Below are 54,663 nucleotides of genomic sequence, written 5' to 3' on the forward strand. Positions count from 1 at the left end.
GCCGATGGTAGTGTGGCATTCGCCATGCGAGAGTAGGACACTGCCAGGCACCCAATTTAAGAACCCCGCTCATCGAGCGGGGTTTTTTATTGCCTGCAATTTATTGAATCGTCTGATATTTGACCTAACTTATTCCTTTCTTCTGTTTTTATTGTTACTCGCTGTTGTCTTTCTGTTCAACGAATAGCCTGATGTTACGCTTTTACTCTTTCTTCATGTAAAGCCATTGCTCTGTATGGCAGGGCTGGCATCGCCATAACCCGTGAATCCCATGATCGCCTATACGTCATGATCTCTAGCTTGGGGTCTAGGCTTCCTGAGTTAGCCGTCCCCTCTTTTTAAGCCGCGGCTCCATAGTCCCTGCTTTTCTATGACTGTGTTAACCGGCCCTGACTGTATTCCGAAGAGGGGTTATTGGCGGTACCAACATGTTGGAGCTGCGGTTGCTGCGTGTTGTCGTTGTGGTTTGGGGAATAAGAAAGTGGGTTGGGATGTGCGCAGTAACTCAGATCTTCGAGGTTGATTGGTGATTTTCTGGTGGTTATTGAGCCCGCATACGGGAAGATTAGGAGGATGTTGAAGAAGACTAATGTGTTGAGATCTATGAGAAGTGGCAAATTGCAGGCAAACAAAAAGCCCACGCAACATGGTTGCATGGGCTCGGTATGAATGGCGGAGGAGGTGGGATTTGAACCCACGGATGGTCGCCCATCGCCGGTTTTCAAGACCGGTGCATTCAGCCGCTCTGCCACCCCTCCGCAGCAGTGCGGCGAATATTACCATGCTGATCCGGCTTGTAAATCCCCGTCCGGTTTGATTGCTGGTTAATTGCGCGAAATGACATGAAAAAGTGGCAGTCAGGGCGCATCAAGCGCTTTTTTGGCCAGATAACTTGACTTGAAAACAGACTCAACCACTATAGTGGCCTCTATCATATCCTCTGCAAGATAACGTTATGACTATTAAAAATGCCCTCTTTTGCGCGCTGGCTGGTGTGACCCTGCTGGCGACGCCGGTACATGCAAGCGAGCTGACCAAAAGCGATGTCGAGCAAATCGTTCGCGACTATCTGGTCAAGAATCCCGAGATCCTGGTCGAGATGTCCAATGCCCTGCGTGCCAAGCAGGAGAGCCAGCAGGCCGAGAGTGACAAGGCGCTGATCAAGGCTCACTCCAAGCAGCTTTATGCCAATCAGGATCCCGAGATGGGGAATCCGAAGGCGTCGCTGACCATTGTGGAGTTTTTCGATTACAACTGTGGTTACTGCAAACGGGCCCATCCGCTGGTCAAGCAGCTGATGTCGGAAGATAAAGACATCCGGTACATCTACAAGCAGTTCCCCATTCTGAGCGAGTCCTCCTACTTCGCAGCTCGTGCTGCGCTGGCGGTCCAGCTGGGTCAGCCTGACAAGTACCAGGCGTTCCACGAGAAGCTCTATAGCCATCAGGGCCCGCTCGCTGATGAAGCACAGGTCAAGCAGTTGGCAGTGGCGGCCGGTGTTGACTGGAGCAAGGTGGAAGCGAAGATCAAGGATGGCAACATTGACCAGAACCTCGGTACCAACCGTGCGCTGGCTGAAGCGCTCGGTATCTCTGGTACCCCGGCCTTCATCATCGGTGATCAGATCCTGCGCGGTGCCCCCCGTGATCTGGCCAGCCTGAAGGGGTTTATCAAGGACGTGCGTGCCGGCAAGAGCATTCAATAAGCAGTTGTCATGGTCGAGGGCCCAGCGCCTCGGCCAGATACAGAAAGAGGGTCGGTATCACTACCGGCCCTCTTTTTTATTATGTCCTTTGGCACAGGTGGTCGTCGCGAAAGGACCATAACAACGTGCTCAGGACCCGGCCTGTTGGCCTCAGTAACAAGTATTAGCAGAGCCGTTCGGAGTCTAATGATAAATATTTCGCCTCGCAGAGGTGTGTCGTGAACATTGCTTAATTCCGGTCAAGATTTTTTATGCTGCTTGCCTTAGAATCGCCGCCCGTTGCAGGAGAAACCCCTATGTTAGTTGATATTTTACGGCTGGTTTTTATAGCCGGAGGCCTCGTATTCATCTTTATGCTGGTGCAAGCCTGCTGGCGGAAGAAGCAGAGTGGATCCTTTGAGGCGACCCCCTTCTGGCCGGTGGCGTTGATCGGTGGGGTTGCCAACTTCCTCGATACCCTGGGGGTGGGCAGCTTTGCGGTAAAGACCGCCTGCTACAAGCAGTTCAAGCTGATCGATGACCGGGTGCTGCCGGGTACCCTCAATGGGCAGTGCGTGCTGCCGACCGTGACTCAGTCGCTGATCTTCGTCGGCGCAGTCGCAGTGGAGCCGCTGACGCTGATCAGCATGATGATGGCCGCCGCAGCGGGCGCAGCTTGGGGCGCTCGTCATGTGGCCTCGTTTGATCGGCAGACCATCCGGTTGGTGATGGCTATCTCCTTACTGGTCGTTGCAGGGCTTATCTTTGCCGGTCTGCTGGGGCTTTTCCCTGTAGGCGGCGATGCGATGGGGCTCAGCGGCTACAAGCTGGCGATCGCCCTGCTTGGCAACTTCATCTTCGGGGTATTGATGAATGTCGGTATCGGCTTGTTTGCTCCCTGCATGACGCTGGTTTATCTGCTGGGGATGAATCCGCTGGCGGCGTTTCCGATCATGATGGGCTCCACCGCCGTGCTTAGCGTTTTCTCCGCAGGCACCTTTATCCGTAAAGGGGCATTCGATGCCAAGGCGGTGCTGGCGGTAGCCATCTTTGGCCCCATCGGTGTGGTGCTGGCCGCCATGCTGGTCAAATCCATGGATATGGAGATGCTGAAGTGGTTGGTTGCCTTTATCGTCATCTATACCTCCTGGACCATGTACGCCTCCTGGCGGGCGGCGCGTCGCTCCCCTGTGCAGCTGACGGTGGAGAGCGCAGGCTAGCCTGTACCAGTGCCGCTTCGGCCTTGGCTCCCAGAAAAACATAGAGGCCAAGCGCCAGCAGCAAACCCACCGCACACCCCATCACTCCGACCGCTGGCCAGAGCAGCTCGCTCTGGCCGAGCGAGCCTTTGAACAGCAGCAATAGCCCCTCGATGGAGACCGCGATCAGAATGGCGGCGATAAAGCGGGTGATGGTGCGGCGAATGGCGCTGTGGCGGAAGATATCCTTATGCAGCAGTACCTCCTCTTCCAGAATGGTCTTGCCCAGATCGAACACCGCCAGTGCCAGCGTCAGGAAGATGATGGCGCTAAAGGCGCCGAGCTGGTTCTGCTGCTCGCCGCACAATAGCTGGTAGAGCTGCTCCAGCCCGTGCCAGATCAGGGTGGCGACGATGAGAAACAGCGCCATGCTGAGCACCACATAGACCGCCTTGAACCAGGGCATAGCGCGGCGGCGCTCCCTGTCCCCCATCAACCAGCCAATCAGCTGATTCAGACAGACGGTGATCTCCCGTCCTTGCCCCTGCACGATAAGGTGCAACCGGTTATGGGCGACCGGTGCCGCAGGCTGGATGCACATCGGCCCCTGATAGTGGTCAATGCTGACGACAAAGGGATACCCCTTGAGCGAGACAAGGGGGGCGCTGAGCAGCCCCTGCAGTAGCGGGGTCAGCTCCTCCTGATACTCCTGATAGCGCCGCAGCACATCGATGGGGCTCATCTCTGCCATATGGACCTCGGTGACGTGGGCTCTTGTGGTGAATGTGCAAATTGTGGGCCTGCTTTATGACAGGGATGGCAGGGCAAGTTGCACCAGAGGATGACAAATCGGTGGATGACGAGGGGGTAATGCACCAGAAATGGGCGTATTGCCGCCCTGTGTGGTGATGGAGTCTCTGTAATAGAAAAGGGCCCATGACGGGCCCTTTGCGACAACCCGCGGCGATTTAGCCAGCCAGCTTGGCGAAGCTGCGCTCGGCGGCAGCCAGGGTATGTTCGATCTCCTTGTCGCCGTGAGCCAATGACAGGAAGCCCGCCTCGTAGGCGCTCGGCGCCAGATAGACGCCCTCTTCCAGCATTAGATGGTAGAAGCGCTTGAAGCGTTCCATATCGCAGCGAGTGACCTGCTCGTAGCGGGTGATTTCGTTCTCTTCGGTGAAGAAGAAGCCGAACATGCCGCCCACATAGTTGATGGCGAGCGGGATATCGTGTTTGGCGGCGGCCGCTTTCAGCCCTTCTGCAACCCGCGCAGTCTTGGCGCTCAGCTGCTCATAGAGACCCGGCTCCAGCAGCAGATCCAGCATGGTCAGACCGGCCGCCATGGCCACCGGGTTGCCGGAGAGAGTCCCCGCCTGATAGACAGGGCCGGTCGGGGCAATGTGCTGCATCACCTTCTTCTTGCCGCCGAAGGCGCCCACAGGCATGCCGGCACCGATGATCTTGCCGAGGGTGGTGAGATCCGGGTCGATGTTGTAGTGACCCTGAGCACCGCGCAGGGAGACGCGGAAGCCGGTCATCACCTCGTCCAGGATCAGCAGGGCGCCGAACTCGTCACAGATGGCGCGCAGACCTTCCAGGAAGCCCGGCACCGGCGGGATGCAGTTCATGTTGCCTGCGACCGGCTCGACGATGATACAGGCGATCTCGCTGCCGTACTGGGTGAAGGCTTCACGCACTGAATCCAGATCGTTGAAGACGCAGGTCAAGGTGTGTTTGGCGAAATCGGCCGGGACGCCCGGGCTGTTGGGCTGACCCAGGGTCAGGGCGCCGGAACCGGCCTTGACCAGCAGGGAGTCGGCGTGGCCGTGGTAGCAACCCTCGAATTTGACGATCTTGTCGCGGCCGGTGTAGCCACGGGCCAGACGGATGGCGCTCATGGTGGCTTCGGTGCCGGAGTTGACCATCCGCACCTGCTCCATGGAGGGGACGATCTGGCGGACTTTCTCGGCCATCAGCACTTCGATCTCGGTCGGCGCACCGTAGCTCAGCCCCTTCTCAACGGCCTTGATGACGGCGGCCTTGATGGCCGGGTGGTTGTGACCCAGCAGCATGGGGCCCCAGGAGCCGATGTAATCCACGTAGGCCTGACCATCCACATCATAGAGATAGGCGCCATCGGCGTGATCGATGAAGCGGGGCGTGCCGCCGACCCCATTGAAGGCGCGGACCGGTGAGTTGACGCCACCCGGAATGGTCTGGCGGGCCTGTTCAAACAGCTGATCTGATTTTGACATGGATCATCCTTAATGGGATTTTGGTCGTCACACAAGGGATTGCAGCCGATTGAGACTCGGCATGCCGGAGCATCAGGAGTATGCTTTGCGCTCTCGCCACCCGGACTCTCGGTCTGCTCCCGTGACAAAAATTTAACGGGCCGACTATAGCAGAAAGCCCCAGCCCTGGGCAGCCGAGCAACGCGCCGGGTGATCCTGATCTCAGCTAGCTGACGATATGGTTTTTCCAAGTTGGTGTAACAAGATGGCGCAACAAGCTCTCTCCTCTGAAGCCGATACCTCTTCGCGGGGGCCGCTTTCCCGCATTATCCGGCAAGACAAGATGCCCTTGCTGGTGCTGCTGCTGGCGGCGCTGGTCGGCACCCTGGCCGGACTGGTGTGCGGCCTGTTCGAATCGGGTGTCCACTGGCTGGCAGAACAACGAATCGATTTGCTGGCAGACCGTCCCTGGTGGCAGCTCGGTCTGCTTGGCTTTGGCTTCAGCACCTTGCTGGGATTTGTCGGTTACTTCCTCACTCATACCTTTGCCCCGGAAGCGGGCGGCTCCGGCATTCCCGAGATCGAGGGGGCGATGGACGATCTGCGCCCGGTGCGGTGGTGGCGGGTATTGCCGGTCAAGTTCTTCGGCGGCATCTGTACCCTGAGCTCCGGCATGGTGCTGGGACGGGAGGGGCCTTCGGTACAGATCGGCGGCAACCTCGGCAAGATGGTGGCGGATATCTTCCGGTTGCCCAAGGAGCATGGCCATGCCCTGTTGGCCGCCGGTGCGGCGGGCGGTCTGGCTGCTGCCTTCAATGCGCCGCTGGCGGGCATTCTGTTTGTGATGGAGGAGATGCGGCCGCAGTTTCGCTACTCCTTCCTGGCTATCAAGGCGGTGGGGATCTCCGCCATCATGGCGACCTTGATGTTGCAGAACATGAAAGGGCAGGGGGCGGTGATCACTCTGCCGCACTACGATGCACCAGCCCTCAAGGCGCTCTGGCTGTTCCTTTTTATGGGAGCCACCTTCGGGGTGCTCGGTTTTGTCTTCAACAAGTTGGTGCTGGCCTGTCAGGATGGCTATCTGGCGTTGCACCAGAACAAGCGCCACCGTTTTGTGGCCATCGGCATGCTGGTCGCCGGAACGTTTGGCGTGCTGTCGCTTTTTGCTCCCGCGGTGACGGGGGGCGGCACAGAGCTTATTCCCCATCTGATGGGGGATGAGTATGCGATGGCGACCCTGTTCCTCATCTTTTCGGTGCGGCTGGTCGCGACCCTCATCTGCTTCTGCTCCGGTGCCCCGGGCGGGGTGTTTGCGCCGACCCTGGCGTTGGGCACCTTGTTTGGCGTGGTGTTTGGCCATCTGTTTCATTCGGCGTTTCCCGAGCTTGGCATCGAGCCCGGCGCCTTTGCCATCGCCGGAATGGGGGCGCTGTTTGCTGCCACCGTGCGTGCCCCCATCACCGGTATCGTGCTGGTCACCGAGATGACCGACAACTATCAGCTGATTTTGCCGATGATGATCACCACGGTCGGGGCGACTCTGGTTGCCCAGTGGCTGGGTGGCCGGCCCATCTATTCCCAGATCCTGGAGCGAACTTTACGGCTCGCCGCGCGTCAAAAGCGGGGTGATGGCAGCGCCACGGCCAGTTAATTTTTCCCTTTATCGCCTTTGGCCCCGGTCAGGGCGGTATAGTGAAGGGAGAGGCGCTGCCGTAAATGGCGTGATAACGGGATGAGGGGCTATGTCCAATCTATTGAAGTTATTGGTCGTGTTAGCCGTTGGCGGGCTCATCGGTTACTTTGTCGGGAACCGTCAGGAGCTGGCCCAGAGCAGTCTGTTGGTGGTACAGCAGGAGACGCTGGATCGTCAGGGCAAGGCCATCGGCCAGCTCAAGACCGAGTTGGGGGTGAAAGATACCCAGCTGGCGACCCAGAAAGCGGCCTTCGAGCAGTTGCAGACCACCTTGAAGAGTCAGGAGGCGCAGGTGCAGGAGCTCAAGCGCCAGCTGGCCTTTTTCGAGCGGATCATGCGCCCCACTGGCGAACAGGTGGGGGTGGTGATCGACAACCTGACCCTGCAGGAGACCAGCATTCCCGGTCGCTACCACTACCGTCTTGCCCTGACCCAGCCCGCCAAAAAGCGGGAGTTGTTCCGTGGTCAGGTGCAGATCCGGGTCGAGGGGAGTCTGGCTGACAAGCCGAAGACGCTAACCGGCCGCGATCTCGGGATGAAGGTGAGCGAGTGGCGCTATGCCCTGCGTTATTTCCAGCTGCTGGAAGGGAATTGGCAGTTGCCGGAAGGCTTTGTGCCGGATCGAATCCGTGTCACCATCAACAAGGATGGCAGGCAACCGGCGCAAGAGCTGCTGGTTGAGTGGGGCGAGGTGATCAAGCCGCTGGTCGCCGCACCGCCTGCCCCGGTTCCCGCGGCCGGTTAAACGTGGTGAATACTTGAACTGAATGGTCGGGTATTGGATAATTTCGCGGTTTCCATGTTTGTGGATCTAATGGTTGTGAGGTCAGTAATGAGTGCAGTAGCAGAAGCCCCGCTGCCCATCCAGATGACGGATGCGGCGGCCAACAAGGTGAAGAACCTGATCACCGAGGAAGAGAATCCCGAGCTGAAGCTGCGGGTATACATCACGGGTGGGGGCTGCTCCGGTTTCCAGTATGGCTTTACCTTTGATGAGAAGATCAACGACGGGGACACCGTAGTCGAGAAGAATGGCGTCACCATGGTGATCGATCCCATGAGCCTGCAATATCTGGTAGGCGGCAGTGTGGATTACACCGAGGGTCTGGAAGGTTCACGCTTTACCGTGACCAACCCCAATGCCACCACGACCTGTGGCTGTGGCTCCAGCTTCTCCATCTGATCGGCGTTATCGGTCTGATGAAACGGCTCTCGGCAACGAGGGCTGTTTTTGTTTGTGGTGCTCAGTGCGCTCCATCAAACAGCATTTCTCTGAAACAACAAAGGCGCCTCGATGGCGCCTTTGTTGTTTGCAGAATGGCTTAGCGGGAGCTTGCCGCCGCGACCAGCGGGATCCGGTTCACTGCCTTGCCCATGTAGGCGAGGGTGATGGTCACAATGATGCAGGTGAAGCTCAGCCACATGTAGGGCAGGTAGTCGAGGGTTGCCACCCCCAGAACCCCGGCCATAAAGATGCCGTTGTCGCTCCAGGGCACCATGCCGCAGGTGAGGGTGCCGCCAAACTCGGCGTTGCGAGAGAGGTTCTTGCGCGCCAGTCCCAGCCGGTCGTAGTTCTTGGCCATGATCTTGGGTGTCAGGATCAGCGACACATACATGGCTGAGCCGAACACGTTGGCCAGAAACGCGGTGCCGATGGTGTGGCTGGTCAGGCTGCCGACGCTATTGATGCGCTTCTCGAAGGCGCTGGCGATCACTTCCAGAATACCGACCTTCTCCAGCAGGCCGCCAAACCCGAGACCGAAGATGATGACCGCGACCGAGCCCAGCATGGACTCCATGCCGCCGCGACCGAGAATGTTGTCGATAAAGTCGATGCCGGAGGTGATGGCAAACGGACTATAAGCCGAGTGCATCGCCTTGACCGGATCCATGCCCTGGAAGGCGATGGCCCAGATCAGGCCCAGCAGGGCGCCGAAGCTGATCACCGGGAAGGCGGGCTTGCGATTGGCCAACAGGCCCAGTACCAGCACCACCGGCACTATAGCCAGCGGGGTGATGTTGAACTGGTTGTCGAGAGCCTCCATCACCAGATTGACCTGCTCCAGGCTGACGTTGCCCGAATACTGCATGCCCACTACGGTGAACAGCACGGCGGTGATGACATAGGAGAGCAGGCTGATGGGCAGCATCCCCTTGATATGCTCCACCACGTCGACGTTGGACATGGTCGAAGCCAGCACTACTGAGTCGGAGAGCGGAGAGAGCTTGTCACCAAAATAGACGCCGGAGAGCACGGCACCGGCTACCAGCGGCGCAGGTACGCCGAGGCTGTGGCCGATCCCCATCATGGCGATGCCGGCCGTGGCAGCAGAGCCCCAGGAGGTGCCGGTGGCCAGCGAGGTCAGGGAGCAGATGATCAAGGTTGCCAGCAGGAAGATGGACGGATGGATCACCTTGAGGCCGAAATAGATGATGCTGGGAACAATGCCGCCGGCAATCCAGGTGCCGACCAGGGCACCGACGGAGACCAGGATCAGGATAGCCCCCATTCCCTTGGCAACGCCGTCAACGGCTGCCTGTTCCAGGGATTTGTAATCGTGGCCGAGTTTGATGCCAAGCCCCATGATGACGAACCAGGCGATGAACAACGCCAACTGGATCGGCAGATCGAGCACGCTGGTGAACGAGAATGCCAGGGCCAGGAAAATGGCCAGACAGGCAAACACCTGTGCCATGCCCGGTAGTCGGATGTGGTTTTGTTGGTTTTGCATAGATACTTCCTAAACTCTTGCTCGCCAAGGTCACTCCCTCTCGTCCTGTGGATACATCGATCCCGAGGAGGCAACCCAAAAAGAGGCCGCAATCTACCACAAACCTGACGGGTTAAAGCCCCATCAAATTGGCAAAAATGCACATTTGATTGAAAAAATCACAAATTAGTTGATCTCATAACCCGTTTTTGAGCGGCCTGTTGACACAAAGGGTTACATACGAAGCTTGCCTGTGACGCCACTTGCATCCCCAGTAGATGAAGATGATAATTATTATCAATTGTTGATTGGGGAGAAAACAATGCGCTGGATATTGCGGGGAATGATGTTGCTGGTGGCGGTGGCCGTACTCGCATGGGGTCAGGATAAAGAGTACGGCACCTGGAGTGCCGGTTTTCTGCTGGCTGCCTGGGTGATGCTGGAGCCCGGATTGCGGCCCGCCTTGATCTTGCTGCCAGTGGCCGGGTTGACCGGTATCGTTACCCTGCTCTGGCAGCAGCCCTGGTTATGAGCTTTTGACGGGAGCCTGCTTGATCTTCTGCTGTGCCACCTTGAGCGATTCGACCACCAGCTTCTCCATTTCGGTGCGCTTGGCGTCGGTCAGGAAGTAGATCATGTCGACATTGTGGCGAATATAGTGGGCCGGAAGCTGGTTGAGGGTGAGGCAGCAGAGGTCGGCCATCTGATCGCTGTTGAGCTTTTGCTGCAGCCCCTGTTTCTCAATCTCCTTGAGCACCAGATGTTCGTAAAAGTTGTGAATGTCGGTATCCAGTATCATATGCGTTCCTTGGCATGACGATGAGCGGTGAGTCGTCAAAAGCATAGCCATAACAAGGAGTAAAAACAAAAGGCCCGTCACTTTCGTGATGGGCCTTTTGCGTAAGGAATGGTGCGAAGAGAGGGACTCGAACCCTCACATCCGTGGGACACTAACACCTGAAGCTAGCGCGTCTACCAATTCCGCCACCTTCGCACACTGATTTTCTCCAGCTGGTTTTTAAATGCGGTTGGAGCGCATTGCTCTGTTTTTACATGTCAGAAGCATGGTGCGAAGAGAGGGACTCGAACCCTCACACCCGGGGGGCACTAACACCTGAAGCTAGCGCGTCTACCAATTCCGCCACCTTCGCACATTCGGGTTTCCAGTCTGGATTTACATGCTGTCTGGATAAAGCATGGTGCGAAGAGAGGGACTCGAACCCTCACATCCGTGGGACACTAACACCTGAAGCTAGCGCGTCTACCAATTCCGCCACCTTCGCACATTGTGATACCAGTTTTGATTTACATGCTGTCTGGAGAAGCATGGTGCGAAGAGAGGGACTCGAACCCTCACACCCGGGGGGCACTAACACCTGAAGCTAGCGCGTCTACCAATTCCGCCACCTTCGCACATTCGGGTTTTCTAGTTGGATTTACATGCTGCTGAATCAGCATGGCAGTATTGGTGCGAAGAGAGGGACTCGAACCCTCACATCCGTGGGACACTAACACCTGAAGCTAGCGCGTCTACCAATTCCGCCACCTTCGCATCACTGCGGAGGGGGATTCTATAGAGTTTTGGGGGAGCGTCAACAGCCAAAGGGGACTTTTTTCGCTGTTGACGCTCAAAGTGAAGCCAAGGGTACAAAACTTCAGCAATTAGCTGACGTTTGGCATTCAGTAACGGCCCAATGCGCTCTGATACATCCGTTCATACTGGGTGACCGAGTCAGGCCAGTTGAAGCGGGTGCTCATGGCATTGCGCTGCACCTTGGCAAAACGCTCTTTGTCCTGCAGGAAATAGAGCAGGCTGCGGCGCATGGTATCGAGCAGGATGGCGGCAGTCGGATCGTTGAAGCAGAAGCCGGTGGCATGCTCGGGATCGGCATCCCAATCCACCACGGTATCTTTCAGACCACCCACGGCCCGCACCAGTGGCAGGGTGCCATAGGCGAGGCTGTACATCTGGTTGAGGCCGCAAGGCTCGAACAGAGAGGGCATCAGGAAGAAGTCGGCACCGGCTTCGACCAGATGAGCCAGCCGATCGTCATAGGTGTTGATGAAGGCGAGCTTGCCCGGATAATCCCGGGCCATGGTTTGCAGTTGCGTGGCGAGCGCAGGATCGCCAGAGCCGACGATCACCACTTGTACCTGATGGTGGAGGAATTTCTCCAACGCAGGGAGCAGCAGGGGAACGCCCTTCTGCTCGGTCAGGCGGCAAACCATGCCGTAGATGGGCAAGTCCGCCACGGCCAGCCCCGCTTCCTGCTGCAGGCTCTCTTTGCAGAGCTGTTTGCCAGCCATGTTGTCGATGCTGTAGGTCGCAGGTAGGAATTTGTCGAACTCCGGATCCCAGTCTTTGTAGTCGCAGCCGTTGAGGATGCCGCAGAGATCGGCCGCCCGCTGCTGGAAGATATGTGCCATGCCGTGGGCGCCGAGGTGAGTCAGCAGCTCCTGGGCATAGTTGGGGCTGACCGCATTGATCTTGTCGGCGTAGAGCACCCCGCATTTGAGCAGATTGACGTGGCCGTAGTCGTAGTTGATGCGGCGTTCGTAGTCGGCGATCTCGGGCATGGCCCAGAACTGCTCGCGGCCAAACACCCCCTGAAACGCCGCATTGTGAATGCTGATCACGCTGCGGGTCTGCTGGAAGAAGGGGTTGTGAGCGTGGCGGGTTTTCAGCAGCAGCGGCAGCAGGCCGGTGTGCCAGTCATTGCAGTGGGCGATATCCGGAGCAAAGCCGAGCTGCTCGCAGGCATGGAGGGCCGCGGCCGAGAAGAAGGCAAAGCGCTCGCCATTATCCGGATAGGCCTGATTGTTCTCGGCGTAGAGCTGGGGACGATCGAAATATTGCGGGCAGTCGAGCAGATAGACGCAGACGCCATCCAGCTCCATCTGGTAGATGCGATAACCGATATCCGGCAGCCCGGGGTGGGTTGGCAACCAGCGTGATGCCACCAGTCTGGCCTCATCCCGTCGCTTTATCGTCTTGTAGAAGGGCAGCATGATCCTGACATCATGTCCCTTCTGGGCCAGGTACATCGGCAGGGCTCTGGCGACATCGGCCAGGCCCCCAGTCTTGACCAGCCCCTCAACTTCCGAGGCAACAAACAGGATTTTCAGTGGGTTAATAGCCAACTCTTGCTCCCTTAGGTACCACCACGATACCGCCTTCGGATACGGTAAATCGCTCTCTATCGTGGTCCAGATTTTCACCGATAACGGTGCCTGGCGCAATTTCAACGTTTTTATCAATGATCGCGCGCCGGATGGAGCAGCCTTCTCCAATCTTCACATCCCCCAGCAACACGGATTCACTGATATGGCTGCACGCGCCGATATTGCAGCGGAAACCAAGGATGGATCGCTGGATCTGGCTGCCCTGAATGAAGCAACCGGCGGAGATCAGCGAGTTGGCGATCTTCACCTTGCACTCGTCGCTGTCGATGAAGGTGGCCGGCGGCAGCGCTGGATAGTGGGTGTGCAGCGGCCACTTGCGGTTATAGAGGGAGAAGGGGGGATTGTCGGCCACCAGGTCCATGTGCGCTTGCCAATAAGAGTCTAGGGTGCCCACATCCCGCCAGTAGACGTGCGGTTTCTCGCCGGGGATGACGTTGGTGCTGTAGTCATAGACATAGACGGGGGCGCGCGGGTAGAGGCTCGGGATCACATCCTTGCCAAAGTCGTGGCTGGAGTTCTCTTCGGCGGCATCCCGCTTCAACTCGCGGCAGAGGGCATCGGTCTCGAAGATGTAGTTGCCCATGGAGACCAGCGCCTGGGTCGGATCGCCGGGAATGTGCTTGGGCTGCTTCGGCTTTTCCTGAAAGCCGATCATCCGCCCTTCGGTATTCACCTCGATCACCCCGAAGGCGCTCGCCTCTTCGATGGGCATGCGAAGTGCCGCGACCGTCATGGCGGCGTTCTTCTGCTTGTGGAAGGTGACCATCTGGCTCACATCCATCTTGTAGATGTGGTCGGAGCCGAAGATGCAGACGTGATCCGGTTCGGCTCGCTCGATAAAACCGAGGTTCTGGTAGATGGCATCGGCGGTGCCGTCATACCAGCGTTTGCCCATCCGCATCTGGGCCGGGATGGGATCGATAAAGCGGTCGGTGATGCCGACGATATTCCAGCCCTTCTTCATGTGCAGGTAGAGGGACTGGGATTTGAATTGGGTCAGTACATAGATGCGCAGAAAGTCGGCGTTGACGAAGTTGTTGAGGACAAAGTCGATTAGCCGGTAGCTGCCACCGAAGGGGACGGAAGGCTTGCTGCGGGTGGTGGTCAGAGGCTGCAGGCGAGTACCTTCGCCACCAGCCAGGATCATGGTCAAAATGCCTGCCATCGTATTTCTCTCCCTGAATTAACAACATGAAAAGGTTTTCAATGTTCGGTATAAAAACACCCCTAAAGGGGTGGTTTTTATCGTGTGCTTAATACCTTATCAGATGCCGGATGGCGCTCTCTAGCTGTTTTATTGTGCGGCTTACACTTATTTACATTTTGCTCAGATAGACCTTGAATTTGGCATCACTGCTGATCACTTCAGTCCGTTTGAAGTGTGTCTCCAGTATAGGCTGGTAGCGCAAGAAGGCGTTGGCAACAATGGTCAGCGAACCATTTGGCAGCAAAAATTCAGGTGCCTTGGCCAGGAACTGCTCGGTCGCCGCATAGAAGGTTTTGAGACCCGCATGGAATGGTGGGTTGGAGACGATGTGCTGGAAACGGGTGGAGACATCCGAATAGACATCGGAAGCGGTGACCTTGCCCTGCAGACCGTTGATCGCCAGGGTGCGGCGGCTCGATTCGAGCGCCAGCGCGCTGATATCCACCATGTTGACCTGCAGATCCGGATTGCGCTTGGCCAGCACAGACCCAATCACTCCGGCGCCACAACCGAAATCGAGCAGCTCGCCCTTCATCGGCGGCACGGCGGCCAGCAGCATCTGGGTGCCCAGATCCAGCTCGGCGGCGCTGAAGACGCCGGGCAGCGCCAGCACGGTCAGCTCGGTATCACCGGCCTTGCACTGATAGCGGCCAAACCAGCTATCCAGATCGAACGGGGCGACCGGTTTGCTCAGCTCACCGTGATAGAGCGAGCAGCGGCGGGCCGAATCGCGCTTGATCGGCTTTTCGCCATAGGGGGCCAGCAGCTTGTCGGCGCCATTGATGCCGCCGCGGTTTTCACCGGCGAGGAACAGATCGGCACCCGCTTCCAGCAAGGGGGTCATCATGGCCAGCAGGTATTGTGCCTCGGCCTTGGCTTTGGGCATCAGCAGCAACAGGGCATCGAAGCGGGGGGCGCCGCCGAGCTGGTGGTCGAACAGGATAGCCTCGCCGAGGGCGGCCTGCTGGCTGCGGTAGTAGCAGTAATCGGTGGTAAAGACGGTCAGGGTCTGGGCCAGGCTCACCAGCTGGCGGGGGTAGTCATCCTCCAGCGCGCCACAGACAAGTAGCCGCTTGCCGACAAAGAGGGCTTGGTTTCGTTCCAGCATCTGGCTGACGGCACTGATTGGGCTGCTCATCGGGTCTCTCCACGCAATTTTGGGCGGCCATTATACATAGCCCCTTTCGCCTTGACATTTATGCCGTGTTCCCGAAATATGCCCAGACACCATTTTTTGACCAGAGATGACGAAATGCGGTTCAACGGGTTGAAACGAAAGCACAAAAAAAGCCTGAAATTCGGGCCTGCCGACGTTCGCGCGTAACCTCTCATCCCTGAGAAGCTTCAAACCCCGGTTGCGCACATCGTACCGGGGTTTTTTATTGCCATATGCGCGTCATTTAGGAGAAGGAGATCCCATGTTTCAAGGTTCAATCGTTGCGTTGATCACCCCGTTTCGACAGGGAAAGCTGGATGAAGAGGCGCTGTTGCGTCTGGTGGAGTGGCATATCGAACAGGGCACTCACGGCATTGTGCCGGTGGGTACCACGGGGGAAAGTCCGACCCTGACCCACGACGAGCACTGCCGGGTGGTGGAGCTGGTGGTCAAACAGGTCGCTGGCCGTATTCCGGTGATTGCCGGAGCGGGCTCCAACAATCCGGTCGAAGCCATCGAGTACACCCTCCATGCCGAGCGGGTGGGGGCTGATGCCACTCTGCATGTGGCCGGTTACTACAACCGCCCCAATCAGGAGGGGCTCTACCACCACTTCAAGGCGGTCCACGACGCCACCGCCAAGCCGATCATTGTCTACAACATCCCGCCGCGCGCCATTGTCGATGTGCAGCCCGCCACTCTGGCCCGTCTGGCCGAGTTGCCGCGCATTGCCGGGGTGAAAGATGCCACCGGCGACTTGGCGCGCCCCTGGACCGAGCGCCAGCTGATCAAAAAGCCTTTCGCCTGGCTCTCCGGTGAGGATGCCACTGCGGTTGCTTACAACATCGGCGGTGGTCAGGGCTGTATCTCGGTGACCGCCAACGTGGCGCCCAAGCTGGTGGCCGAGGTTCAAAGTTTGGCGCTGGCTGGCAAGTGGCAAGAAGCGCGTGAGCTGCAAGACCAGCTGATTCCGCTCCATCAGGCGATGTTTGCCGAGCCGAGCCCGGCCGGTGCCAAATATGCCGCTTCCCTGCTCGGTTTCTGCAGCGAGGAGTGCCGACTGCCGGTGATGCCGCTGTCGGAGGCGACTCGCGAGCGCATTCGCAGCGCCATGCAGCAGCTCAACCTGCTGTAATGCAAAACGGGTGAGCCAAGGCTCACCCGTTTTGTTTTCGGCTTTTGTTTCCGGTCTTTATTTCCGACCTTTAGTACCGGTATGGCCACGCTCAGGCTGCGTGATGCAGCCGTGCGGCGATGGCCAGCTGCAACTCGACATACGCCGGATAGAGGAAGAGATCGGCCAGCTCGGCAGGCCACTCGTTTTGCTCGCCCGATTGGGCTTGCAGATGTGCGTGCAGGTTGGTCAATGCTGGCAGCCAAGGTGCGGGTTGTGGCAGCGTGGCCGCAGTGCGGGCGACCAGATCGATCCCTTGGCACAGGGCCGCGAGTGCCTGCTGTTGAATGCCTTCATCCTGCGGATGCTCCAGCCAGAGCTGCTCGTGATGCTGCCAGTGACGCAGCCCCTCGCTTACCCCCGTTATGCCATCCATACCTTCATGCTCGACCAGCGCCTGCAGGGACAGCGGTTTGCCAAGACCAGCCAGTCGATAGCCGCGCTGGGCCTTGGATTGGGCGCCGAGGCGCAGCCCGCCGATCCTAGCAAGGCGCCGGGCCAGTGCAAATAGCGCCGCGGTCGCGCCGGATTTGAGCTCCAGTTCCAGCTCGTTGATGGTGGTGCTGCCTTGACTGCCGACGATCTCTCCCTGATCCCAGGCCAGCTCAATCTCGGCCCCCTCGAAGGCGATCAGCCAATGGCGGCGCAGGAAGTCGGTACGAAACTGAGCGACCAGCTGTTGCTGAATGTGGTCGCGCTCGGTCAGAGTCGGCCAAATCTCATCGGGAAAGGCCGAGAGGGTCGGCAGATCGTCGCTGACGGGGGTGTTGTACTCGGGTCTGGCGTGCAGGCCGCCCACCACCTGGCCGCGGCATTTGATGGTCTGCTCGGCGAAGGCATCGCAGCGGCGAATACGTAGCCCCATATCCAGACGACGCAGGTCGAGGGTCGGCGTGTCGAAATAGACGTTGCCGAGCTGCTGTTGTGACGATTCTTTAATCTCAAGAGAATTCAGCAGGTTGGATAACTCGGCTTGAATGTCGCGGGCGACAAAAAACTTTATCTCGATCTCAGTTTGCATAGTCATTCCGGGCTGGCAGGCAACTTTGGGGGGCAGGATTCGGGTCGCGGGGATATAATGCCCGCGAGACGACTAGATTAATTCGCGGTTTAATTGAGGGCGCAGTTCGGTTACCATGCGCGCCTCATAAAATCGTATCGAGTGTTTTTTCACCGACACAGGTTTGGCCATGCCAGTAAATACTATTTTGGGGCTTTTTGCCAAGTCCCCCATCAAGCCGCTGCAGAAGCATATCGTCAAGGTTCACCAGTGCTCCCAGCAGTTGGTTCCTTTCTTTGACGCCGTTGCCGAAGACCGTTGGGAAGATGCCGAGAAGATCCGGCAGCAGATCGCCCAACTGGAAAAAGAGGCAGATACCCTCAAGCGTGAAATCCGTCTGAAACTGCCTCGCGGCCTGTTCCTGCCGGTTGCACGTACCGACCTGCTGGAGCTGTTGACCCAGCAAGACAAGATTGCCAACCGTGCCAAGGATATCTCCGGCCGCATGCTTGGTCGTCGCATGGAGTTCCCCGCCGAAATGCGGACGGATTTCATGGCTTACCTCAAACGTTGTATTGATGCGACCGCTCAGGCCGAGAAAGCGATCGGGGAGCTCGACGAGCTGCTCGAGACCGGCTTCAAAGGACGGGAAGTGGAAATGGTTGCCGAGATGATCCACCAGCTGGATCTGATCGAGGACGATACAGACACCATGCAGATCGGACTGCGCCAACAGCTGCAAGCGGTTGAGCACAACTACAATCCGATTGATGTGATGTTCCTTTACAAGATCCTCGAATGGGTAGGTGACCTGGCAGATCAGGCCGAGCGTGTAGGCGCCCGTCTGGAACTGATGCTGGCTCGTTCGTAATCGACTGACTGGGTAAACACTATTAATGGACATTATCGCGAATTACGGCACCACTCTGGTGCTCGTGGCGGCCTTGTTCGGCTTTTTGATGGCTTGGGGCATTGGCGCGAATGACGTAGCCAACGCCATGGGAACATCGGTCGGCACCAAATCCCTGACCATCCGTCAGGCGATCATCATTGCCATGATCTTCGAATTTGCCGGCGCCTATCTGGCCGGTGGCGAAGTGACGGCCACCATCCGTAACGGCATCATCGACAGCAATGCGTTTGTCGATAGCCCGGACCTGCTGGTGCTCGGCATGATCGCCTCCCTGCTGGCGGCAGGCGCCTGGTTGATCCTCGCCTCCTACTTCGGCTGGCCTGTCTCGACCACTCACTCCATCATCGGCGCCATCGTCGGTTTTGCGGTGGTGAGCATTGGCCCGGAAGCGGTGCAGTGGAGCAAGTTTGGCGGCATCGTCGGCTCTTGGGTCATCACCCCGGCCATCTCAGGTGTCATCGCCTACTTCATGTTCATCAGCGTGCAGAAGCTTATCTTCAACACCGATGATCCCCTGAACAACGCCAAGCGCTATGTGCCGTTCTACATGTTCCTGACTGCGCTGGTGATCTGTCTGGTGACCATCAAGAAGGGGCTGACCCACGTCGGTCTGCACCTGAGCGATGGCGAGGGCATTCTGCTTTCCATCGCCATCTCCATCGCAGTGGCGTTTGCCGGCTGGATCTACATTCGCGGCCAGAAGTACAACCCGCAGGATGACAGCAAGATGCACTTCGCCAACGTGGAGAAGGTGTTCGGCATCCTGATGGTGATCACCGCCTGTGCCATGGCCTTTGCCCACGGCTCCAACGATGTGGCCAACGCCATTGGCCCGCTCTCTGCGGTGGCCTCTATCGTGGCTTCCGGTGGCGAGATTTCCAGTCAGGCTGCCATTGCCTGGTGGATCCTGCCCCTCGGCGGTATCGGTATCGTGATCGGTCTGGCGACCATGGGCGAGAAGGTGATGGCGACGGTCGGTACCGGCATCACTCACCTGACCCCGAGCCGTGGTTTTGCTGCCCAGCTGGCGACTGCCGCGACCGTGGTGATTGCCTCCGGTACCGGTCTGCCCATCTCCACCACCCAGACCTTGGTCGGTGCTGTGATGGGTGTCGGTCTGGCGCGCGGCATTGCGGCGCTGAATCTGGGGGTACTGCGCAACATCGTGGTCTCCTGGATCATCACCCTGCCTGCCGGTGCCATCCTGGCTATCGCCATTTTCTACGTGCTGCAGGCCTGCTTCTCCTAATCGAAGCGGCATTCAGCAAAAAGCCCGAGTCATCGACTCGGGCTTTTTTTATTGTGCGCGGGAGAGAGGTGCTGCTCCCTTTGCAATCTGCCTTAGAGGCTGGCGCAGATCTGCCACAGATCGTACTGGATAGCGGCGGCGGTCACTTCCCGACCCGCTCCCGGCCCCTGGATCACCAGCGGGTTGGTGCGGTAGCTGTCGCTCTCGATGGCGAAGATGTTGTCGCACGGCAAGAGGTTGGCAAACGGGTGGTGCGGCTCCAGCGCCTCCAGTCCGACCCGCGCCTTGCCGTCATGCTCGAAGCGGGCGACGTAGCGCAGTACCTTGCCGAGGCGCTTGGCCCCTTCGAAGGCGGTCTGGATCGGGCCATCCAGCTCTTTCAGTCTGTCCATAAACTGATCGGTGGTCACCTTGCGCAGCGTAACGGGCACCAGATTCTCCAGCTCGATATCGGCGGAGTCGAGCTCAAAGCCTGCCTCCCGCGCCAGAATAAGCAGCTTGCGCCGCACATCCTGACCGGAGAGATCCTCGCGGGGATCCGGTTCGGTCAGGCCGTGCTGCCACGCCTCGTCCACCAGTTCGGAGAAGGGGCGGGTGCCGTCATACTGCTGGAACAGCCAGGAGAGGGTGCCGGAGAAGATGCCGGAGACCCCCTGAATGCGGTCGCCGCTCTGACGCAGCATCTGGATGCTGGACTGGATTGGCAGCCCTGCGCCCACGGTGGCGTTGTAGCGCCACTGCACCTGATGGTCACGGCAGGTCTGCTTGATGCGCTGGTAGAACTCGCTGTCGGCGGCACCGGCAAACTTGTTGGCGGCGATGATATGAATGCCGAGCTGGGCAAAATCCGGATAGTAGCGGCTCACCGTTTCGCTGGCGGTCATGTCCAGCGCAACCAGCGCATCGAAGCCGTGCTGCTCAAGCTGGGAGAGCAACTCCGGCCAGATCAGCGGCTTGGGATAGAAGTTGTCCTGTACCTTGAGGGGGTTGAGCCCCTCTTCATCGAGCAGACCCCCCTCCGAGCTGAACACCCCGTAGAGGGTGAGCGCCAGATTGAGTTCATGTTCCAGCCGTGCCTTTTCGCGGGCATAGAGGCTCAGCCAGTGGCCGCCGATATTGCCCTTGCCGAACACCACCAGTCCGACCCGGGTCGGGCGGCTGAAGAGGGCGCTGTGCAGGGCGATGAGCAGCGGCTCCAGCACTACCTGACGCAGCACGGCCACCAGACTCAGGCCATCTCGGGCCACCTGTACGAACTCCAGTGGTTGATCTGCCAGCAGCTGATAGAAGCGGTGACACTGCTCCGCGTTGTCGGTGACCCCTGCCCCTACCAGCGCCACCAGACTGAACCCCTCCTTCTGAATGAGGCCGGTGAAGCTCCCTTGCAGCTGGAAGTCGCGCAGCAGCTCGAAGGCGCCTTGTGCCACCTCGAGGGTGTAGGCGAGGCGCAGGATCCGGCGATCCGGCTGGCGCTGCAGGGTGAGCGGGTTGAGGCGGTGACGGGCCAGATGGGCCTCGATGGTGGCCACCGTCTGCTCATAGTTGGTCTGCGGCAGCACCTTCAGCTCGATGAGGGCGATCTGATCCACCGAGGAGACGATGCGGGCGCCGCCGGAGCGGGGGGCGCGGCGCAGGATATGGGTGCAGCCCTCATCCGGGTTGTAGCTGCAGCGCAAAGTGAGGCGCTGGCGGCTGTCGGCCACTGGTTGCAGGGTGCGCGAGTGCAATACTGAAGAGCCAAGACGGGCCAGCTCGTTGGCTTCCGCGAGGCTCAAGCGCTCCAGTAGGCGTGCTTCTTTCACCCGACGCGGGTCGGCGCTGTAGACACCGGCCACGTCGCTCCAGATGGTGGTGGATTCGCCGTCCGCCAGCAGCGCCAACAGGCTGGCGCTGTAGTCGGATCCGTTGCGACCGAGCAGCAGGGAGCGCCCCTCCATGTCGGCGGCGATAAAGCCGGTCACCACGATGCGACCGGCATGTTCGGCCAGCCGCGCCTTGAGCAGCTCGCTGGAGAGGGCGGTATCCACCTTGACCAGAGCGCCATCCTCGGCGCGCAGGAAACTGCGGGCATCGAGCCAGATAGCCTTGTCGCCTCGGCTGGTGAGCAGGGCCGCCAGCAGGCGCGCCGACCACACCTCGCCAAAAGCGAGCAGGCCGTTGCGGGCGAAGCGATCAAACTGTCCCTCCAACGTTTTGGCTATCAGTTGCATGTCGTCGGCCAGCTGCTTGCTCAGATCAAGCTGTAGCTCGCCCTCCAGCAGGCCATCGATCAGGCTCTGCTGATAGGCCTGCAGGGCAGAGATGGCTTCACCGGCGGCTTCGTCCCCCGCTTCGGCTAGCTCCACCAGCTGGATCAGCCGGTTGGTGGTCTTGCCGGCGGCGGAGACCACGATCAGTTCATCCCCGCCCACCTGTTGTTCAACGATACTGGCGACCCGGCGATAACAGACCGGATCCGCCAGACTGCTGCCACCAAATTTGTGGACGTGACGTCGCTTCAATCCTGCTTCTGCTGCCACCGCGATCTCTCCTTGTTGCTGCTGTTCCATTACTTCGCTACCTGTTCTGCCTGCTGCGCCTGTTCAAAAGCCTGAGCCAGATCGGCCACCAGGTCTTCACCGTGTTCAATACCGACCGACAACCGCAGCAGTTGGGCGCTGATGCCTGCTGCCTGCTGCGCCGCCGGGGTCATGGCCCTGTGGGTCATGCTGGCCGGATGGGCCACCAGACTCTCCACCCCGCCGAGGGACTCGGCCACCGAGAAGAGGGTGAGGGCCGCGAGGAAGGCGCGAATGCCTGTCTCGCTGCAATCGAGTTCAAAACTTAGCATGGCGCCGAAGCCGGACTGTTGACGGCGCGCAATATCGTGACCCGGATGGCTAGGCAGGCTGGGGTGATAGATGCGTTTCACCAGCGGCTGCTGTTGCAGGAAGGTGAGGATGCGGTCGGTGTTCTCCTGATGGGTGCGCAATCTGGGTGCCAGAGTGCGCAGGCCGCGCAGGGTGAGGTAGGAGTCGAACGCCCCGGAGGTGAGCCCCAGACAGTTGGCCCACCACACCAGCGACTCGGCCAGTGCTGCCTCCTTGGCTATCGCCACTCCGCCCACCACGTCTGAGTGACCGTTGATGTACTTGGTGGTGGAGTGCACCACCACATCGGCACCGAGGGCCAACGGTTGTTGCAGCAGAGGGGAGAGGAAGGTGTTGTCCACCACCACATGCGCACCCACCTCGTGGGCGGCGCTGGCAATGGCGCTGATATCCACCACCCGCAGCAGCGGGTTGGAGGGGGTCTCGACCCATACCAGCGCAGGTTTTTGCGCCAGAGCGGCGGCCAGTGCGGCCTCGTCCCCCTGATCGACAAATTGCACCCGGTAGTGGCCCTTGGCCGCCAGATACTCGAACAGGCGCCAGGTGCCGCCGTAGCAGTCGTGGGGGGCGATCAGCAGATCTCCCGCCTTGAGCAGTGCTGTGGTGACCAGATGGACGGCCCCCATGCCGGTGCCGGTGACCACGGCGCCTACGCCCCCTTCCAGCGCCGCCAGCGCATCCGCCAGATTGGTACGGGTCGGGTTGCCGGAGCGGGCATAATCGTATTGACGGGGCTCGCCAAAGTCGGCAAAGGTGTAGTTGCTGGAGAGGTAGATGGGGGGCACCACGGCACCGTGTTGCTGGTCTGTCTCAATCCCGGTGCGAACCGCCAGGGTGGCCTTGTGGGTCATATCACTCTCCTTGATGTCTCTTTACACGCCGGCATCTTGCTGCCACGCGCCATCCCGCCATTGCGGGCTCATGGTCAACCACACTACGCCAGCTTAAAAAAGCCGTCAACACTTCCAGACGTCTAAATGGCTTTGCTGTTGGATTGCCATTAATTTCCTTAAGGGTTAAAATCCGCGCTCACGGCTAAATGAGAACAGGTGAGTCATGGGAACAGAGTGGAACGGCGACTACGTCAGCCCCTACGCGGAACACGGTAAGAAGAGCGAACAGGTCAAGAAGATTACCGTCTCGATCCCGCTCAAGGTGTTGAAAGTGTTGACCGATGAGCGCACCCGCCGTCAGGTGAACAACCTGCGTCATGCGACCAACAGCGAGCTGCTCTGTGAAGCCTTCCTGCACGCTTTCACCGGCCAGCCGCTCCCTTGCGACGAAGATTTGCGCAAGGATCAACCGGACAGTGTCCCGGCCGAAGCGCGCGCCATCATGGAAGCGCTGGGCAAAGAGATCGAAGATTTCGACAAGGAATAATCCCCAATGACGCGGTCCTGGCCGCGTCATTGCTATCTGCCATGTCCCGCTTCAGCCTGCGTCACTATCACCACCACGTCTGCAGCCATAGCCACGACTTTGCCCAGCTGGTGATCCCCCTCGACGGCCCCCTCGAGATCGAGGTGCAGGGCCGGGGGCGCAGGCTTGCCCCCGGTTCTGTCTGCGTCATCGCTCCCGGCGAGCGGCACGATTATGCCGCCGATCCGGCGCTTTCGTTTCTGGTGCAGGAGAGCGACTGGCTGCCCGGCGATCTGGCGGCCTGCCCCTTTATCGAGCTGGATGAGCCCCTGCGCCACTACCTCGCTTTTCTGCACCGCATGGTGGCCGAGGGGCGGCAGGTGGCGGGCATGGAGCAGGTGTGGCTCTCCCTGCTTGCGGAAGGGCAGGGGATGCAGAGTGCAGCCATGCCGCGCCTTGCCGCTCGCATCCTCAAGGTGCAGCGCCATATCGATGCCAACCTCGCCGCCCCGCTGACCAATCAGCAACTCGCCGCCATCGCTTGCCTTGGCCAGAGCCAGTTCAAGCTCGCATTTCGCCAGCAGTTGGGGGTGAGCGTCTCCCACTACATTCGCAGTCGACGCATGGCGCTGGCGCGTACCCTGCTTGCCGGTACGCAGCTGCCTGTTGGCGAGATTGCCAGCCGCTGCGGTTACCAGAATCAGGGGGCGTTCAGCGAGCGCTTCCTGGCCGAGACCGGGCTCACGCCCTCCCTCTGGCGCCAGCAAAACGGCCGCCTGCCGTAACGAAACGGCTGATCGCCGAAGACGGGATGCTCTCTTTGGGCCATGCTGCGGGTCATGCAAGGTGCACGATAAACAGGAGCCAAGATGGAGACGATTAGCTGGCAGGATTTCGAAATGGTGGAGCTGAGGGTGGGCACCCTGGTGCGGGTCGAGCCGTTCCCCGAAGCGCGCAAACCGGCCTACAAGGTGTGGGCGGATTTTGGCCCCGAACTGGGGATACGAAAGAGCAGTGCCCAGATCACCGCCCTCTACCAGCCAGAGCAGCTGGTGGGCCGCCAGATCATCGCCGTAGTCAACTTCCCGACCAAACAGATAGGGCCGTTTCAGTCTGAATTTCTGCTGACCGGTTTCTACCGGCCGGATGGCGCCGTAGTAATGGCTATCCCCGAGCAAGCGGTGGAGAACGGCGCCAAGCTGGGCTGAGTTCACACCCGAACAGAGACAAGAGAGGCGACCCAAGGTCGCCTCTCTTTTTGCTTGTTGTTCGCCGTTACTTCAACAGGCTGAAGATCAGCGCCGATACCGCCAGCGAACCGGTTAGCAGGATAAAGCCGTTGGTCCAGCCGTGACGGAAGCGGGCCAGCGCCTCCACCTTGTAGATCGCAATCACCGGCATGATGAAGAGGATCATGGCGATGACGGGGCCGGAGAGGGTCTCCATCAGACCCAGGATGCCGGGGTTGATCACAGCCGCTCCCCAGATGGCGAAGAACATCAGGGCGATGCCGAGCCGGTCCGCCTTCGCCAGCGGCAGGCCGGTGGGCTTGGCGATCAGGCTTTTCAGGCTCTCCCGGGCCCCGAGGAAGTGGCCGAGGAAGGAGGAGCTGATGGCGATGAAGGCGATGAGCGGCCCCAAGGTCACTATCACAGGGTTGTCGGTGATGTTGGCAAGATAGGAGAGCACCGAGACGTTCTGGGCCTTGGCCTCGGCCAGCTGGGCCGGGGAGAGGCTCAGCACGCAGGAGAAGACGAAGAAGAGCACGAAGCCCACCAGCATGACGGTGGTGTTACGCAGGATCAGGCCGCTCTTGGCCTCCGCCTGCTCGCCATATTCACGGCGCTGCACGTTGGCAAAGCCGGAGATGGCGGCGGCGTGGCTGAAGGCGAACACTGTCACCGGCAGCGCCAGCCAGACGGTGTTGAGGAAGCTGGCCCCCTCGAAGGCGGTCGCCTCCGGCCAGTGCCACTGGGGGATCAAATAGCAGGAGAGCGCCGCCAGAATGGCCGCCAGGGGGTAGACCATGAAGGCAAAGGCCCGCAGCATCGCCTTCTCCCCCGCCATCATCACCGCGATCATGGCGAACACCAGCAGGCCGGAGAGCATCACCCGGTTTGGGGCATCCATGCCGAGCTGGTTGATCATGAAGCTCTCCACCGTGTTGGTCAGCCCGACGCCGTAGATGAGCAGGATCGGGAAGATGGAGAGGAAGTAGAGCGCCGAGATGAGGCGACCGGCCATCTTGCCGAAGTGCTCCTCGGCCACCTCGGTGAAGTCGGCGTGGGGGCGAGAGGAAGAGAGCACGAAGCGCGCCAGCCCGCGGTGGGCCAGGAAGGTCATGGGACCGGCCAGCACCGCCACTATGACGAGGGGCCAGATGCCCCCCAGACCCAGGTTGATGGGCAGGAAGAGGATGCCCGCGCCAACGGCGGTGCCAAACAGGCTGATGACCCAGTGGGTATCGTGACGACGCCAGCGGGTGATGCTGGCAGTGGTGGAGCAGGAACCGGATAGCTCCTTGGTAGCCTCTACAGATAAACTCATTACTAATTCACTTTTTGTTAGTGTTTTAATCTGAGTTTATTGTGGTTTATCGGGATTTAATTCTCAAAAAGCGAGACTGAAACATATCACTGCCATTGCGGGGTTTAGCCAGCGAGATTGGGAATGGAATCTGTGTCACAGAATGCAACAAAACTGAAAATGGTGATTTTTATGAAATATAAAACCAAAATTTTATCTGCGATCATTTTTTTATTTTGGCTAATAAGGTGTTTTCAGAATTACGTGAAAAATCGCACCATTTCTCGCCGACCAATTGTGATGTTTCACTATCATTTCGCTTCTTTGCCAGCGTATCACGCTGTGCAAGCGCGCCTTGACCAGCGGATCACACCGGCCATCACCCCGGACAACTACTCTGAAAAAGCAGGCGGCCATCGGGCCGCCTGCATGTCTGGAGTGATGATATCGCTACTCGTCTAGTGGGCAAGAATGTTGCCCCAGGCGAGATCCGGATCCCCCATCACGATAAAGTCAGGGTTCTCCAGCGACTCGGTTTCGTTGTAGCTGAGTGGCTGCAACGCCAGGCTGAGGATGCGGCCACCGGCTGCCTCGACGATGCACTGGGCGGCGGCGGTGTCCCACTCGCCGGTGGGGCCGAGCCTTACGTAGCAATCGGCTGCCCCTTCCGCCACCAGGCAGGATTTGAGGGAGCTGGAACCAAGCGGGATCAGCTCGTAGTTGATGGCCGGGTTGAGGCGGCGGGTGAGGTTCTCCAGCTTCTGGCGACGGCTGATGGCCACCACTAGCGAGTCAGGCTGGTCATGCTCGTGGTGCATGGCGCTGATGGGCAGTACCTCGCCATTCACCTCCTTGAAGGCGCCGTAGCCGCGCACCGCCCAGTAGAGCACGTTGGACTCGGGAGCATAGATGACCCCGAGCACCGGCACATTGTCCCGCACCAGAGCGATCAGGGTGGCGAAATCGCCGCTGCCCGCAATAAATTCGCCAGTGCCGTCGAGGGGATCCACCAGCCAGTACTGCCGCCAGTTGGATCGTTGGCTGAAGGGGATGTCGGCCGCCTCTTCGGTCAGCACCGGCACATGGGGGGTGAGCGCCGAGAGCGCCTGTTTGAGGTAGGCATCGGCAGCAAGATCGGCACTGGTGACCGGGGTCGCATCCTCCTTCAGCTGACGCTCGAACTGACCGCCGTGATAGATGTCGTGAAGGATCCTTCCGGCTTCGCGGGCAATCTCCTTGACCCCCGGCACCCAGGCCAACAACTCCTGCATCTCGTTATCCTCTGTCTGTTAACTGCCCGTCTGCGGGCTACTCTGCCTGCTCCGCCAGCCACTTCTGGGCCAAGAGCAGGGCACTGATGCTGCGCGACTCGGTGAAGTCGGGTCGCGCCAGCAATTCGTCGATCCGGTTGAGGGGCCAGGGGATCACCTCGAGGGGTTCAGGCTCGTCGCCGATCCGCTGCTCGGGGAAGAGATCCCGTGCCAGTAAAATGTCCATCCGGCTGGAGAAGTAACCCGGCGCCAGCGACACCTGTTTGAGCAGGGTTAGGCTGCTGGCGCCAAAGCCCGCCTCCTCCATCAGCTCCCGGTTGCCCGCCTCGAAGGCATCTTCACCGGGGTCGATCAGCCCCTTGGGAAAGCCCAGCTCGTAGGAGTGGGTGCCCGCGGCATATTCGCGCACCAGCAGCAGGGTGTGGGCATCGAACAGCGGTACCACCATGACGGCGCCCCGGTTGCCGCCGCGCATCCGCTCGTAGACTCGCTCTTCGCCGTTGGAGAATTTTAGGTGTAGCGATTCCACCTTGAACAGTCGGCTCTCGGCTACGATATCGGCCTTGAGGATCTCCGGCTTGCTCTTGGGGTGATCCAGTTGGTCGGCTGAGATGTGCTCGGGTTTGCTCTTGTGGGGGTCGCTCATCGGACGCTGGCTGCTCGTTAAAAAATCGTGCTTCAAGAGTAAACGACTCTCACACTGAACACCACGGGCCAGGGATGGCAAAGGGGGAGGAAAAATCCGTTATACTGCCGCCCCGTTTTCTGAGATCCGCGATCAAGAGGCCCGATGCCACACTCCCGCTCCACCACCTTGCCCTGGCACCAGATAGATACCGTCTTGCTCGATATGGATGGCACCCTGATCGATCTCCATTTTGACAACCACCTCTGGCAGCAGCTGGTGCCAGAGCGTTACGCCGAGCGGCTCGGCCTGCCGCTGGATGAAGCCAAAGCGCAGATCGATGTCCACTATCACGCCGTCAACGGCACCCTCAACTGGTACTGCGTGGATTACTGGAGCGAGACCCTGGGGCTCGACATTCGTGCCCTCAAGCAGGAGCTGCTGGCGAAGATCCAGTGGCGTCCCCATGCCATCCCTTTTCTGGCCGAGTTGCGTGCCGCGGGCAAGCAGCTGGTGCTTTTCACCAATGCCCACCCCGCCAGTCTGTCGGTGAAAGATGCGCAGCTCGGTCTTGCCGAGCATCTGGATCTGATGGTGAGTACCCACGAACTGGGTTGGTCGAAGGAGAGCCAGCACTGCTGGCAGGCACTGGCCGAGCGGCTGGCGTTCGATCCGGCCCGTACCCTGTTTGTGGATGACAGCGAGCGGATCCTGCGGGCTGCCGCCGACTATGGTATCGGCTATCAGCTGGCGATCCAGAATCCGGATAGCTGCAAGCCGGAGCAGAGCATTACCGCTTTTCCGGCGATCCGCGACTATGTCGAGTTGCTGCCGTTGGCAATCTGAAGCAGTTCAAACAAGAGAGGGCTGCATCGTGCAGCCCTCTTTCTTTGATTTGAATTTTGGTTATCTGACGCCTGATGGCGAAAAATCACAGCTCCCGAAACGGGCGCCGCTTCTCCTCTTCGATGACGATCGCCTCCAGATTGGCGATCCGCTCCTGCAATTCTCTGATGATCATATCCTGCTTGCCGAGGCGGTCGGTGATGCGTGCATCCCCCATCTGATAGCGGGCCCGCTTGCCGAGATATCCGAACAATAGGCTGATAAATACGATCAGGACTATGCCTGTCCACATGGTCATGTCACGACTCCTTGTCGTCTATAAACGGCGAAAACGCTGATGAGGTTTGCTCTGTTTTCTCATAGCCGCCGAGCGGCCGCAATGGGGCCCATTGTCCCTTTGTGACGCAGACAGCTATTGCTGCCAGAGTGGCCGACCGACCCAGAGCGCCCACAGGGTGAGGTGCAACAGCACGATAAACCAGAAGACCAGCCGATAGCTGCGCTTCTGGGTCTTGTGACGCAGCCACTGGCGGGCCACCAGTGCCCCCGGCCAGCCGCCGCACAGCTCCAGCAGGTGCAGGCGAGATTCGGGAATGCGCCACTCGCCCCGCACCGCCTGCCGCTTGTCCCAGGCGTAGGCCGCCAGCGTCAGCAGACTCATGGTCAGCTGTGCGGCCAGTGGCCACCACTGCTGGCTGTCGAGGCCGAGCCAGAGGGTCCAGCCCAGCGGCAGCAGCGCCAGCGCCATCACTGGGCCAGCTCCCAGCAGCGCTCCTCATCCTGCTTGAGAGTGCGGATCACCTTGGCCGGATTTCCCACCGCCACCGAGTCGGCCGGGATGTCGCGGGTCACCACGGCGCCTGCGCCAATGATGGAGCGCGGCCCTATAGTGACGCCGGGGCAGATGATGGCACCACCGCCAATCCAGCAGTCGTCACCGATCCGCACCGGCTTGTTGTAGGCGGTCCAGTTACGTCGCTCCAGATAGTTCATGGTGTGGGTGGCGGTGTAGATCTGGACGTTGGGGGCCAGCAGCACATGGCTGCCGATATGCACTTCGCCCACGTCGAGAATGGTGACGTTGAAGTTGAAGAAGGTCTTCTCGCCGATATGGATGTTGCGGCCGAATTCGCAGGTAAATGGCGTGCTGATCCAGCAGGAGTCGGGGCAGTGGCCAAAGAGCTCGCGGCAGATCTGCTGGCGCAGAGGGGCATCGCCTGCAGGTGAACCATTGAGCCGGGCCAGCAGCGCCTGACCGCGGATCCGGTCGTTGGCTATCTCCTCGCTCTGGCTATCCAGTGCCCCGCCAGCCAGTACCTTGTCCCAGTCGCTCGCCATTGCTACTTCCTCATGCTGCAAGAGCAGGCAGTATACGTGACAGTCAAGGGGCCGTCAGTTTGTCACTTGTTGCAGGTGATCCTCGTCAACCTGCGGGCCAGACGAGGGGCAGGATCAGCAGGGCCGAGATGAAGTAGGGGAGCAGCACCCGCAGCCCTAGACTGCGACCGCCTATCCCCAGGGCCAGCAGCCCCTTCACCAGCGAGTTGACCAGCCCGGCGAGCAGGATGCCGCGGGCCGCCACCTCCAGCGCCAGCTCTTTATGGGAAAGTTGGGAGAGCGACAAGGTGATGGCGTCCACGTCGGTGATCCCCGACACCAACGCCAGCAGATAGACCCCCGAGTTGCCAACCTTGTCTTGCAGCAGCGTTGCCATAAAGCCGATCAGCGCCAGCAGCAGGCCGAACTTGATGGCGGTGGCGAGATCGAGCGGGTTGCTGGTTTCCGGTTTTACCGGGCCGTCGGTCAGCTCCTCGCGCTGACGCCAGAACCAGAAGGCAAAGCCGTAGACTGTGGTGGCCAGCAGCAACAGGGGGGCGATGAGGCGCATCGCCAGCTCGCTGTGAATCAGCAGCACCAGCACCAGCAGCCGCAGCCACATGGTGGCCCCCGCCAGCAGGATGCCGGTGGCCAGCAGCCGTTCCAGCCCCCCCTGCTCCTTGTTGAGACGGGCGAACTGCAGGGTAAGGGCGGTGGAGGAGGCCAATCCCGCCAGTATGCTGGTGAGCACCAGCCCGGCGCGGGTGCCGAGCAGCCGCACTGCGAAGTGGCCACAAAACGAGATGCCGGCGATCACCACCACCATCAGCCAGATCTTGAAGGGGTTAAAGGCATCGAGGGGGCCCATCTCCTCGTTGGGCAGCACCGGCAGCAGCACCAGCGAGATGAGCAGAAAACGCAGGGTGGCGTGGAATTCGGTTTCGCTCAGAAACAGCATCCCCTGCTGGATCTTGCCCTTGAGCCCCATCAGCAGGGCCGCCAGCACGGCGCAGGCGACCGCCTCGCTCGGGCTCAGCAGTACCGACATCAGCCCCAGCAGATAGGTGAGCAGCATAGCCACCGAGCTGGTGAGGCCGAACTCTCCCTGCCAGCGCTGGGCCAGCCAGACCGAGAGGCCGCAGCCGGTCACCACCGCCAGCAGGCCGAGCAGCGGCAGCCAGGGGCCCAGAGTCGGTAGCAGCAAACCGCACACCCCGCCGAGCAGGCCGATGAGGCCGTAGGTCCGCATTCCGGCGATGCGCTGGTTGTCCCCCAGCTGGCGCACCTGCCAGCCCCGCTCCAGTCCGATGATAAGGCCGATGGCCAGCGAGACCAGGGCTCCGTTGACGGGTTCGGCATTGATCCACATGGCGGCTTCCTTTTCGCGTTGTTGCTGCCTGATCCCATGATGGCACAGGGCGTAAGGAGGCAGAGGGGCATGGCTCACAGAGTCTGCGTCCGGCTCCCGGTGCGGGTGGCTGAGCTGATATGAGCAAAAGAGATAAGCAAAGAGTTATTTCTTTCTTCTGGGCATAACAACTCCACGGCATGCTGTTCTCAACCCAACAAGATATGGAGTATCACCATGAAACTGCGAATGACCGCCCTGACCCTGCTCTCTCTGTTGGCATTGGGCCAGGCCAATGCCGCCGAGATCCGCCTGCTCAACGTCTCTTACGATCCGACCCGCGAGCTGTTTCAGGAGTACAACGCCGCCTTTGCCAAGGAGTGGAAGGCCAAAACCGGCGACGACGTGGTGGTGAGCCAGTCTCACGGTGGCTCCGGCAAGCAGGCCCGCGCTGTGGTGGATGGACTGGAGGCCGACGTGGTATCGCTGGCGCTCGCCTACGATGTCAACGCCATCGCCAAGGCGGGGCTGACCGCTGCCGACTGGCAGAGTCGACTCGGCAACAACGCCTCGCCCTATACCTCCACCATTGTCTTCCTAGTGCGCAAGGGCAATCCCAAGCAGATCAAGGATTGGGATGATCTGGTGCGCAAGGATGTCGCCATCGTGACTCCCAATCCCAAGACCTCCGGCGGGGCACGCTGGAACTATCTGGCCGCCTGGGGCTATGCCCTGAAGAAGAGCGGCAGTGAAGAGGGGGCCAAGCAGTTTGTCGGCGATCTCTTCAAGAACGTGAAGGTGCTGGACTCAGGCGCCCGCGGTGCCACTACCAGCTTTACCGAGCGTGGTCTCGGTGACGTGCTGCTGGCGTGGGAGAACGAAGCCCTGCTGGTGCTTGGTCAGGCGGGTGCCAGCGACAAGTTCGAGCTGGTGGTGCCTTCGGTCTCCATTCTGGCGGAGCCGCCGGTCGCGGTGGTGGACAAGGTGGCCAGGAAGCACGGTACCGAAGCGGTGGCCAAGGCCTATCTCGATTATCTCTACTCTGACGAGGGGCAGCATATCGTCGCCAAACATCACTATCGCCCCAGCAACCCGGCGATCCTGAAGGAGACCGCGGCCCAGTTCCCGCAGCTTGCCTTCTTTACCGTCAAGGATCTGGAAGGGGATTGGGAGAAAGCCCAGAAGAAACACTTCGCCCAGGGCGGTCTGTTTGACCAGATCTACCAGCCGGGTCGTTGATAGCTTCGTTATCCATCACTGAACTGGCCCCTGTGCCAGCCGATAGGAGCACCAAGATGAACAAGATCCTCCTGGTTCCCGGTCTGCACAACAGTGGGCCGGATCACTGGCAGAGCCGCTGGCACGATCATTTTCCCCAATGGCAGCGGATGACCGGGCTACCTTGGGACAAGCCGGACCTCAGGGTCTGGAGTGCCAAGCTGGCGAGCAAGCTGAAACGTCGCCGCAGCCGGGTCCATCTGGTGGCTCACTCTTTTGGCGCGCTGACTGCCATTGCGGCGGCCCGCTTGCAGCCGGAGAAGGTGGCCTCGATCTTTCTGGTGGCGCCCGCCGATCCCGCCCGTTTTGGCATTGCGGATGAGGCCTTGGCCGGGCCGCTGCAGGTGTCGGCCCAGCTGGTGGCCAGCCGCAATGATCCCTGGATGAGCTTTGAACGGGCCGAATACTGGAGCCGTCAGTGGCAGGTGCCGCTGTTCGATGCCGGTGAGGCGGGCCATATCAATGCCCAGTCAGGTCATGGGGACTGGCATCAGGGGCTGCATTTGCTGGGGGCACTCTACCGCCGTGGTGAGCTGGTAGTGGCACCGGTCAAGATCGCATCGCCCCAGCCGGTCGTATTGGGCTTTCGCTAGGTATCTGTGAAGTGGTTGGAGGGTTGGCGAGCGCGCTGTTCGCTGGCTACTCCATGCCCCCGTTCTTTGAATGCTCCGCTCCGTATTGCTCCATTTCTTAGGTCTTTTATTTATATAAAAGACCTTTTTTTATTTGGAGTGCGCCAAGAGCCTTGTGACTCTGCGGTTAGACAAAAAAGTGATTAGCAAAGTCGCAATTGATGTTTGTTGCAGATGAGGGGAGTGCGCAGAATCACCATATCGAAAATTCTTCATAACAGATGGATGTGTTATGCGATTTGGTTCTTATTCTGTCCTGCCCGGTTTTGGCCCCACCTTGGGGTTCAGCCTGCTCTATCTGGGCCTGCTGGTGCTGTTGCCGCTCTCGGCCCTGGTGCTGTTTGCGATCAACAACCTGACCGCCGCCGAGTTCTGGCAGGTGATCGGTTCACCCCGGGTGCTCGCCTCTTTTCGCCTGAGCTTCGGTGCGGCCTTTGTCGCGGCGCTGCTCAACAGCCTATTTGGCCTGATCCTGGCCTGGATCCTGGTGCGCTACACCTTCCCCGGTCGTCGTCTGGTGGATGCGCTGATCGACCTGCCATTCGCCATGCCGACCGCCGTTTCCGGCATCGCCCTGTGCGCCATCTTCGCCCCCAACGGCTGGATCGGCCAGTTGCTGGCGCCGTTCGGCATCCAGCTCGCCTACAACCCTATCGGGGTGGTCATCGCACTCACCTTTATCGGATTGCCGTTTGTGGTGCGTACCCTGCAGCCGGTGCTGCGGGAGGCTGAAACCGAGCAAGAGGAGGCCGCCGCCAGCCTCGGCGCCGATCGCTGGCAGACCTTTCTGCGGGTGCTCTGGCCGACCCTGATCCCGGCCCTGCTCACCGGCTTTGCGCTGGCGTTTGCCCGCGGGGTGGGGGAGTACGGCTCCGTCATCTTCATCGCCGGCAACCTGCCGATGGTCTCGGAAATCGCGCCGCTGATGATCATGAGCCACCTGGAGGAGTACGACTATGCCGGCGCCTCTGCCATCGCAGTGGTGATGCTGCTGATTTCGTTCATTTTGTTACTGCTAATCAACAAGTTGCAGGCCTGGAGCTGGTCTCGCATCGGAGGGAGCCGGATATGAGTTCATCTGCTATCGCCATTGAGGCGGCCTCTGTAGAGGCGACCCCCGCTCGCAAGGCGCCGGTCGTGATCCGTGAACCCCAGTGGGTCAAATGGCTGCTCATCACGGTGGGTCTCGGCTGGTTTGCCGCCCTGTTGCTGCTGCCGTTGGCCACCGTCTTTATTCAGGCGCTGACGCCGGGGCTCGCCTTCTTCTGGCACGCCATCAGCGAGCCGGATGCCCTGAGCGCCCTTGGCCTCACCGCGCTGGTGACCCTTTGCGCCGTCCCACTCAATCTGCTGTTCGGGATTGCTGCGGCCTGGGCCATCGCCCGTTTCCGCTTCCCCGGTCGGCAGCTGCTCATCACCATCATCGATCTGCCTTTCTCGGTGTCGCCGGTGATCGCCGGTCTGATGCTGGTGTTGATGTTCGGCAGCCGCGGCTGGTTCGGTGACTGGTTGAGCGAACATGACATCAAGATCATCTTCGCCACCCCGGGGATCATCCTGGCCACCACCTTCATTACCGTGCCCTTCGTAGTGCGCGAGCTGCTGCCCCAGATGGAGGCGCGCGGCCCGGAAGAGGAGGAGGCGGCCATCATGCTGGGGGCGAGCGGTCTGCAGATGTTCTGGCGCGTCACCTTGCCCGGCATTCGCTGGAGCCTGATGTACGGCCTGCTGCTCTGTACCGCCCGCGCGGTTGGGGAGTTTGGCGCGGTGTCGGTAGTTTCCGGTCATATTCGCGGCCAGACCAATACCCTGCCGCTGCATATCGAGATCCTCTACAACGAGTACCAGACCGGCGCCGCCTTTGCAGTGGCAAGCCTCTTGGCTCTGTTCGGGATCTTCACCCTGCTCGGGGAAACCCTGTTGGCCCGGCTGCGTGCCCAGCCCACCAAATCTCACTGATCACCGTTTTAAAGAGGCAGCCATGAGCATTCAGGTTCAACAACTCAACAAGCATTTCAATCAGTACGCGGCGCTGGCAGACATCAACCTCGACTTTCACGACGGTGAGCTGGTGGCGCTGCTCGGCCCCTCCGGTTGCGGCAAGACCACGTTGCTGCGGATCATCGCCGGGCTGGAGCAGGCCGACAGTGGCAGCGTCATCATCCGCGGTGAGGACGCCTCGGATCTCCATGTGCGCGAGCGCAACGTCGGCTTCGTGTTCCAGCACTATGCCCTGTTTCGCCACATGACGGTGTTCGAGAACGTGGCGTTTGGCCTTAGGGTCAAACCGCGCAGCGAGCGCCCGGCCGAGGCGGCCATTCGTGCCCGGGTCAAGGAGCTGCTGGATCTGGTGCAACTCAGCCACGTGGCCGAGCGCTACCCGCCCCAGCTCTCCGGCGGTCAGCGTCAGCGGGTCGCACTGGCCCGCGCGCTGGCGGTACAGCCCAAGGTACTGCTCTTGGACGAGCCCTTCGGCGCCCTCGATGCTCAGGTGCGCAAGGAGCTGCGCCGCTGGCTGCGCGAGCTGCACGATGAGCTGCATGTCACCAGTCTTTTCGTCACCCACGATCAGGAGGAGGCGCTGGAGGTAGCGGATCGGGTGGTACTGATGAACGCCGGACGGGTCGAGCAGATCGGCACCCCGGCCGAGGTCTATGACCAGCCTGCCAGCTCCTTCGTCCACAGCTTCCTTGGCAGCGTGAATCAGTTCCGCGGTCGGGTGGCGGAGCAGGGATTCGGTGTCGGTGAGCAGCTGCTCGGCGGGCCGTCGGCTTCTCATCTGGCCCACGGCAGTGCCGCCATCGCCTATGTCCGCCCCCATGAACTGGAGATCTTGCCAGCCGATGCGTCGGGCGGGATCCGCGCCACCATCACCCGTCTGCTGCCCATGGGGCCGCGCATTCGGGTGGAGCTGCGTGGTGACGGTGAGACCAAAGGGGCTCACTATGAGGCGGAGCTGAGCAAGGAGGCGGCCAAGCAGTTTGCTCCGGGACAGGGGGTACGGCTGGTGGCCAGACAGGCGCAGTTCTATCCCGATTACCAGATTTGATGTTTTGTTGCGGGTGGCATGGCTGCCCGGGTTCAGGCGCGCTGCCGGGGCATGATCCGGCCAAATAACAATAATGAGGGGGTGACCAGCTTGTGTCACCCACTCTTCGCAGGAGGCGACAAGGTGAATTTTCAGCAGTTACGAATTATCCGGGAGGCAGCGCGGCGGGATTACAACCTGACCGAGGTGGCCAACGCCCTTTTTACATCGCAATCCGGGGTGAGTCGCCATATCCGCGAGCTGGAAGAGGAGCTCGGTATCGAGCTCTTTATCCGCTACGGCAAGCGGCTGCTCGGTATGACCGAGCCGGGCAAGGAGCTGCTGGTGATTGCCGAGCGCATTCTCAATGACGCCAACAACATCCGCAAACTGGCCAGCACCTTTGCCAATCGAGACTCGGGCCGCTTGCTGGTGGCGACCACCCATACCCAGGCGCGCTATGCCCTGCCGCGAGTGGTGAAGGCGTTTCGCGAGCAGTTCCCGCTGGTACAGCTGGAGCTGCGTCAGGGCAGCCCGGAGGAGATAGTGCGGCTGGTGCAGACCGGCGAGGTGGATATCGGCATCAGCAGCGAGCAGCTCGACAAGAGCGAAGGGGTGGTGGCATTCCCCTACTACCGCTGGCACCACAATATCGTGGTGCCCGAGCAACATCCGCTGACTGGCGAGCGGGATCTGACGCTGGCGGCGCTGGCCAACTGGCCCATCGTCACCTATCAAGCCGGGTTGACCGGGCGGGTGCGGGTGGATGAAGCCTTTGCTGCGGCTGGCATTGAACCGCAGATCCTGCTGACGGCGCAGGACTCCGATGTCATCAAGACCTATGTCGAGCTGGAGATGGGGGTCGGCATACTGGCTGATATGGCGTTCGACGCCCAGCGTGATCAGGGGCTGGTACAGCTCGACGGCAGCCATCTGTTTGCCCCCCACACCGCCTGGATTGGCCTCAAGCAGGGGCAGTTCCAGCACAACTTTGCCTGGCACTTTATCCAGCTCTGCAACCCCGAGCTGGCGCTGGCGGATATTCAGGCCCGCGCCATGGGCAGCGAGCCTGCCATCGACTTCCAGATTTGAATCGGAAGAGAAGAGCAGAAGGGGAGCCAATGGATCCCCTTTTGCTATCCGGTGGCGAGTTACTTCACTTCATCCCACGCCATTTGCCAGTGGGAGCCGATGCCCGGCTCGTACTGGGTTGCGGTGGTGGTCCACTGCTGGCAGTAGCCGCTGTAGGGGAAGGGCTTGCACTGATAGACCTTGCCATTTTTCGGCTGCTTCACCTTGGTTCCGGCGGTGTAGGACTTGATGTTGTTCGGGAAGACGAAGTCGTATTCGCTGCTGCTCTGCTCCTTGAACATCAGATCCATGGTCTGCTGGATGGTCTCGCCGCCCGCTTTCGGGGTGGCCTTGATCACCAGCTGGTGGTGACCTGCCTTGAGCCCTTCCAGCGCCATGGTGAAGGTGTGGCTGCTGTCTTTGATATCTGCACGGCTTTCACCCTTGGCCACGCCGCCGTGGTCATAGAGGGTGTTGGTGACGGCCAGATCGCCCTGTGCGGTGACGGTGAAATCGAGGGTTGCCTTGCCGTTGTCCAGCACATAGTCGCTGGCCAGACCGCTGACGCTGATGCTGTCCACCATCGGCGGTTGCTGCTGTTGCAGGTCAATCTCGACCCGCTTCAGCTCGCTGTTTCGCTTTAGATAGATGGGGTTCATGCCATAGACCGGATTGAACTGGCCATCGGCTCCTTGCTGACCGGCGCGGATCAGGCTCTGTTCGGCGTTGATCTTGCCTGCGAGGGCATGGGCCCAGTTGTTCTTCTGGCCCTGTTCGGCAGTGGTGATGGTCAGCACGGTTTGCAGATCGGGGCGCTCGCCGTTGGCATCGAATACCCGGGTCATCGCCTTGTCGCCTGCCGTGAGGTCGATGGAGGGGTAGATGGTGCCGGCCTGACTCCATTCCAGTGGCGGCTGGCTGCCATCTTTGAACTTGGCATCGATGATGTTGTAGAAGCTGTTGCTGGTGTCGCCCACTTCCCACACGCCGAGGATCACTTGATAACCGGTGCGCTCCGGCAGGATACAGTTGTGGGTCACCTGCTTGGGCGGCTGCATCATGTTGCCGTCGATGACGCAGAAGGGATTAAGGTCAAACGAGGCGCGGGTGAGCGGCTGGTTGGGGTTCCAATCCTGCTTGGTGAGGTAGTAGCGCCAGTTGCGGGTGACGTGGTTGGCGGTGAAGGTCCAGCTGATGGCGAAGGGGCCGGGCTGTACTTCACGCTTGGTCCAGCGGTCGCTGGTCTGGATGTTCAGCTCGCTCCAGCGCGGGCTGCCCGCCGAGGCGATTTGACCATCCTGCGGGCCGCTCTGCGGGAAGCCGGAAGGGCCCTCCACGCTCTGGGGTTCCCACTGCACGCCACCACACTGGCTGTTGCCGCCGGTTTTGCACAGATAGTTGCGGCTCTCTGGCTGGCTGATGTAGCCATGCGCCAGAGCGCTGCCGCTGGCCAGCAGAGCCAGCACCGCTGCGATGTGATTAAGTTGGATTTTTGCTGCCATACATTCCTCTGTTCGATAGATGTGGGCAGTCAGTTGGCCGGGGAGTTCCCCGATGCACACTTGCGTGTGGCAACCCCGCTATCCTGGACAAAACGTCTGTAGACCGGAGGCTTTGCGTCCCGACCTTTCGGTCAGTTTGCCAAATGACTAGATGGTTAGTGATGGGCCAAATGTTCAGCCATCACCATTGTGCACTGCATTGATTAATTATTTGAAGTTAAATGTTTCAATGCACCGTTCAACGGCACACGGATCATTCTAACTGACTGTTTTTAAATTGTTCTCTAATTTGTGAATGGCGTCGAATACCGTTGAATATGCCGATAAGGTGCATGCTGATTGCGTGTTGTCGGCGTAAAAAAACCTGCCAGCTTGGCTGGCAGGTCGGGTGACAAAGCGACACGGATTGACGCCATCAATGACGGGCGCGCTGCTCGCCTGACGGGGGAGACACGGGAACAATCATTGGCGCAGTGGAGGGCTCCTTGCCCAGTTTGAACACCGCAAGCCGCTCATCCAGGCTGCGGGAGAGACCGGCCAGCAGCTCGCTCTCCTGCGCCAGTTGCGAGGCGGACTGGGACATCTCCAGCGCCGAGTCGTTGATGCCGCTGACGTTGCGGTTCATATCCTCGGCCACCATGCTCTGCTGCTCGGCGGCGGTAGCGATCTGGGTCGCCATGTCGCTTACATGCTGGATGTGGTTGACGATCAGGGTGAGATCTTGCCCCGCCTGCTGGGATTGGTTGACGCTGCTCTCTGCCAGTTTGCGGCTGGTATCCATGGCGTTGGCGGCGGTGACGGCCCGTTGCTGCAGCTGGGCAATGGTACTCTGGATCTCTTCGGTAGACTGGCGAGTGCGGCTGGCCAGCTGGCGCACCTCGTCGGCCACCACGGCAAAACCGCGGCCCTGCTCACCGGCACGGGCTGCCTCGATGGCGGCGTTGAGGGCCAGCAGGTTGGTTTGCTCCGAAATGGCGCTGATGACGGCGGTCACTTCGCTGATCTGCATTACCCCCTCTTTGAGCTGGTTGACCTGCTGGGTGGCCTGCTCCACCTCGGTGGCCAGCGCCTTGATGCCGTGCACGCTGGCGTGAACGTCACGGTTGCCGAGACCTGCTTCACCGGTCGCTTCCTGGGTATCCCGCGCGGTATTTTCGGCGTGTCCGGCCACATCGGAGATGGTGGCGCTCATCTCGTTCATGGCGGTAGCGAGCTGGGCCAGCTGATCCCGCTGGCTGGTGACCGCCTGATTGGTCTGCTCGGCAGAGGCGGCGATGCGCAAGGCGGCATCTGCCACGTTGCGAGCCCCCTGGCTGGCCTCCAGTAGGGCGTGGCGGATGGCATCGAGACTCTGGTTGGTGCAGCGGGCGACCACTCCCAGCTCATCCTTGCCCTGTACCGGGATGCTTACCACCAGATCCCCCTTGGCGACCCGCTGCATGGCGTGGTTGATCTGGCTGAGAGGGGAGACGATAGAGTGCGTAATGCGCCAGCCCAGCAGCCCCATCAGCAGGATCACGATGGCGGTGGCGGTCCCCATCTTCATGTACTGGGCCCAGATGGTCTGCTGAATATCTTGCAGCAGCATGCCGGAACCGAGGATCCAGCCCCAGGGCTGATAGCCGGAGACCATGGAGAGCTTGTCGGCGGTCTCACCGGACGGGCCGACCCACACATATTGCAGAGTGCCCTGTTTGCCCCCTTTGGCGATATCCACCATCTGATACCAGAACTGCCCGGCGGTGGCGGCGCTTCCTTCACCCATCTTCTGGCCGACCAGTTCGGGACGGATAGGGTGAACCACCATGGTGCGGTTCTCGTCGATGACGAATAAATAGTTGTTGCCATCAAAGCGGGTGTTGGTCAGCAGCTTGCGCGCCTCCTGCTGGGCCTGCTCTGCTGGCAGGGTGCTGGCCAGAAACTGGATCTGGCTCATGGCCTGTTCCAGAACCGCATTGAGCCGCGCCTCTCGCTCGCTCATCAGATTGCGCTGGAGCGCGTTGGCCGAGATAAGTAGCAGCGAGACAAAACCGACAAACGCCAGTGCGAGCAGCAAAATTAATTTGCGGCTCACGGTAATATCACCGAGCTTGAACATGACTAAACCCTCATTTCCCTGTTGATTTTATGTGGCTCTGTACCGCGGCAGCCAGTTCGTAAGAGTTAACAACTCATTTACTTTCAGTCTCTTGCCGACCTTTCTCAAATGAGCGTTTTAACATCAGTATAGTCAGCAGACAGCAACCCCCACTTTTTGGTAGCGTGTTGATGCGCATCCCTGCGCAATTTTTGCCAAAGAGTGTGAATCATTTGGCATTTCACTAAAAAAAGGAGTGGGCCCCGCTGCGGGTGACCCCATAACAAGAGGGAATTTATGAGTTCCATTGCCAGGAATTACTTCAACCAGCTCAACGCCGACTACCTGCAGGTGCACAGGCGCAAGGAGGATCTCTTCTGGTCCACCTATATGGGCACCAGCGACGATCAGGCCGGTTTCACCGCGGCCGAGCAGGCCTACAAGGCCTTTTGTGCCAATCCGGCCCGTCTGCCCGCATTGCGGGAGATGTTGGTGCAGGCCGACGAGGATGATCTCAAGGGCGGTCTGCAAGGCTGGATCGCCTTCTTCGAGTGCAATGTAATTGAAGATCCCGCCGCTGCCGCCCTGATGGATGAGCTGGTAGCCGCCGAGGCGGAGCTGTTCGCCCGCCGCAAGGGGCTGAAACTGACCCTGCTGGATGAGCAGGGCCAGCAGGTCGCAGGCAGCCTGTCCGCCGCCAGTACCTCGCTCGCCGCCAGCCCGAACGAGGCGGTGCGCCAGAGCGCGCTCGCCATGTTCCACACCCTGGAGCAGTGGGTGGTCGGCAACGGTTTTCTCGAGGTGGTGGCAATCCGCAACCGCTTTGCCCGCGCCATGGGCTATCGCGACTACTTCGACTACAAGGTGCGCAAGAACGAGCAGATGAGCCCGGAGCAGCTGTTCGCCATCCTCGACGACTTTATTGCCCGCACCGACGCCCGGTTGCAGCAGAGTCTGGTCGAGCTGAAGGCCGCCAAGGGCGAGGCGGCCCTGCTGCCCCACAACCTGCGTTACAGCGTGAGCGGCGATGTGACCCGCCAGCTCGATCCTTACGTGCCCTTCTCGCGGGCGCTGCGGGATTGGGTCGAGAGCTTCCGCCGGCTCGGCATCCAGTATCGCGGGGCGACCCTGACGCTGGATTTGCTGACCCGGGAGGGGAAATACGAGAACGGCTTCTGCCACGGCCCGGTACCGAGCTTCTTCCAACAGGGGGAGTGGGTGCCAGCTGTGGTCAACTTCACCAGCCTGGCCGATCCGGCGCAGGTGGGCAGCGGCTGGAGTGGCCTCAACACCCTGTTCCACGAGGGAGGCCACGCCGCGCATTTTGCCAATGTCACCGGCAACGCCCCCTGCTTCTCACAGGAGTTTCCGCCCACCTCCATGGCCTATGCCGAGACCCAGTCGATGTTCTGCGACAGCCTGCTGGACGATGCCGACTGGCTCAAGCGCTACGCCAGAAATGCGGCGGGAGAGGCTGTTCCCGACGCCCTCATCAAGGAGATGATTGAAGCGCGTCAGCCGTTTCGCGCGTTTAACGAACGCCAGATCGCGCTGGTGGCCTACTTCGAGCGGGATCTCTACGCCATGGCAGAGAGCGAGCGCACTCCCGAGGCTGTGCTGGCACTGGCCCGCAAGTGGGAGCGCAAGATCCTCGGGGTCGAGAGCCCGCGCCCGCTGCTGGCCATTCCGCACCTCCTTAATCAGGAGTCGGCCTGCGCCTATCACGGCTACCTGCTGGCGCTGATGGCGGTGGAGCAGACCCGCGCCTTTTTCCTCAAACGTGATGGCTACCTCACCGACAACCCGCGTATCGGGCCGGATCTGGCCGCCCACTACTGGGGGCCGGGCAACGGCATGAGTCATGATGAGACCCTGCGCAGCCTGACCGGCGAGGGGTTTAGCGCAGTGCCGCTGGCCGAGGCATGCAACCTGAGCGCCGCCGAGGCGTGGCAACAAGCTCAGGCCTGCATGGCTGCCGCGCAGCAGCGCCCCGCGGCTGGCGAGGGAAGCCCACTCGATGCCCATATCCGGGTGGTACACGGCGCCGAGCTTATCGCCGACAACAGCGAGTCGGAAACCCGTATGCTGGCCGATTTCGAAGCGTGGATCGCCCAACGCTACTGTGCTGGGAAGGTCAGAGATGGGTTGAGCTGCGTGCAGTAAGTGATGTGATGAAGGCTGGCTTGTTATGAATAGGCAATTGGCAGGAGGGGCGACCTTCCTGCCATTCTTTTTTTCATTATTCACGATTCATCAATGACTTTATTTCCGCAATTTTCACAGATGGCATGTCGTTCAAAGCGATCCATGTTGGCCAGAAAGGGGTCGGCGGCCCAGCCGGTAATGAAGTCTTTGATGAATGCTGTGCGTTTTTGCTCCGGTGTCGGCTGTTTGCCAAATGATTTGTCGACCAGCACCACGACATGGTTGGTCTCGCGCTGACAACTCGGGCAGTAGCGTTGTTCGGTGGATGAAAGCAAGGGGGGCTCCTGGTCCGGGGGAGTGGGCGGCAGGTTTTCCGCCGCAGATATGTGTCGTCCCCATTTGATTCCTTTTGCAGGCAGGTCGTCAATCACGGCAGAGGTGGATTTTTCGCTATTCCCCATGAAGAGAGGGCCGGTCAGCAAGGGTGACCAGAGGGGCCAGCGGGCCCCTCTTTTGTTTCCGTTTGTCACACATTGCCACACAAGCTTCCCCCTCTGGCAAAGTCTTGTGACCGGGCGGGTGTGCAATGGTGCCATGAGCAGGGAGATGAGGCCCTGCCGCGATGGAACCAGGGAGCATGTTATGACGAACAAATGGATGTGGTGGCTGTTGCCGCTGCTGGCGGTCGGAGTCTGGTGGCTCGGGTATGCGGGGGATGCCAACGGGGTGTGGCCCTGGCGCCATGAGATGTTGTTACTGACCGGCCTGCTGGGGATGGCCTATATGGCCATTTCGCTGCTGCTGGCCTTGCGTATGCCGCAGTTGGAGGTGTGGTGTGGCGGTCTGGACCGGATGTTGCGATTGCACCGCCAGACGGCCATCGGCGGCGCAATGGCGCTGACCGCCCACTGGCTGCTGGTGGAGGCGCCCAAGTGGGCGGTCTCGGCGGGTTGGCTGAGTCGTCCCGCCCGGCGTGGGGTCAGTGGAGCTGGTGCAGGTAATGGCATCTCGCTCCATGCCCTTGGCAATACCCTGGGTGAGTGGAGTTTCTATCTGCTGATCGCGCTGGTGGTGGTGAGCTTGCTGGCGCTGGTGAGTTATGGCCGCTTTCGGCTGATCCATCGACTGGCGCCGCTCATCTATCTGGCTGGTTGGGGCCACGGGCTCTGCCTGCTGCCTCAGGTGGGAGCCATGACGCCGGTTGGGGTAGCGATCTGGTTGATCGGCGGGATCGGTGCTATCGGGGCCCTCTACTCTCTGCTGGGACAAGTGGGGGCGCGGGATCGCCATCCCGGCCGGGTCATTGCGGTGCGAGTGCTGGCGGATCAGACCTGCGAGCTGACCATGCAGCTGGAGAGGCCGCTCGCCCATTACCGCCCGGGTCAGTTTGCCTTTTTCGAATTTGACGCCAAGGAGGGGCCGCACCCCTTTACCCTGGTGCGGGTGTCAGCGGATCGGCGCCAGCTGGTGATCGCGGTGCGGGCGCTCGGGGATCATACCCGCCAGCTGGTGGCAGAGGCGCGCGTCGGGGATGGAGTGGTGGTGACCGGCCCCTATGGCGCCTTTGTTGCGCCGCAAGGGGGAGGCCGAGCCCTCTGGCTGGGGGCCGGGATCGGTATCACGCCGTTCGTCGCCTGGCTGGAGGGGCTGGCTGCCCGTGGCGAGCGCGGCGAGGGGAACACCCTGATCCAGTGCGCGCCGGACCTGGCGGGGGCTGTCTACCATCAACGGTTGGCCGAGCTCTGTCATCGCACCGGTGTGCATTATCAGTTGCATCTGGACAAGGCGGCCGGGCGGCTGGATCTGGCCCGCATCGCGCAGGATGCGCCCGAGCAGGTGTGGTTTTGCGGGCCGGAGGGGATGGCAGATGCCCTGACCCGGCTGTTGCCGGACGGGCATCTGCATCGCGAGCTGTTCCGCTTTCGTTGAGCTCGATGGGCGCCGTTATTTGGCGTTGGCGGGCAGCTGCTTGAGGGCGGCCTGTACCGCGGCCTCCAGTTGCGGATCCCGCCCGGCCACCATGTCGGCGGGGGTGAGAGGCGCCTGCAGATCCGGGATCAGCTCCTGATTCTCGTAAAAGGTGCCGTCCGGCTTGCGCAGCCCCAGGGTCGGAATGCCGTAGGAGAGGCCCGGGATCAGCCGGGAGTCGTGGCTATAGACCATGGTGCCGGTGCCGGGCACCGGATCGCCGACGATGGGGCCGACCTTGAGGGCGCGGTAGTACTCGGGGAAGGCGGAGCCTTCCGAGTAGCTGCCAGCGTTGACCAGCACCACCGAAGGCTTGGTCCACTGGCGAGTGGCGGCATCGGTTTCCCCCTTGCCCTGACGGGGCCAGCTGCTGGCCATCCCCTTGGCGCTGCTGCTGCCGGTCAGAAACTCCACCAGTGTATTGGCGAGATAGCCACCGCTGTTGAAGCGGACATCGACGATCAGCGCATCGCGATTGCGCTGTCTGCCGAGGGCATCCGCCACCACCGCATCGTAGACCTCGCTATTCATTGCCGGCAGATAGACGTAGCCGACCCGTCCTCCGCTCAGCCTAGCCACCAGCTCCCGCCGTTTCTCAATCCAGCGATCCTGTTGCAGCTGGTACTCCTGCTGTTTGTCGATGGCGGTGAGCACCACCTCGTCAGTTTGCTTGTTGCCCTCCTGCTGGAAGGTGAGGGTGAGCCGGGCACCGGCCTGATGGTTAAGGGCTCGATCCAGCTCGGCCAGATTGGCAATCGGGCTGCCGTTGATGGCGAGCAGGCGGGCGCCCGGGGCGATATCGCTCTCCTGATCCAGCGGGCCGCCAGAGAGCAGGGCGGTGAGCATCACCCCTTGCTCGCCATCCTGCCAGTAGCCGCCCAGGCTGGCGGTCTCGTCCGCCATGCGCGGGAAGGGGGCGGGGCCGCTGCCCCAGGTGTGGGAGACATTGAGCTCGCCAGCCAGCTCCGCCAACAGGTTGCCAAAGTCCCGCGGGTTGCCGATGCCCGGCAGCAGGCGGCGGTAAGCGGCGACATAGCTATCCCAGTTCACCCCGTTCATATCGTCCAGATAGAACTCGTCCCGGGTGAGTCGGGCGATCTGATCGAAGGCGGCGGTCATGCGTTCCTGCCAGCGGCTGGTGGGCTGCAAGGCGAAGGGGGCGCTGGTGGCCTCGCCGGAGTCGAGGTGGATCCGGGTGATCTCCCCATCTCGCACCAGGGTAGCCAGGGTGCCCTGCTGGTTGAGGCTTGCCAGCGCTGGGCCGGGCTGTTCACCAAACAGTTCGCTGGTTTTGCCTTTGCGCAGATCCTGGCTGTAGCCCTTGATCTCGCTCTCGCTGTTGACCCCCATCTCCTCCACCAGATAGATCAGCTGGTCGCCGATGATGCGGCTGGCGAGCAGGGTGCCGGTGGGTTGCAGCAGCAGCGCTTCTCGATGGTTGAGACGATCGCTCTCAAAGCCGTATCCCCCTTTCGGCGGCTCCAGCTCGGCAATCGCATCGGCTCTGGCGGCACGGCTGCTGTAAATGCCTAGCAGGTTGGTGACGAGGGGCTCGCCATCGGGCCCCAGTGCACCAAACCGGGTCGATTGCCAGTAGAGAATGGCGCCATCCTGACTCCAGCCCGGTTGTCCATCCTGATAGCCGTTGAGGCTGACATTGACCGGTTTGGCCTTGGGATTGGCCGTGTCGATCACCGCGATCTCCTGCTCTGCCGCATCGGGGCGGAAGGTGAGCGCCAGATGGCGGGAGTCGGGGGCGAAGGCGAGATGCACCTCGTGGCGCGAGGGGTTGAAGCTGGCAGGCACCAGCTCCCGCTGCTTGTTGCTCGCCAGATCCAGCAGGTGGATGGCCTGGCCATCTACCACGAAGGCGAGCTGCTTGCCGTCGGGGGAGAGCACCGGACGGCTGATCCCCTTGCCGGGAATGGCCAGCAGCAGGCTCTCGGTCAGAGTGCCGGGATCGCTGAACAGCAGATCCGGATCCCCCTTGCGCAGGCGATAGAGGGCGGCGTGCCCCTGCTGCTCAGACAGATAGATGAGGGCGCGGCCCTGCTCGGCAAAGAGGGGGCTGGACTGCTCGCTCGGATCTCGGGTCAGCTGACGCACCCGCTCCCGCTCGGGGTCGAGGGCAAACAGGTTGCCCTCGCTCACCAGGATCAGCTCGTCCGCCTCTTCGCTGACCAGCGCTTCGTCTGCCAGGGTCAGGGCCTCGCTCGCCTCATCCGGCGTGCTCGCCACTTGCGGTGTGAGGGTCAGCTTGCGTGGCTCGCTGCTACCGGCATCGAGGCGATAGAGCTCGCCCAGCCATGACCAGACCAGATCGCCATTGCGAGAGGCGCTGAGCCCCCGCACCGGATGGCCCTGATAGTGGGTCAGCTGTTGCTCCTTGCCGCTGGCGAGATCCCGGCGCCAGACGTTGAAATCGCCGCTGCGCTCGCTCAGGTAAAAGAGGGTATCCCCCTTGTCGCTCCAGACCGGATCGGTGGCCGCCACCCGATCTTCGGTCAGCTGCTTGTGCTGCTTGCCATCAAACAACCAGAGGCGGGGCACCGCAAACGAGTGCTGATGCTTGCGAAAGGGTTGATCCGCCGCGGGCATCTGATAGGCGAGCAGCTCCCCGTGGGGGCGGGCGAGGGTCGCAGGCAGCGGCAGATCGGCCTGCAAGGTGCCGCCGGTGATCGGGGTCCAGTAGAGCTCGCCCCATTGGTAGCCTTCCGCGACAAAATGGTCGGCATCGGGCGCCCCCAGGCGCTGGCTGCTCAGCAGCAGCCGTTTGCCATCGGCGCTGAAGGCTTGCGGCAGATCGGTGCGCGAATCGCGGGTGAGGCGCACCATCTCGCCGCCGCTGGCGGGTACCACGAACACATCCTCGTTGCCGTAGAGATTGGCGGCAAAGGCGAGCTGTTTGCCATCCGGTGACCAGATTGGCCGCTGGCTCAAGTAGTCGCTGCCGGTGAGCGCCGTAGCGGGGCCTCCATCGGCACTGGCGACAAAAATGCGCCCCTGCCAGGTGAAGGCAAGCTGCTTGCCATCGGGGGAGAGGGCGGGCTCGCGCAGCCAGAGTGCATCGGCGGCGACACTGGCAGGCAGCCAGAGCAGGAGTGGCGAGAACAGCAGGGTGGCGAGGCGGCACGAAGAGCGCATGGCATGATCCTGTCGGGGAGTGGAGTGTTATCTTCGCCGATCATTGCCCCGGGTGCCAGCGCGATAATTTTTTGTATCTTGTTGTTTTAACTGTTAATTACCAATGCAAAATGACAGCGTTCAAGGAAGATGGCCTGGCTGCGGCAAGATATGTTTTGCCGGGCATATTGAGTATTGATGGCGATCCAATATCATGGCGCTCGCTCGCCGCTCGGCGGGCATCGTTCAGATGATCTGGTAACAAGAAAAGCCCGCACCAGAGGCTTGTCGAGGGATGGAATGAGAGCCGTATTACTGTGTTTGTTGGGGCTTTGGCCCGCATTGAGTTTTGCCTTGACCGAAAAAGCCGATTTGGTGGTGGTCAAGAAGTCGACCTATAGCCTGACCCTGATGAAGGATGGCAAAGAACTGAAGCGCTACTGGATTGCTCTGGGCCCGGCGCCCAAGGGGCACAAGCAGCAGGAAGGGGATCAGCGTACGCCGGAAGGGCGCTACACCCTCGACTACAAGAAGACCAATTCCGGCTACTACAAAGCCATCCATATCAACTATCCGAACCTGGATGACATCAAGCGCGCCAATGAGCTGGGTGTTCGTCCGGGTGGCATGATCATGATCCACGGCCAGCGCAACAGCATTGGCAACCGCAGGGTTCAGCCTTCCAACTGGACCAATGGCTGCATCGCCATGCTCAATCACGAGCTGGATGAGGTGTGGGACGCCGTTGACCCGGGTACGCCCATCGTCATCGAGCCCTGATCCCCTTGTGCACGCCCGCGACTCCGCGGGCGTTTTATTTCCCGCCAGTGATGACGTGACAGCGCTTGCTGTCCCGTGCTAGTTTTTTCGGCTCGCTTTGGCTGTGACAAGGAAGATCACATGATGTCAGTAACGAGCGTGCCCGAGCGAACGGGGATGCTCTGGTGGCGTGCCACACTGGATATGCTCCCGCTCTCCATTTCGGTGATCCCCTGGGGGATCCTGTGTGGCGCTTTGGCGTTGCAGGCAGGGCTGAGTCCGCTTCAGGCTCAGCTGATGTCGTTGCTGGTCTACGCCGGAGCCGCCCAGCTCTCGGCCACGACCCTGTTCGGGGCGGGCACGCCCCTGCTGCCCATCATGAGCTCCACCATGGTGATCACTTCCCAGCATCTGCTATACGGCTTCACCTTCCGCCGTGACGTATTGCCGCTCTCCTTGCGCTGGCGTGCCAGCCTTGCTTTTTTCCTGACTGATGAGATGTTCGCTGTGGCGCTGAAAGACCGGGAGCGCAGCGGCCACTTTGATCCGGCCTACGCGCTCATCGCGGGATTCGTCTTCTATCTGTTCTGGAATCTGGCGACCCTGCTCGGCATCGCGGCCGGTCAGTACATCGATGGACTGGACAGCATGGGGCTGGATTTTGCCATCGCGGCCACCTTCATCGCCATGACCATTCCCGCCATGAAAAACTTGCCCATGGTGGCGGCCACTCTGGTGAGCGGCGGCACAGCGTTGCTTACCAAGCCGCTGCTGGCGGAGATCCACATCATCGTCTCGGCTCTGGCTGGCATGGTGGTGGGCTATGTGCTGCACCGGATGAGGAGGTAGCGTGAGCTGGCTGATGATTGGCCTGCTGGCCCTGATCACCTTTTTCAACCGCTTCGCCTTCTTTTCTCGGTTGACCCGATATCAGCCGGGTGCCGAGATGGGGGCGTTTCTCGGCTTCTCGGCCCAGTCGGTGCTGACTGCCATCTGGTTGCCCATCGTCTTTAGCTACGAGCCGGGGATAGGTCTTGACTGGGATCCTGACTACCTGACCGCCACCCTGTGGGTGATGCTCTTGACCCTGTTGCGGCTGCCGACTCTGGTTGTGGTGGTGGGTGGAATGGGGGGCTTCTTCCTGCTGCGCTGGCTGGGAGGCATAGCCGAGCTCTTGCCTTGGTGAAGCGCGAGCCGTGATCTTGTGTAATGGATGTCATTATTCGACATCCGTCATGTCATGAATGTCACTTCAAAAAAAGCCTGCAAATGGTGAGGATATGGGCTCTATCCGTGAAGGAGTGTCCCATGTCTTTGATCGAAACCTGTCAGCGTATCGTGCGCGATCCCCATCTCTCCGCCGCCCAGAAGAGCCACGCACTGGCGCTGGCCGCCGAGAATGCGTTGCCCTACCCCGACCTGCCTGCCGCAGTCGCCGAGGCGATGGAGCAGGGATTTATCTGCGACATGTTCGAAGGGCACGCCCCCTACAAGCCGCGTTATGTGTTGCCGGACTATGAAAAATTCCTGAGTCAGGGCTCTTCCTGGCTGGAGCTGGCGGCGCCGCAGGATTTCGACGAGGCGCTCAACGCCCTGCGCATCCTCTATCACCATGTCCCCTCCGTCACCGGCATGCCGGTCTGGCTGGGGCGGCTCGACCATTTGCTGTTGCCGTTTGTCGGCGAACTGGATGACGAGACCCTCTATCGCAAGATGAAGGGGTTCTGGGTCTATCTGGATCGGGTGCTGCCGGACGCCTTCATGCACGTCAACATCGGGCCGGATGACAACCGCATCTGCCGCCTGATCCTGCGCATCGACAACGAGCTCAAGCAGGTGGCGCCGAACCTCACCTTCTTCCACGATCCGGAGCAGACCCCGGACGATCTGCTGCTGCAGGCGGTGAAGAACATCGCCGAGTGCAGCAAGCCGCACATCGCCAACTACCCGATCCACCGCGACACCTTCGACACTCGTGGTTTTGGCATCGTCAGCTGCTACAACGCCCTGCCGCAAGCGGGTGGCGCCAATACCCTGGTGCGCATCTCCCTCAAGCGGGTCGCCGAGCAGTGTCAGGGGATCGACGACTTCCTCGGCTGCCTGCTGCCCCACTACTGCCGTCTGGCCTCCCAGCTGATCGAAGCGCGGGCCGCCTTCCTCCACGATGAGTCCGGTTTCTTCGACAGCTTCCTGGTCAAGGAGGGGCTGCTGGATGAGGATCGCTTTGTCCCCATGTTCGGCATCTACGGCATGGCGGAAGCGGTCAATATCCTGATGGATAAAGAGAATCTGCCGGATCGCTACGGCCATGGCGAGGAGGCGAACCAGCTTGGCTATCGCATCTCGGCCCAGCTCTCCGCCTATGTGACCACGACCCCGCAGACCCATGCCTGGGGTGGCCGCGCTTTGTTGCATTCGCAAGGTGGCCTCAGCATCGATGTGGCAGTCACCCCCGGGGTGCGCATTCCCTACGGGCATGAGCCGGATCCGGCCAGCCATGTGCTGGCACTGGCACCGCACCACACTTATTACCATTCGGGGATCAGCGAGATCCTGACGCTGGATCCCACCATCCGCCAGAACCCGCAGGCGCTGTTGCAGCTCTGCAAGGGGGCGCTCGCCATCGGTATGCGCGAGTTCACCGCCAACGTGGCCGACAGCGATCTGGTGCGGGTGACCGGCTACATGATCCGCAAGAGCGACGTGGCCCGCTTCGCAGAGGAGGGGTCGCGCTTGCAGACCACCTGTCTCGGTGCCGAGGCGAGTGAAGTGACCGCCATCCGTCAGCGGGCTCCGCGAGTGGTCGCCCACGAATCGACCATCGGCGAGTATTGAGTTCGCACCGATGGCTGATGTTTTGCCAACACGCAGCGCCCTGGTAAGCAGGGTGCTGCCGTTCTCCTGTGTCGATGGGCCGGGCAACCGGCTGGTGCTGTTTCTGCAAGGGTGCAACTTTCGCTGCCCCGGCTGCCACAACCCGCACACCATAGGGCTGTGCGACGATTGCGGTGACTGCCTTGCGGTCTGTCCGAGCGGCGCCCTGACCTTGAGCGAAGGCAAGGTTCATTGGCAGGCAACGCTCTGCACCGATTGCGACGCCTGTCTGGATGTCTGCCCGCGCAGTGCCAATCCCAAGACTGCCACCATGACGGTGGCCGACGTGTTGGCCCTGCTGCGCCGCTACGGCCCACTGCTGAGCGGGATTACCGTCTCCGGCGGCGAGGCGACCACCCGGCTCCCCTTCGTGGTTGCGCTCTTTACCGCCATCAAGGCTGCGCCGGATCTGGCCCATCTCACTTGCCTGCTCGACAGCAACGGTTCGCTGGCCGAAACCGGCTGGCAGCGGCTGCTGCCGGTGCTCGACGGCGCCATGCTCGATCTCAAGGGGTGGCGTGACTCGGTGCATCACTCCCTGACCGGCTATGGTCGCGAGCGGGTGCTGGCATCGCTGCAACTGCTGGCACGCCACGGCAAGCTGACCGAACTGCGGCTGCTCCATGTGCCGGGCAAGAGCGATTTTCTGGATGCGAGTGGTGAGCTGGACGAGGATCTTGCCGCCTTCTTGCAGCGGCTGGGGCCTGTGCCCATTCGCCTCAACGGCTTTCGCCACCACGGGGTGCGGGGAGAGGCGGCACAATGGCAAGAGGCTCACCAAACCGAGCTGGAACAGCTGGCCAGTCGTTTGCGCGCAGCGGGATTGGGGCCGGTCTCACTACCTGCCTTGATGGGCTGAGTGGTTGCGTCATCCGGTGACCGTCATGGCGTGAGGTGCGGCATGGAAAGGCCGCAACTGTGATTTCTGTCTATTGGAGGGGGCGAGAACGGCGGCTAGAATAATGGCCATCTTCTTACCCCTCAATGACAGATAATCATGAGTGAAAGCAAGGCGTTATATCGGGTTCAGTTTATTTGCCACAGCGAGCGCTACGAAGTCTATGTGCGCGAAGTCAATCAGGGCCAGCTGTTCGGTTTTATCGAGATTGCCGACTTTGTCTGGGACAACCATACGGCGCTTATCGTCGATCCCAGTCACGAGAAGCTCAAGAGCGAATTTGCCGATGTGCGCCAGACCCTTATCCCCATGCATCAGGTGCTGCGCATCGACCAGGTGAAAAAGCAGGGGGCTGCCCGCATCACGGATCTGGGTAGCAACGTTGCCTCCTTCCCCAGCCCCATCTATACCAAACGTCCCTAGTCCCTACTTGCCGTTGATGTTTCGCCGCGGTGAAACATCAATCTCTGCTCGCTGTCATCCGGCTCAGGGCTCAATCAATTCGCGACCCAGTTGCAGGATCCGCTGGCGGAACCAGTGGCGGGCCGAGCCATCACCGGCCGGGCCATACCAGACCAGACTGTGACTCACCTTGCCGTAATCGAACGGTGCCGGACGCATCACCAGATCCGGCTGACTGGCCATGCAGGCCGCCCAGCCACCGATGGCGGTGAGGATCAGGTCGGTCTGGGGTAGCAGGGCCGCCGCGCTGGCGAAATCGGGCAGGGTGGCGCCAATCTGGCGACGCACCTGCTGCTGGGCCAGGCTCTGCTCGAAGAAGGGGTTGGCCAGCTCCTGATCCCGGATGGCGATATGGCGCCAGCTCAGGTAGGCATCGAGATCCCAGGGGTTGGCCAGCGCGGGGTGGTCTTTGCGCAGCAGGCAGACCAGTTTTTCTTCCCGCAGGGTCTCCCACACCAGCCCGGGCTGTCGCGGCAACGGCTGGCTCTGGTCATGGGGCAGGATCACGAAGTCGAGTTTACCCGCTGCCAGCGCCTCCAGCCCCTGCTCATCCTTGTTCCAGATCTCCGGCACCATGCCCGGCACCTCTTTCATCAGCTGACCCAGAATTGGGCCCACCGGCCAGGTCATCACGCTCTCGCGCAATCCCAGCCGCAATGTGCCCTGCCACTGCTGCGGGTTGAAGGCATTCTGGCGAGTGAGGCCGTTCAGCTCCCCCAACAGCCGGTTCAGGGTGGGCGCCAGTCGCTCGGCCATGGGGGTGAGCAGCAGCTGGTTGCCCTGGCGGTAGAGCAGTTGATCCCCCAGCAGATCCCGCAGCTGGTTGAGGGTTTTGCTGACGGTGGAAGGCGTGGTGCAGAGCCGCTCGGCGGTGCGGGTGACGCTCTGGTTGTCGAGCAGCAGATGCAGGGTGACCAGATGGCGACCTCCCAGCCGAGAGAGAGCGATCAGATCCATAGTGGCTCCTGAAATTGATGAAGATAAACAGGCTTGGAATCAGAAAGATTCAACGTGACCTGCTGGCATTCTCTCACAGCAGGGGGAGGGTGAGCAGATCCATCAAGAGGTGACCGCGAACGCAACAGACAAAAAAAAGCCCCGCCAAAGCGGGGCTGATGCGGATTAGCCCTTGAGCACCGCCGCCATGGCGTCGGCTACGTAGTCGACGTTGCGGCTATTGAGGCCCGCCACGCACATGCGGCCGGAGCGTACCAGATAGACGGCGAACTCCTCGCGCAGGCGATCTACCTGCTCCGGGGTGAAGCCGGTGTAGCTGAA

51 protein-coding genes, 6 tRNA genes and 1 riboswitch (1 of these 58 only partly in view) are annotated in these 54,663 nt (G+C 60.7%); of the genes, 28 read left to right on the forward strand and 29 right to left on the reverse strand.

Features of this window, described 5'->3' with window-relative positions; translation table 11 throughout:
- Nucleotides 1–670: 670 nt before the first annotated feature.
- Nucleotides 671–758: transfer RNA gene (locus AB5Z09_RS21765), tRNA-Ser, on the reverse strand.
- Between the two features lie 197 nt (nucleotides 759–955).
- On the opposite strand from AB5Z09_RS21765, the gene AB5Z09_RS21770 reads away from it, so the two are divergent.
- Both AB5Z09_RS21770 and AB5Z09_RS21775 read left to right on the forward strand, forming a co-directional pair.
- Nucleotides 956–1,705 carry a DsbA family protein gene (locus AB5Z09_RS21770; protein WP_139747020.1) on the forward strand — a complete coding sequence of 250 codons (750 nt, stop codon included), beginning with the start codon at nucleotides 956–958 and terminating at the stop codon, nucleotides 1,703–1,705.
- 296 nt (nucleotides 1,706–2,001) lie between these two features.
- Nucleotides 2,002–2,904: a sulfite exporter TauE/SafE family protein gene (locus AB5Z09_RS21775; protein WP_064338862.1), complete on the forward strand. Its 903-nt coding sequence runs from the start codon at nucleotides 2,002–2,004 to the stop codon at nucleotides 2,902–2,904.
- Here AB5Z09_RS21775 and AB5Z09_RS21780 read toward each other — a convergent pair.
- Together AB5Z09_RS21780 and hemL are read right to left on the reverse strand one after the other, a co-directional pair.
- Complete coding sequence (locus AB5Z09_RS21780; protein ID WP_368196252.1) at nucleotides 2,819–3,634, reverse strand: hypothetical protein; 816 nt, start codon at nucleotides 3,632–3,634, stop codon at nucleotides 2,819–2,821. The two genes, AB5Z09_RS21775 and AB5Z09_RS21780, sit on opposite strands and share 86 nt — an antisense overlap.
- Before the next feature lie 217 nt (nucleotides 3,635–3,851).
- Complete coding sequence (gene hemL, locus AB5Z09_RS21785; protein WP_108612438.1) at nucleotides 3,852–5,138, reverse strand: glutamate-1-semialdehyde 2,1-aminomutase; 1,287 nt, start codon at nucleotides 5,136–5,138, stop codon at nucleotides 3,852–3,854.
- A 244-nt stretch (nucleotides 5,139–5,382) separates the two neighbouring features.
- On the opposite strand from hemL, the gene clcA reads away from it, so the two are divergent.
- The 3 genes from clcA to erpA all read left to right on the forward strand — a co-directional run bounded on the left by clcA (nucleotide 5,383) and on the right by erpA (nucleotide 7,996).
- Nucleotides 5,383–6,771 (forward strand): H(+)/Cl(-) exchange transporter ClcA, encoded by a 1,389-nt coding sequence (clcA, locus tag AB5Z09_RS21790; RefSeq protein ID WP_368196254.1) that lies wholly within the window; start codon nucleotides 5,383–5,385, stop codon nucleotides 6,769–6,771.
- 91 nt (nucleotides 6,772–6,862) lie between these two features.
- On the forward strand, nucleotides 6,863–7,558 hold the full coding sequence (locus tag AB5Z09_RS21795; RefSeq protein ID WP_005343032.1) for a DUF6776 family protein: 696 nt from the start codon (nucleotides 6,863–6,865) through the stop codon (nucleotides 7,556–7,558).
- 87 nt (nucleotides 7,559–7,645) lie between these two features.
- Nucleotides 7,646–7,996: an iron-sulfur cluster insertion protein ErpA gene (gene erpA / locus AB5Z09_RS21800; protein ID WP_005340225.1), complete on the forward strand. Its 351-nt coding sequence runs from the start codon at nucleotides 7,646–7,648 to the stop codon at nucleotides 7,994–7,996.
- A gap of 139 nt (nucleotides 7,997–8,135) precedes the next feature.
- Here erpA and nhaC read toward each other — a convergent pair whose 3' ends face one another.
- On the reverse strand, nucleotides 8,136–9,545 hold the full coding sequence (gene nhaC, locus AB5Z09_RS21805; protein ID WP_005357819.1) for a Na+/H+ antiporter NhaC: 1,410 nt from the start codon (nucleotides 9,543–9,545) through the stop codon (nucleotides 8,136–8,138).
- Between the two features lie 301 nt (nucleotides 9,546–9,846).
- Between nhaC and AB5Z09_RS21810 the strand changes: the two genes are divergently transcribed.
- Nucleotides 9,847–10,056, forward strand: a complete 210-nt coding sequence (locus AB5Z09_RS21810; protein WP_005357820.1) for a hypothetical protein — start codon at nucleotides 9,847–9,849, stop codon at nucleotides 10,054–10,056.
- Here the strand turns inward: AB5Z09_RS21810 and AB5Z09_RS21815 are convergent.
- The 9 genes from AB5Z09_RS21815 to rsmC all read right to left on the reverse strand — a co-directional run bounded on the left by AB5Z09_RS21815 (nucleotide 10,051) and on the right by rsmC (nucleotide 15,052).
- Nucleotides 10,051–10,323 carry a late competence development ComFB family protein gene (locus AB5Z09_RS21815; protein WP_005343036.1) on the reverse strand — a complete coding sequence of 91 codons (273 nt, stop codon included), beginning with the start codon at nucleotides 10,321–10,323 and terminating at the stop codon, nucleotides 10,051–10,053. The two genes, AB5Z09_RS21810 and AB5Z09_RS21815, sit on opposite strands and share 6 nt — an antisense overlap.
- 109 nt (nucleotides 10,324–10,432) lie before the next feature.
- Nucleotides 10,433–10,518: transfer RNA gene (locus tag AB5Z09_RS21820), tRNA-Leu, on the reverse strand.
- 71 nt (nucleotides 10,519–10,589) lie between these two features.
- Nucleotides 10,590–10,675: transfer RNA gene (locus AB5Z09_RS21825), tRNA-Leu, on the reverse strand.
- A 46-nt stretch (nucleotides 10,676–10,721) separates the two neighbouring features.
- Nucleotides 10,722–10,807, reverse strand: a tRNA-Leu gene (locus tag AB5Z09_RS21830).
- 44 nt (nucleotides 10,808–10,851) lie between these two features.
- Nucleotides 10,852–10,937 (reverse strand) — tRNA-Leu (locus AB5Z09_RS21835).
- Nucleotides 10,938–10,990: 53 nt separating this feature from the next.
- Nucleotides 10,991–11,076 (reverse strand) — tRNA-Leu (locus AB5Z09_RS21840).
- A 128-nt stretch (nucleotides 11,077–11,204) separates the two neighbouring features.
- On the reverse strand, nucleotides 11,205–12,665 hold the full coding sequence (gene glgA / locus AB5Z09_RS21845; RefSeq protein WP_368196255.1) for a glycogen synthase GlgA: 1,461 nt from the start codon (nucleotides 12,663–12,665) through the stop codon (nucleotides 11,205–11,207).
- Entirely contained in the window at nucleotides 12,655–13,872 is a 1,218-nt protein-coding gene (gene glgC, locus AB5Z09_RS21850) for a glucose-1-phosphate adenylyltransferase (RefSeq protein WP_368196257.1), read from the reverse strand. The genes glgA and glgC overlap by 11 nt, the downstream gene beginning before the upstream one ends.
- A gap of 151 nt (nucleotides 13,873–14,023) precedes the next feature.
- On the reverse strand, nucleotides 14,024–15,052 hold the full coding sequence (gene rsmC / locus AB5Z09_RS21855) for a 16S rRNA (guanine(1207)-N(2))-methyltransferase RsmC (RefSeq protein WP_368196259.1): 1,029 nt from the start codon (nucleotides 15,050–15,052) through the stop codon (nucleotides 14,024–14,026).
- 280 nt (nucleotides 15,053–15,332) lie between these two features.
- Here rsmC and dapA point away from each other — a divergent pair, with 280 nt between their 5' ends.
- A complete protein-coding gene (gene dapA, locus AB5Z09_RS21860) occupies nucleotides 15,333–16,205 on the forward strand; it encodes a 4-hydroxy-tetrahydrodipicolinate synthase (protein ID WP_201914314.1) in 873 nt (290 codons plus the stop codon).
- Between the two features lie 91 nt (nucleotides 16,206–16,296).
- Here dapA and AB5Z09_RS21865 read toward each other — a convergent pair whose 3' ends face one another.
- Nucleotides 16,297–17,265, reverse strand: a complete 969-nt coding sequence (locus AB5Z09_RS21865) for an inorganic triphosphatase (RefSeq protein ID WP_368196261.1) — start codon at nucleotides 17,263–17,265, stop codon at nucleotides 16,297–16,299.
- A gap of 169 nt (nucleotides 17,266–17,434) precedes the next feature.
- On the opposite strand from AB5Z09_RS21865, the gene AB5Z09_RS21870 reads away from it, so the two are divergent.
- Together AB5Z09_RS21870 and AB5Z09_RS21875 are read left to right on the forward strand one after the other, a co-directional pair.
- Complete coding sequence (locus AB5Z09_RS21870) at nucleotides 17,435–18,115, forward strand: TIGR00153 family protein (RefSeq protein ID WP_005340244.1); 681 nt, start codon at nucleotides 17,435–17,437, stop codon at nucleotides 18,113–18,115.
- Nucleotides 18,116–18,140: 25 nt separating this feature from the next.
- A complete protein-coding gene (locus AB5Z09_RS21875) occupies nucleotides 18,141–19,406 on the forward strand; it encodes an inorganic phosphate transporter (protein WP_005343043.1) in 1,266 nt (421 codons plus the stop codon).
- A 92-nt stretch (nucleotides 19,407–19,498) separates the two neighbouring features.
- On the opposite strand, the gene AB5Z09_RS21880 is transcribed toward AB5Z09_RS21875, so the two are convergent.
- Together AB5Z09_RS21880 and metB are read right to left on the reverse strand one after the other, a co-directional pair.
- Nucleotides 19,499–21,955 (reverse strand): bifunctional aspartate kinase/homoserine dehydrogenase II, encoded by a 2,457-nt coding sequence (locus tag AB5Z09_RS21880; protein WP_368196263.1) that lies wholly within the window; start codon nucleotides 21,953–21,955, stop codon nucleotides 19,499–19,501.
- Nucleotides 21,955–23,127, reverse strand: a complete 1,173-nt coding sequence (metB, locus tag AB5Z09_RS21885) for a cystathionine gamma-synthase (RefSeq protein ID WP_368196265.1) — start codon at nucleotides 23,125–23,127, stop codon at nucleotides 21,955–21,957. The genes AB5Z09_RS21880 and metB overlap by 1 nt, the downstream gene beginning before the upstream one ends.
- A 205-nt stretch (nucleotides 23,128–23,332) precedes the next feature.
- Between metB and metJ the strand changes: the two genes are divergently transcribed.
- From metJ to AB5Z09_RS21900, 3 genes are all read left to right on the forward strand, one after another.
- On the forward strand, nucleotides 23,333–23,656 hold the full coding sequence (gene metJ, locus AB5Z09_RS21890; protein ID WP_005340251.1) for a met regulon transcriptional regulator MetJ: 324 nt from the start codon (nucleotides 23,333–23,335) through the stop codon (nucleotides 23,654–23,656).
- Between the two features lie 41 nt (nucleotides 23,657–23,697).
- Entirely contained in the window at nucleotides 23,698–24,420 is a 723-nt protein-coding gene (locus AB5Z09_RS21895; protein WP_368196267.1) for a helix-turn-helix domain-containing protein, read from the forward strand.
- Between the two features lie 84 nt (nucleotides 24,421–24,504).
- Entirely contained in the window at nucleotides 24,505–24,843 is a 339-nt protein-coding gene (locus AB5Z09_RS21900; protein ID WP_033113988.1) for a tRNA-binding protein, read from the forward strand.
- Nucleotides 24,844–24,910: 67 nt separating this feature from the next.
- Here AB5Z09_RS21900 and AB5Z09_RS21905 read toward each other — a convergent pair whose 3' ends face one another.
- Nucleotides 24,911–26,182: an aromatic amino acid transport family protein gene (locus AB5Z09_RS21905; protein ID WP_368196269.1), complete on the reverse strand. Its 1,272-nt coding sequence runs from the start codon at nucleotides 26,180–26,182 to the stop codon at nucleotides 24,911–24,913.
- A 171-nt stretch (nucleotides 26,183–26,353) separates the two neighbouring features.
- Here AB5Z09_RS21905 and AB5Z09_RS21910 point away from each other — a divergent pair, with 171 nt between their 5' ends.
- Nucleotides 26,354–26,623 carry a hypothetical protein gene (locus tag AB5Z09_RS21910; protein WP_368196270.1) on the forward strand — a complete coding sequence of 90 codons (270 nt, stop codon included), beginning with the start codon at nucleotides 26,354–26,356 and terminating at the stop codon, nucleotides 26,621–26,623.
- On the opposite strand, the gene cysQ is transcribed toward AB5Z09_RS21910, so the two are convergent.
- Nucleotides 26,620–27,432, reverse strand: coding sequence for a 3'(2'),5'-bisphosphate nucleotidase CysQ (gene cysQ, locus AB5Z09_RS21915; RefSeq protein WP_005357849.1), 813 nt, complete (start codon nucleotides 27,430–27,432; stop codon nucleotides 26,620–26,622). The two genes, AB5Z09_RS21910 and cysQ, sit on opposite strands and share 4 nt — an antisense overlap.
- A 37-nt stretch (nucleotides 27,433–27,469) precedes the next feature.
- Nucleotides 27,470–28,078, reverse strand: a complete 609-nt coding sequence (gene nudE / locus AB5Z09_RS21920) for an ADP compounds hydrolase NudE (protein ID WP_179214485.1) — start codon at nucleotides 28,076–28,078, stop codon at nucleotides 27,470–27,472.
- 144 nt (nucleotides 28,079–28,222) lie between these two features.
- Here nudE and yrfG point away from each other — a divergent pair, with 144 nt between their 5' ends.
- Entirely contained in the window at nucleotides 28,223–28,903 is a 681-nt protein-coding gene (yrfG, locus tag AB5Z09_RS21925; RefSeq protein ID WP_368196272.1) for a GMP/IMP nucleotidase, read from the forward strand.
- Nucleotides 28,904–28,988: 85 nt separating this feature from the next.
- On the opposite strand, the gene AB5Z09_RS21930 is transcribed toward yrfG, so the two are convergent.
- The 4 genes from AB5Z09_RS21930 to AB5Z09_RS21945 form a co-directional block, all read right to left on the reverse strand.
- Complete coding sequence (locus tag AB5Z09_RS21930) at nucleotides 28,989–29,201, reverse strand: hypothetical protein (RefSeq protein ID WP_040067337.1); 213 nt, start codon at nucleotides 29,199–29,201, stop codon at nucleotides 28,989–28,991.
- Nucleotides 29,202–29,315: 114 nt separating this feature from the next.
- On the reverse strand, nucleotides 29,316–29,654 hold the full coding sequence (locus AB5Z09_RS21935; protein WP_368196274.1) for a DUF1294 domain-containing protein: 339 nt from the start codon (nucleotides 29,652–29,654) through the stop codon (nucleotides 29,316–29,318).
- On the reverse strand, nucleotides 29,651–30,241 hold the full coding sequence (locus AB5Z09_RS21940; protein WP_033113994.1) for a sugar O-acetyltransferase: 591 nt from the start codon (nucleotides 30,239–30,241) through the stop codon (nucleotides 29,651–29,653). The genes AB5Z09_RS21935 and AB5Z09_RS21940 overlap by 4 nt, the downstream gene beginning before the upstream one ends.
- 85 nt (nucleotides 30,242–30,326) lie before the next feature.
- The gene (locus AB5Z09_RS21945) at nucleotides 30,327–31,589 is read right to left on the reverse strand and encodes a DUF4010 domain-containing protein (protein ID WP_257686865.1); all 1,263 of its coding nucleotides are present in this window, start codon (nucleotides 31,587–31,589) and stop codon (nucleotides 30,327–30,329) included.
- A gap of 216 nt (nucleotides 31,590–31,805) precedes the next feature.
- Here AB5Z09_RS21945 and AB5Z09_RS21950 point away from each other — a divergent pair, with 216 nt between their 5' ends.
- The 6 genes from AB5Z09_RS21950 (at nucleotide 31,806) to cbl (ending at nucleotide 37,598) form a co-directional block, all read left to right on the forward strand.
- The gene (locus AB5Z09_RS21950; protein ID WP_107683840.1) at nucleotides 31,806–32,807 is read left to right on the forward strand and encodes a sulfate ABC transporter substrate-binding protein; all 1,002 of its coding nucleotides are present in this window, start codon (nucleotides 31,806–31,808) and stop codon (nucleotides 32,805–32,807) included.
- A 56-nt stretch (nucleotides 32,808–32,863) separates the two neighbouring features.
- A complete protein-coding gene (locus AB5Z09_RS21955) occupies nucleotides 32,864–33,439 on the forward strand; it encodes an alpha/beta hydrolase (protein ID WP_058056497.1) in 576 nt (191 codons plus the stop codon).
- Between the two features lie 271 nt (nucleotides 33,440–33,710).
- Complete coding sequence (gene cysT, locus AB5Z09_RS21960) at nucleotides 33,711–34,550, forward strand: sulfate ABC transporter permease subunit CysT (RefSeq protein ID WP_368196277.1); 840 nt, start codon at nucleotides 33,711–33,713, stop codon at nucleotides 34,548–34,550.
- The gene (gene cysW / locus AB5Z09_RS21965; RefSeq protein WP_005343065.1) at nucleotides 34,547–35,437 is read left to right on the forward strand and encodes a sulfate ABC transporter permease subunit CysW; all 891 of its coding nucleotides are present in this window, start codon (nucleotides 34,547–34,549) and stop codon (nucleotides 35,435–35,437) included. Before cysT ends, cysW begins: the two co-directional genes overlap by 4 nt.
- Nucleotides 35,438–35,459: 22 nt before the next feature.
- Nucleotides 35,460–36,527 (forward strand): sulfate ABC transporter ATP-binding protein, encoded by a 1,068-nt coding sequence (locus tag AB5Z09_RS21970; protein ID WP_346214886.1) that lies wholly within the window; start codon nucleotides 35,460–35,462, stop codon nucleotides 36,525–36,527.
- Nucleotides 36,528–36,650: 123 nt separating this feature from the next.
- Nucleotides 36,651–37,598, forward strand: a complete 948-nt coding sequence (cbl, locus tag AB5Z09_RS21975) for an HTH-type transcriptional regulator Cbl (protein WP_346214885.1) — start codon at nucleotides 36,651–36,653, stop codon at nucleotides 37,596–37,598.
- Between the two features lie 59 nt (nucleotides 37,599–37,657).
- On the opposite strand, the gene gbpA is transcribed toward cbl, so the two are convergent.
- Nucleotides 37,658–39,079, reverse strand: a complete 1,422-nt coding sequence (gene gbpA, locus AB5Z09_RS21980; RefSeq protein ID WP_368196280.1) for an N-acetylglucosamine-binding protein GbpA — start codon at nucleotides 39,077–39,079, stop codon at nucleotides 37,658–37,660.
- 65 nt (nucleotides 39,080–39,144) lie between these two features.
- Nucleotides 39,145–39,230: riboswitch (cyclic di-GMP riboswitch) on the reverse strand.
- A gap of 264 nt (nucleotides 39,231–39,494) precedes the next feature.
- Nucleotides 39,495–41,177, reverse strand: a complete 1,683-nt coding sequence (locus tag AB5Z09_RS21985; RefSeq protein WP_368196282.1) for a methyl-accepting chemotaxis protein — start codon at nucleotides 41,175–41,177, stop codon at nucleotides 39,495–39,497.
- A 276-nt stretch (nucleotides 41,178–41,453) separates the two neighbouring features.
- On the opposite strand from AB5Z09_RS21985, the gene AB5Z09_RS21990 reads away from it, so the two are divergent.
- Entirely contained in the window at nucleotides 41,454–43,319 is a 1,866-nt protein-coding gene (locus tag AB5Z09_RS21990) for a M3 family metallopeptidase (protein ID WP_368196283.1), read from the forward strand.
- 80 nt (nucleotides 43,320–43,399) lie between these two features.
- Here the strand turns inward: AB5Z09_RS21990 and AB5Z09_RS21995 are convergent, their stop codons facing one another.
- Entirely contained in the window at nucleotides 43,400–43,762 is a 363-nt protein-coding gene (locus AB5Z09_RS21995) for a hypothetical protein (protein ID WP_368196286.1), read from the reverse strand.
- A 181-nt stretch (nucleotides 43,763–43,943) separates the two neighbouring features.
- Here AB5Z09_RS21995 and AB5Z09_RS22000 point away from each other — a divergent pair, with 181 nt between their 5' ends.
- Nucleotides 43,944–45,230, forward strand: coding sequence for a ferric reductase-like transmembrane domain-containing protein (locus AB5Z09_RS22000; protein WP_368196288.1), 1,287 nt, complete (start codon nucleotides 43,944–43,946; stop codon nucleotides 45,228–45,230).
- A 15-nt stretch (nucleotides 45,231–45,245) separates the two neighbouring features.
- Here the strand turns inward: AB5Z09_RS22000 and AB5Z09_RS22005 are convergent, their stop codons facing one another.
- Complete coding sequence (locus tag AB5Z09_RS22005) at nucleotides 45,246–48,413, reverse strand: S41 family peptidase (RefSeq protein WP_368196291.1); 3,168 nt, start codon at nucleotides 48,411–48,413, stop codon at nucleotides 45,246–45,248.
- Nucleotides 48,414–48,692: 279 nt separating this feature from the next.
- On the opposite strand from AB5Z09_RS22005, the gene AB5Z09_RS22010 reads away from it, so the two are divergent.
- The 6 genes from AB5Z09_RS22010 to AB5Z09_RS22035 all read left to right on the forward strand — a co-directional run bounded on the left by AB5Z09_RS22010 (nucleotide 48,693) and on the right by AB5Z09_RS22035 (nucleotide 53,346).
- Nucleotides 48,693–49,172: a murein L,D-transpeptidase family protein gene (locus tag AB5Z09_RS22010; RefSeq protein ID WP_031227763.1), complete on the forward strand. Its 480-nt coding sequence runs from the start codon at nucleotides 48,693–48,695 to the stop codon at nucleotides 49,170–49,172.
- A 120-nt stretch (nucleotides 49,173–49,292) separates the two neighbouring features.
- Nucleotides 49,293–50,000, forward strand: coding sequence for an AzlC family ABC transporter permease (locus AB5Z09_RS22015; protein ID WP_021230918.1), 708 nt, complete (start codon nucleotides 49,293–49,295; stop codon nucleotides 49,998–50,000).
- A 1-nt stretch (nucleotide 50,001) separates the two neighbouring features.
- Nucleotides 50,002–50,337, forward strand: a complete 336-nt coding sequence (locus AB5Z09_RS22020; RefSeq protein WP_005340292.1) for an AzlD domain-containing protein — start codon at nucleotides 50,002–50,004, stop codon at nucleotides 50,335–50,337.
- Nucleotides 50,338–50,459: 122 nt separating this feature from the next.
- Nucleotides 50,460–51,986 (forward strand): YjjI family glycine radical enzyme, encoded by a 1,527-nt coding sequence (locus AB5Z09_RS22025; RefSeq protein WP_335819069.1) that lies wholly within the window; start codon nucleotides 50,460–50,462, stop codon nucleotides 51,984–51,986.
- Nucleotides 51,987–51,996: 10 nt separating this feature from the next.
- A complete protein-coding gene (locus AB5Z09_RS22030) occupies nucleotides 51,997–52,884 on the forward strand; it encodes a YjjW family glycine radical enzyme activase (protein WP_335819070.1) in 888 nt (295 codons plus the stop codon).
- Nucleotides 52,885–53,022: 138 nt separating this feature from the next.
- Entirely contained in the window at nucleotides 53,023–53,346 is a 324-nt protein-coding gene (locus tag AB5Z09_RS22035; protein ID WP_005340296.1) for a DUF1820 family protein, read from the forward strand.
- Nucleotides 53,347–53,409: 63 nt separating this feature from the next.
- Here the strand turns inward: AB5Z09_RS22035 and AB5Z09_RS22040 are convergent, their stop codons facing one another.
- Both AB5Z09_RS22040 and AB5Z09_RS22045 read right to left on the reverse strand, forming a co-directional pair.
- Nucleotides 53,410–54,342, reverse strand: coding sequence for a LysR family transcriptional regulator (locus AB5Z09_RS22040; RefSeq protein WP_335819071.1), 933 nt, complete (start codon nucleotides 54,340–54,342; stop codon nucleotides 53,410–53,412).
- Nucleotides 54,343–54,507: 165 nt separating this feature from the next.
- Nucleotides 54,508–54,663 carry the 3' end of an amino acid aminotransferase gene (locus AB5Z09_RS22045; RefSeq protein WP_323070134.1) on the reverse strand. Its footprint extends 1,041 nt past the window's final position, so the window shows 156 of its 1,197 coding nt (coding positions 1,042–1,197); its start codon lies beyond the right edge, outside the window — the gene reads right to left on this strand; the stop codon is at nucleotides 54,508–54,510.

The sequence above is a fragment of the Aeromonas sp. R2-2 genome, assembly GCF_040908355.1.
In the GTDB taxonomy this organism is placed as follows: Bacteria; Pseudomonadota; Gammaproteobacteria; order Enterobacterales; family Aeromonadaceae; genus Aeromonas; species Aeromonas veronii.

Excerpts from the sequence above, each read along its gene's own strand:
- AB5Z09_RS21870 (WP_005340244.1), top strand. The coding sequence starts at position 17,435 with ATGCCAGTAAATACTATTTTGGGGCTTTTTGCCAAGTCCCCCATCAAG.
- AB5Z09_RS21815 (WP_005343036.1), bottom strand. The coding sequence starts at position 10,323 with ATGATACTGGATACCGACATTCACAACTTTTACGAACATCTGGTGCTC.
- AB5Z09_RS22015 (WP_021230918.1), top strand. The coding sequence starts at position 49,293 with ATGATGTCAGTAACGAGCGTGCCCGAGCGAACGGGGATGCTCTGGTGG.
- metJ (WP_005340251.1), top strand. The coding sequence starts at position 23,333 with ATGGGAACAGAGTGGAACGGCGACTACGTCAGCCCCTACGCGGAACAC.
- yrfG (WP_368196272.1), top strand. The coding sequence starts at position 28,223 with ATGCCACACTCCCGCTCCACCACCTTGCCCTGGCACCAGATAGATACC.
- AB5Z09_RS22040 (WP_335819071.1), bottom strand. The coding sequence starts at position 54,342 with ATGGATCTGATCGCTCTCTCTCGGCTGGGAGGTCGCCATCTGGTCACC.
- AB5Z09_RS22000 (WP_368196288.1), top strand. The coding sequence starts at position 43,944 with ATGACGAACAAATGGATGTGGTGGCTGTTGCCGCTGCTGGCGGTCGGA.
- AB5Z09_RS21905 (WP_368196269.1), bottom strand. The coding sequence starts at position 26,182 with ATGAGTTTATCTGTAGAGGCTACCAAGGAGCTATCCGGTTCCTGCTCC.
- AB5Z09_RS21795 (WP_005343032.1), top strand. The coding sequence starts at position 6,863 with ATGTCCAATCTATTGAAGTTATTGGTCGTGTTAGCCGTTGGCGGGCTC.
- nudE (WP_179214485.1), bottom strand. The coding sequence starts at position 28,078 with ATGAGCGACCCCCACAAGAGCAAACCCGAGCACATCTCAGCCGACCAA.
- AB5Z09_RS21770 (WP_139747020.1), top strand. The coding sequence starts at position 956 with ATGACTATTAAAAATGCCCTCTTTTGCGCGCTGGCTGGTGTGACCCTG.
- cysT (WP_368196277.1), top strand. The coding sequence starts at position 33,711 with ATGCGATTTGGTTCTTATTCTGTCCTGCCCGGTTTTGGCCCCACCTTG.
- AB5Z09_RS21985 (WP_368196282.1), bottom strand. The coding sequence starts at position 41,177 with ATGTTCAAGCTCGGTGATATTACCGTGAGCCGCAAATTAATTTTGCTG.
- AB5Z09_RS21900 (WP_033113988.1), top strand. The coding sequence starts at position 24,505 with ATGGAGACGATTAGCTGGCAGGATTTCGAAATGGTGGAGCTGAGGGTG.
- rsmC (WP_368196259.1), bottom strand. The coding sequence starts at position 15,052 with ATGAGCAGCCCAATCAGTGCCGTCAGCCAGATGCTGGAACGAAACCAA.
- AB5Z09_RS21865 (WP_368196261.1), bottom strand. The coding sequence starts at position 17,265 with ATGCAAACTGAGATCGAGATAAAGTTTTTTGTCGCCCGCGACATTCAA.
- AB5Z09_RS21780 (WP_368196252.1), bottom strand. The coding sequence starts at position 3,634 with ATGGCAGAGATGAGCCCCATCGATGTGCTGCGGCGCTATCAGGAGTAT.
- AB5Z09_RS22025 (WP_335819069.1), top strand. The coding sequence starts at position 50,460 with ATGTCTTTGATCGAAACCTGTCAGCGTATCGTGCGCGATCCCCATCTC.
- AB5Z09_RS21895 (WP_368196267.1), top strand. The coding sequence starts at position 23,698 with ATGTCCCGCTTCAGCCTGCGTCACTATCACCACCACGTCTGCAGCCAT.
- AB5Z09_RS21970 (WP_346214886.1), top strand. The coding sequence starts at position 35,460 with ATGAGCATTCAGGTTCAACAACTCAACAAGCATTTCAATCAGTACGCG.
- AB5Z09_RS21875 (WP_005343043.1), top strand. The coding sequence starts at position 18,141 with ATGGACATTATCGCGAATTACGGCACCACTCTGGTGCTCGTGGCGGCC.
- erpA (WP_005340225.1), top strand. The coding sequence starts at position 7,646 with ATGAGTGCAGTAGCAGAAGCCCCGCTGCCCATCCAGATGACGGATGCG.
- hemL (WP_108612438.1), bottom strand. The coding sequence starts at position 5,138 with ATGTCAAAATCAGATCAGCTGTTTGAACAGGCCCGCCAGACCATTCCG.
- cysW (WP_005343065.1), top strand. The coding sequence starts at position 34,547 with ATGAGTTCATCTGCTATCGCCATTGAGGCGGCCTCTGTAGAGGCGACC.
- AB5Z09_RS22005 (WP_368196291.1), bottom strand. The coding sequence starts at position 48,413 with ATGCGCTCTTCGTGCCGCCTCGCCACCCTGCTGTTCTCGCCACTCCTG.
- AB5Z09_RS21995 (WP_368196286.1), bottom strand. The coding sequence starts at position 43,762 with ATGGGGAATAGCGAAAAATCCACCTCTGCCGTGATTGACGACCTGCCT.
- metB (WP_368196265.1), bottom strand. The coding sequence starts at position 23,127 with ATGACCCACAAGGCCACCCTGGCGGTTCGCACCGGGATTGAGACAGAC.
- glgC (WP_368196257.1), bottom strand. The coding sequence starts at position 13,872 with ATGGCAGGCATTTTGACCATGATCCTGGCTGGTGGCGAAGGTACTCGC.
- clcA (WP_368196254.1), top strand. The coding sequence starts at position 5,383 with ATGGCGCAACAAGCTCTCTCCTCTGAAGCCGATACCTCTTCGCGGGGG.
- AB5Z09_RS22030 (WP_335819070.1), top strand. The coding sequence starts at position 51,997 with ATGGCTGATGTTTTGCCAACACGCAGCGCCCTGGTAAGCAGGGTGCTG.
- AB5Z09_RS21810 (WP_005357820.1), top strand. The coding sequence starts at position 9,847 with ATGCGCTGGATATTGCGGGGAATGATGTTGCTGGTGGCGGTGGCCGTA.
- AB5Z09_RS21955 (WP_058056497.1), top strand. The coding sequence starts at position 32,864 with ATGAACAAGATCCTCCTGGTTCCCGGTCTGCACAACAGTGGGCCGGAT.
- AB5Z09_RS21940 (WP_033113994.1), bottom strand. The coding sequence starts at position 30,241 with ATGGCGAGCGACTGGGACAAGGTACTGGCTGGCGGGGCACTGGATAGC.
- AB5Z09_RS21945 (WP_257686865.1), bottom strand. The coding sequence starts at position 31,589 with ATGTGGATCAATGCCGAACCCGTCAACGGAGCCCTGGTCTCGCTGGCC.
- AB5Z09_RS21910 (WP_368196270.1), top strand. The coding sequence starts at position 26,354 with ATGAAATATAAAACCAAAATTTTATCTGCGATCATTTTTTTATTTTGG.
- AB5Z09_RS21930 (WP_040067337.1), bottom strand. The coding sequence starts at position 29,201 with ATGACCATGTGGACAGGCATAGTCCTGATCGTATTTATCAGCCTATTG.
- cysQ (WP_005357849.1), bottom strand. The coding sequence starts at position 27,432 with ATGCAGGAGTTGTTGGCCTGGGTGCCGGGGGTCAAGGAGATTGCCCGC.
- dapA (WP_201914314.1), top strand. The coding sequence starts at position 15,333 with ATGTTTCAAGGTTCAATCGTTGCGTTGATCACCCCGTTTCGACAGGGA.
- AB5Z09_RS22010 (WP_031227763.1), top strand. The coding sequence starts at position 48,693 with ATGAGAGCCGTATTACTGTGTTTGTTGGGGCTTTGGCCCGCATTGAGT.
- gbpA (WP_368196280.1), bottom strand. The coding sequence starts at position 39,079 with ATGGCAGCAAAAATCCAACTTAATCACATCGCAGCGGTGCTGGCTCTG.
- AB5Z09_RS21775 (WP_064338862.1), top strand. The coding sequence starts at position 2,002 with ATGTTAGTTGATATTTTACGGCTGGTTTTTATAGCCGGAGGCCTCGTA.
- AB5Z09_RS21950 (WP_107683840.1), top strand. The coding sequence starts at position 31,806 with ATGAAACTGCGAATGACCGCCCTGACCCTGCTCTCTCTGTTGGCATTG.
- AB5Z09_RS22035 (WP_005340296.1), top strand. The coding sequence starts at position 53,023 with ATGAGTGAAAGCAAGGCGTTATATCGGGTTCAGTTTATTTGCCACAGC.
- nhaC (WP_005357819.1), bottom strand. The coding sequence starts at position 9,545 with ATGCAAAACCAACAAAACCACATCCGACTACCGGGCATGGCACAGGTG.
- AB5Z09_RS21990 (WP_368196283.1), top strand. The coding sequence starts at position 41,454 with ATGAGTTCCATTGCCAGGAATTACTTCAACCAGCTCAACGCCGACTAC.
- AB5Z09_RS21880 (WP_368196263.1), bottom strand. The coding sequence starts at position 21,955 with ATGGAACAGCAGCAACAAGGAGAGATCGCGGTGGCAGCAGAAGCAGGA.